Origin of the sequence: Lentilactobacillus kefiri (assembly GCF_007989105.1) — a bacterium.
Taxonomy (GTDB): Bacteria; Bacillota; Bacilli; order Lactobacillales; family Lactobacillaceae; genus Lentilactobacillus; species Lentilactobacillus kefiri.
In genome coordinates this window covers 1-57,671 of sequence record NZ_BJVK01000011.1, presented here as the reverse complement: position 1 = coordinate 57,671, position 57,671 = coordinate 1, and the positions used below count along the sequence as shown (strand labels likewise).

The following is a 57,671-nucleotide window of genomic DNA, read 5'->3' as shown; positions in this document are numbered from 1 at the left end:
TAGGTTCTTCAATAAATTTCAATAAACCATTGGCAGCTCCGGTTGTCATCTTTTCAGCTTCCGAAATGATGAATACTTTTTTAGAGCCTTCCATCGCACTTTTGGTAAATTCACTTTTAACGTGTCGAATTTGGTCAATCTTGATACTCTGTCCGTCGGGCTTGGTGACAACAACATCCGGATGGTCGTAATTCATAATTCTGACACATTCGGCACATTTTCCACATGGCATCCCATTTTGGACATTCGTACAAAAAAGCCGCATGGCAACTCCCATTGCGACTGAAAATTGACCCGCCCCGTCTTCACCGGTGAACAAATAAGCGTGTGACAACTCATTGTTTTTAACCAAATTCATAAACTGAGTGAAGATGGCTGGCTGTTTAGTTTGAGCAACGTTAACAATATCGTGTTCCATAACGTTCCCTTCTAAAACTGCTTAAAAGCTTCGATTGGCAGGACCATAACGGTTGCGCCGCCGACCTGCACTTCAATTGGAAAAGTATGTTCAGCGGTATCACCATTTAAACTTACAGGTGGTGTCATAAACTGCTGACGAGCTGAACAGGTTTCCTTGATTAACTTCAAAGTTAAATCGACTTTATCATCATCAACGGCGACCAAATAAGTGGTGTTGCCAGCACGCAAAAAACTACCCGTCGTTGAAAAACGAGTGGCCATGATCTCATGGGCAACAAATACTGATCGCAGTTTATTGGCATCTTTATCTTGGACGATTGCAATGACTAATTTCATAGTGAACGCTCCTTAAAATACTCAGGTGCTATTTCATGAATAATCTTAATTGTATCATGAATGACTGCATCGATTGGCTGGGTCGCGTCGATACTAATAAAACGATCCGCATTTGCATCACGAATCTTCATGTAGCCTTGGTGGACCCGCTTATGAAAGGCGGTTGTTTCAACATCAAGGCGATCAATTTTACTTTTATCACGGTGCTCAGCAATCCGATTAAGTCCCACTTCAACGGGAATATCAAAATAAATTGTTTTAAACGGCAACAAATTTTCGGTTGCAAATTCGTTCATTTTGGCAACTTGCTCCATGCCGATTTGGCGACCGGAGCCTTGATAGGCAACCGAACTGTCAACGTAGCGATCACAGAGTACCAGCTTGTTTTGCTTAAGTGCGGGTAGAATTGTTTCAACCAAATGTTGACGTCTGGCCGCAGCGTACAGTAAAGCTTCCGTTCGGTAATCCATTTCTGTATTCGCACGGTCTAAAATGACCTTGCGAATTTCTTCTGAAATTTTATTACCACCGGGTTCTCTCGTGACTAACAGCCTGTCGCCAATTTGCTGTTGAAAGACGCCGATAACCTGATTCATAACGGAGGTTTTTCCTGCGCCGTCCGGCCCTTCAAAAGTTATAAACTTACCATTCAAAACAATTCCCTCACTTTGTGGATTCAAATTAATTGTACTTTAATGCATTTGGTCTGTCGAACCGGAACCCCCACAAACCAATCACTCAAATTCGTCATGATCGTAACTGATAACGGAAGGTTGAATCTGATCATTTTTTATCTTCCGAATTCGAGCTTCTTTATATATGAAGAAATATTTTCTACGAGCTAAAGCAGTTTCCTGCTCCATCTCCATATCACTGTCGGCAACCGCCTCTTGCGTCTGCGCAGTGTGGTCCCACTCTTCTTTCAAGTTGTTGATCAATTCCAACAAACGTTGATCGTATTCTTTTTTAACATTCCGGTGCTTCATTCGATTAAAAAACATTTAAAATCCAACCACCCTGTCAAAATTAAATTTCAGTTCGTCCCTGGACAGCCTTGTATAAGGTCACTTCGTCCGCGTACTCAATATCGGAACCAACTGAGAGTCCATGAGCCAAACGGGTCACTTTAATCCCCGCCGGCTTAATCAATTTACTCAAATACATTGCAGTGGCTTCACCCTCTGGGGTTGCATTTGTAGCAACAATGACTTCTTTAACTTCCTTATTCTTTTGAAGTCGTTTAATCAAAGAACTGATATTCAGATCTTCCGGTCCTTTTCCTTCAATTGGTGAAAGAACCCCGTGAAGAACATGGTAAAGACCGTGATATTCCTGAACCTTTTCCATGACCATCACGTCTTTAGGCTCCTCAACCACCAGGATTGTGGATTGGTCACGGTTCTTATCACGACAAATTTCACAGGGATCTTCATCCGTTAAATTACCACAGATTGAACAATAATGAAGGTCGTTTTTCGTTGCAATGAGTGCTTTTGAAAAGGCCTTAACATCGTCTTCGTTCATATCAACCGTGTAAAACGCTAACCGGGTTGCGGTTTTATTGCCGATCCCCGGTAATTTCATATAACTATCAATTAACTTTACGATTGCTTCAGGATATTGCATATTTTCCCCTTTTTGAACTGATTACATTCCTGGAATTCCTTTAGTATACTTGCCCATTGTGCTTTCAGTTGCTTTATCCACTTTTGAAATGCCGTCATTAACTGCGGCAAGAATCAAATCTCCAAGCATTTCTGGATCGTCTGGGTCAATTGCTTCCGGCTTAATTTGAATATCAGTCATTTTCTTATCGCCTGAGAAAGTGACTTCAACCATATTATCTGGTGCAACGCCTTTAAATTCTTGCTTCTTAAGGTTTTCTTGCTCTTCTCCAAGCTGCTTTTGCATCTTTTTCATTTGTTTCATCATCTTATTCATGTTCATACCGTTCATCATTGTTAAATTCCTCCAATTAATTAATCATCTTTAATATCTAAAATATCGGTGCCAAAAAGTTCGGCTGCTTTTTTAACGACTGGCTGACTCTCTGAATCCGTCGTATCCGGACTGTCAGAATCATCAGTCGGTTCAGCTTTTGGGTCATTATCCTTGGCTTCCTTGGGAGCAGCCTTTTTGAGCTTGTCCCGATGGCTGACCAGGTATTCATGACGAATATCAGGCCACTGATTCTCTGGTACAAATACAATTTGCGGTGCTTTACCGACAATCCGGTCAAGGTTGTTTTCCAAGGCATCCTTCAAACTGGTATCTCCTTGGGCCTTTTGATAAAGGAATGGATATTCAAAAGCAACAATCACCCCACCGCTGCTGGCAGCAACCGGTGATGAAACGTGCATGACGGCTCGTTGCGTCACTGATAAGGCCTTCATCAGGTCGGGCCACACTTCTTTGAACTGATTTAATTGCTTTCGGGTCGCTTTACCTAAAATTGGATAAATCTTGGCCAACTCAATGTGGTTATCCATTGTATGGCTTTCGACTGGTTTTGACGGTTCCGGCGTGCTGACAACGTTATTTTCAACAGCTGGGGCCTTCTTAAGTGAATCAATTTCAGATTTTAATTTGGTAACTTCCTGCGTTAACTGCTGAATTTCGGAAGTAACCTCCGGATTGACAGTCGGTTGGGCAGCCGGTTGGGACTCCTTTGCAGGACCTGACTGAACTGTTGCATCCAAATGAGTAATCTTCACTGTCAGAACTTCCAAGTAAACATCCGGATGTGCAGTGAACCGCAGAGAGTTGGAAATATTGTTTAATTCATTAATAATCTGATAGATCTCTTGATCACTGATTTGGCCGCTAAGCTTCTTAAATTGATCATCAATGATCCCGAGTTCCATTTCTTCAACAATTCCGGGATCCTGCTGATACAGCAGAATGTCTTGACAATAACTGGTTAAATCTTCAATAAACCGGCTGGCGTCCTTGCCCTCATCCAGAATCTTTTGGACGGTAATCAAGGCACTCTTGGTATCTTTTGCAATAATTTGTTCCATATAAGTAGTTAACAACTCATTGGTCACACTACCGGTCACGAGAAGCGCGTTTTCATAGGTAATTTTATTATCACCGTATGACATGGCTTGATCCAGAATGCTCAATGCATCCCGCATCCCACCTTCAGCCGCCTTGGCAATGATTTTAAGCGCCTTATCGTCATACTCGACCTTTTTTTGATCCAGAATGTATTCCATTCTTTGCAAAATATCTTGGGGCTTAATCCGCTTAAAGTCGAATTTCTGGGTTCGCGAAATAATTGTCGCTGGAATCTTATGAGGTTCGGTAGTTGCCAAAATAAAGATCACATTGGCAGGTGGCTCTTCCAAAGTCTTCAACAGGGCATTAAAGGCACCGGTTGATAACATATGAACTTCATCAATGATGTAAACTTTGTAGTCCGCTTGAGTCGGCGCATACTTTGCCTTATCACGGATATCACGAATCTCTTCAACCCCATTATTAGAGGCCGCATCAATTTCAATGACATCGTTTAAGCTGCCTTCATTAATCGCCTTGCAGGTTTCGCATTGGTTACAGGGTTCACCATCTTTTAAATAATGACAGTTAACAGCTTTTGCAAAAATTTTGGCAGCGGAAGTTTTCCCAGTCCCCCGTGGACCAGTGAACAAATAGGCATGGCTTATCTGTTTTGTGATTAAAGCATTTTTTAATGTTCGTGTGATGATTGATTGGCCGACGATTTCATCAAATCTTTGTGGTCGCCAAACCCGATATAATGCTTGATAGCTCATGACCAAATCCTCCAAAAATAGTTGCCATACACTTAAAATTCTCAATTGAAACGTCTAAATAATTATATGATGAATTCAAGCAGAGTGCAATCAACGAACGTCGCTTCCAAACCGCTTTTCTCCAAAAAAATGCTCCCAGCAAAATTTGCTGAGAGCTGAAATTCTATGTACAAGAGGCACAAGGTTGATGATACTTAGTGCTGCTTCCTTCCGGACCTGACACAGTTCGTAACCCGACCCTTGCCTCAGGGCCTTGCGGCAATATCTATCATAACTTAAATGATTAAGAATTTCCAGTTTTATTCTTTCTTTTCTTACGGGCAGCTTTAAAAAAATCTTTCATTATCTTAGCGGATTGATCTGCCAAGACACCTTCAACAACATTCACCCGATGATTTAGGCGGGAATCTTCCAAAACAGTATACAAACTTCGTACCGCTCCGGCTTTGGGATCCCGCGAGCCAAAACAAACGTTATCAATCCGTGAGTTAATGATGGCACCTGAACACATCAGACAGGGTTCAATGGTGACATATAAATCACAGTCAATCAGTCGCCAACTGTTTAGATAACGACAGGCCTCTTCAATTGCCAAGATCTCCGCATGAGCAATCCCGTCGTTCAAATGCTCCCGCAAATTGTGGCCGCGTCCAATAATGATGCCATCATGAACAACAACGGCACCAATCGGAACTTCACCAATCATATAGGCCTTTTGAGCCTCAACCATTGCGGCTTTCATATAGCGACTATCAGCTTGAAACATGTTTTACCCTCACGATTCCTTAATACTTTGAAGAATATAATAACCTTTATCACGTTTTAAAATGGTGCAATTACCGAATAACTGGGTCATCAGCTTCTTGGCGGATGGTGCCCCCTGCTTCTTTTGCAAAACAACGGTCAACGTGCCTTTGGCAATTAAATGATCAACGGCACCGGAAATCATGCCGTCAACGACCTTTTTACCGGCTCTGACTGGTGGATTGGTAAAAATAGCAGCATAAGTGTCCTTTACTGCTTCGTAAATATCACTTTCAAAAATATGAACATTGTTAACCTGGTTGTCATTGGCATTCTTCTTTGCCAAATCCAAAGCAAGCTCATTGACATCGACCATATCTATTTCACGTTTGGGAAACGCTTTGGCAATGGAAATGCCAATTGGACCATAGCCGGTTCCCATATCCAACAATCTACCTGCCGGAATAATGTCATACTTAATATTTTTAACCAATACCCGGCTTCCATAATCGACAGTATGTTTTGAAAACACACCGTTATCAGAAGTGAACGTTAAGTTGTTTCCAAGCAACGAAAAGTTCCATGTTATGGGTTTTGATTCAACGTCTGGATTCTTGGAATAATAAAATGAATTGTCTGTCATAAAATTCTCCTAATTTGATTTTCACAAGCACCAACCATATTTGGTGCTTACAATTAGTTTTGTCACAATATATTGTGTTTTTATCGTTGCATTTCACACTATTTAGTGTAAAATTGAATCATAAATTAAATTTTAACGAAACAGGGGAAGTGTTAATAATGGCTAAAATTACATTATATTCAAAAAACAACTGTATGCAATGCAAGATGACAAAACGTTATCTTTCAGAACACAATGTGCAGTTTGAAGAACACAACATCAACGAGCAACCACAATATATTGATTACTTGAAACAACGAGGCTTCATGGCTGTACCCGTTGTCGATGTTGATGGTAAGCAAGCATTCAGCGGTTTCCGGCCTGATCAACTTCAGTCGATTGCCGGTTAATTGCCTTCATCCATTCTAACATATTGATTCTAGATTAGCGGGCGAAACCACAAACGGTCTCGCCCCTTTTATTCGCAATTTTAAGAAAGCGTGGTACTAAATATGTCACTTCACAATCTAAAGGATGTTACCTACTTTGACCTCAACAATGAAATTAACATCCCAGTTAACGGTCAGATTCCATTGCAAAAAGACCAGGAAGCCCTTCAAGCTTTCCTAAAAGAAAATGTTCAGCCCAACTTGATGAAATTTGACAGTCTCCAAGATCGGTTCGACTATTTGATCAAGAACAACTACTATGAATCAGAATTCGTAAACAAATACGATATGTCCTTCATAGAAAAATTGTACAAATACTTGGATGATCAAGATTTCCACTTTAAATCATTTATGGCAGCATACAAGTTCTATGCCCAGTATGCTTTAAAGACAAATGACAACGACTTGTATTTGGAAAGCTTTTTGGACCGAGTTGCCGCAAACGCCCTCTTCTTTGCGGATGGTGACGAACAACTGGCAATGGATTTGGCTGATGAAATTGTCCATCAGCGATACCAACCTGCTACGCCAAGTTTCTTAAACGCCGGCCGTCAAAATCGTGGTGAATTTGTTTCCTGCTTCTTAATTCAAACAACAGATGACATGAATACCATTGGCCGAACCATCAATTCAGCTCTTCAGTTGTCAAGAATCGGTGGTGGTGTCGGCATTAACCTTTCAAATCTGCGTGAAGCCGGCGCTCCCATCAAGCATATTGAAGGTGCCGCATCAGGTGTTGTGCCCGTTATGAAATTATTGGAAGACAGTTTTTCTTATTCCAATCAATTAGGTCAGCGACAAGGTGCCGGAGTTGTGTACTTATCAGTCTTTCATCCAGATATCATTGAATTTCTGGGTGCCAAAAAGGAAAATGCCGATGAAAAGATCCGCTTGAAGACCCTTTCGTTGGGTGTAACCGTACCTGACAAGTTCTATCAACTCATTAAAGCAGATGCTGATATGTATTTGTTCAGTCCCTATGATGTTGAACGCGAATACGGTGTTCCATTCTCATACGTCGACATTACAAAGGAATATGACAACCTGGTTGCCAACGATAAAATCTCCAAGAAGAAGATCAAAGCTCGTGACTTGGAAACTGAAATCAGCAAGCTTCAACAAGAATCCGGTTACCCATATGTCATCAACATTGACACTGCCAACCGCGACAATCCAATTGCCGGCCGGATCGTTATGAGTAACTTGTGTTCTGAAATTCTTCAGGTTCAAACCCCTTCAACCGTTGATAATGAGCAGCATTACATCAAAATGGGCAAGGATATTTCATGTAACCTGGGCTCTACCAACATTAATAATATGATGGATGGCAAAGACTTCGGTCATTCCGTTGAAAGTATGGTTCGGGCATTAACCTTTGTCACTGACCATTCAAACATCGACGTGGTTCCTTCTATTCAAAAAGGAAACAAGGAATCCCACTCAATCGGTCTTGGCGGAATGGGACTGCATAGTTTCTTGGTAAAACACCATATTTATTACGGTTCACCAGAATCCATCGAATTTACCAGCGTTTACTTCATGCTTTTAAATTACTATAGTTTAGTTGCATCTAACAAGATCGCAAAGGAACGCAAAGAAACTTTTGCCAACTTTGAAAACAGCAAGTACGCTGACGGCAGTTACTTTGATAAGTATTTAGATCAATCATTTGCACCAAAATCAGATGCAGTCAAAGCTTTATTCCCAGAAGACTGGATTCCTTCAAAAGAAGATTGGGAAAACCTTAAAGCATCAGTTATGAAAGATGGCCTTTACCACCAGAACCGATTAGCGGTTGCCCCAAATGGTTCAATCTCATATATCAACGATACAACTGCCAGTCTTCATCCAATTATCAACCGGATTGAAGAACGTCAGGAATCAAAGATCGGTAAAATCTATTATCCAGCCCCATACCTTTCTAATGACACAATGCCATATTACACATCAGCATATGATATGGATATGCGGAAGGTCATTGACGTTTATGCAGCTGCTCAAGAACACATCGACCAAGGAATGGCGCTGACCCTCTTTATGCGTTCAACGATTCCAGCAGGCTTGTATGAATGGAAGAACGGTCGGACTGACAAGATGACCACCCGTGACTTGAACATCTTACGAAATTATGCTTACAAAAAAGGTGTAAAATCAATTTATTACATTCGAACTTTCACTGATGATCAACAAGAAGTCGGTTCAAACGAATGTGAAAGCTGCGTCATTTAAAGGAGAAATTTATGACTGAGAATTATAAAGCAATCAACTGGAATGCCATTGACGACCAAATCGATAAAGCCACTTGGGAAAAGCTGACTGAACAGTTTTGGCTGGATACTCGGATTCCACTTTCAAACGACTTATCTGATTGGCGAACCCTTGACCAGGATCATCAGTGGGTGGTCGGCCATGTGTTTGGTGGATTAACATTGTTGGATACCCTTCAATCACAAGAAGGAATGGCATCTTTGCGGAAAGACGTCCAAACCCAGCATGAAACCGCCGTATTGAACAATATCCAATTTATGGAATCCGTTCATGCCAAAAGTTATTCATCCATCTTTTCAACACTAAACACCCCAGATCAAATCGATGAAATCTTTGAATGGAGTGACAGTGAAGAATTTCTTCAGAATAAAGCATTAAAGATCCGCGATATTTATGCGAATGAACCAGATCCATTAAAGAAAAAAGTTGCCAGTGTATTTTTGGAAACCTTCCTGTTCTATTCTGGTTTCTATACCCCACTCTGGTATCTTGGCCATAACAAGATCCCTAATGTGGCAGAAATCATTAAGTTGATTCTCAGGGACGAATCAGTCCACGGAACATACATTGGTTATAAGTTCCAAATTGGCTATAATCAACTGCCTAAGGAAAAACAAGAGGATATGAAGAATTGGATCTATGATTTCTTGTATAAACTCTATGGGAATGAAGAGAAGTATACCCATATTCTTTACGACCAAACCGGTTGGACCGAAGACGTGCTGACATTTATTCGTTATAACGCCAACAAGGCACTCATGAACCTGGGCCAAGATCCACTTTTCCCAGATACCGCCGAAGATGTTAATCCCGTTGTCATGAACGGTATTTCAACATCGACTGCGAACCATGATTTCTTCTCACAAGTTGGAAATGGTTACCTGCTTGGAAATGTTGAATCAATGAATGATTCAGATTACGATATTTAATCATTAATAAAAAATAAGGCTGACGCGCTCCCCTGATTGGGAATACGTCAGCCTTATTTGTATTTAGCAAGATTCTTAATTAACTAGGTCCTTCGGCTTTTCGCCATTCACCATTGTCATTAAATTACTTAATGAAATATCAATCATATTTCTGACCGATTCACTGGTATGGAATGCAGAATGTGGGGTAATGAGAACGTTTGGCATCATTGAGAATTTCAGAACATCAGGATCAGACACTTGTTTAGTTGACCTTGAATCCTGTAAATCGGCTGTTTCCGCCTCGATTGTGTCAATTCCGGCACCGGCAATTTCCCCGCTTTGCAATGCATACATTAAATCATTGGTATCAACAATCGAACCTCTGGCGGTATTGATCAAAAGTGCGGTGTCTTTCATTTGCTCAAAGACTTCATGATTGAATTGATGATAATTGTCATCAGTGGCAGGCATATGAATACTGATAATATCACTTTTGGTGTAAATATCAGCCAAGTCCTTTACATATACAAATTGTCCATTGGTTGATTTTTGAGGATACTTGTCATAGGCAATAACATTTGCTCCCAAGCCTTTAAAGAGTTTGATTGCTTCCCGGCCAATCCGGCCGGTTCCAATAATTCCAACCGTCTGGTCACTGATCAACCGACCCATAAAGTTTGGTGAAAAATGGAACTGGTGATTTTGATCCAACTGTTGTTTCATATACCCAACTCTTCTTGAAAGATAGAGGGCCATTGTAACGGCAAATTCAGCGATACTCTCGGGACTATATGCTGGGACGTTGGTGATTTGAACGCCGTTTCCCTTAGCGGCCGCGAGATCGACGTTATCGACACCCACATTTCGTAACGAGAGATATTTAATACCCATTTTATTAAAAGCGTCAAATAATTCCTTTGAGTACGGAATTGTTTGGAGGCATGAAACACCATCAAATCCAGCAGCCTCTTGTACTGTTTCCTGGGTTAAGGTTGTTGTCGTGTATTTAACTTCAATTTTGTGATCTTTCCCCCACTTTTCAATAAATGGGATCTCGTCATCCCTGACGTTATATACAATAAATTTCATAATTGCCTCCTAGTTATTAATGGGCGTCTTTTTGTTTACGCTTCCATTTTACCAAAAATAAAGGGTTCCATACAAACAATCTCGTTTGTTGGAACCCCCTATTCTTTTACTTCAATTGATCAATGAAACGATCAAAGGCTTTTTGACCTTCTTCATTCCATTTGTAAACGCCGGCATCTTCCAAAACTCTGCTGAAGACTTTGCCGACTTCTTTGTCGACTAACTCTTCCACATTATCTTTGGTGAATTTGTCGCGTTTCATCAACTCATCTGCCCACGGTTTATGATAATCAGCAATGTGATTATCTTCTCCGAGAACATACTTTTCAACTTCCTTCATTTCAGTCTTTAAACGAGCTGGTAAAATTGCCCGTCCCATGACTTCAATGAGGCCGATGTTTTCTTTCTTAATATGTTGAACATCCTTGTGTGGGTGAAAAATCCCGTCAGGATATTTATCCGAAGTTTGGTTATCACGTAAAACGATGTCCATTTCAAATCGGTCACCGTTCATTCTGGCAATTGGGGTAACCGTGTGATGACGAGTGCCATCCGTATATGCACGAATATCAACCGATTCATCTGAGTAGCCCTTCCAGGTTTCGGCAATCTTGGTAGCGGCATTAACAACCTTATTGGCATCCTTACTGAGCAAACGGATTGTTGCCATTGGCCATTTAACAATGCCGGCTTCCAAACCGTCAATTTCCAGATCAACCTTGCGATCAATTCCAGCTTTCATCATTGGGAACGTATGACGGCCACCTTGGTAATGATCTTGAGCTAAAAGTGAACCACCAACAATTGGCAAATCAGCATTACTACCCACAAAATAATGTGGGAACTGTTTGAGAATGTCAGTCAAATTAACGAATGTTCTTTGGTCAATTGACATTGGAACGTGCTTTTGATTCAGGAAAATCGCATGTTCACCGAAATATGCATAAGGTGAATACTGGAATCCCCATGGCTCGCCATTGATCATCATTCGAATGACCCGGTGATTACTTCGTGCAGGATAGCCCAGACGGCCAAGATAGCCTTCATTTTCAATGGCTAATGGTCCGACAGGATAACTGGTCGACTTTGCTCGACCAGCGGCTGCAATCGCCTTAGGATCCTTCTCAGGCTTTGACAGGTTAATGGTGATCTCAAGATTTCCATACTCGGTTTTTGTCTCGTAGGAAATGTTTTTAGCAATTGCCCGGGTCTTAATATAATCATTATCCTGACTCATCTTGTAGAAGTAGTTTGTTGCTTCATCAGGAGATTCTTGGTACTTGTTCCAAAAGATTTGGTTCAAAGTTGATGGAATTGGTGTAATGAGATCCATTAACTGATCTTCAAGGATTTCACGGTTGGTAATTGAATCTTCAATCTTACCGTGCTTAATCCCCAACTCCACCAAGTCGTTTGCCAAATCTACTGCGGATGTGTCTTCAGTTGGATCACCGAAACCATCACCGATCAGTCTAAAAATAAGGTTGGTAACGTAAATCCGGTCAACATCTGAATATGGTGAATCTGATTTAATAATTAAATCGACAAATTTTTCAACTGCTGATTGGCTCATTATTACTTGTTTCCTTTCTGATCGTCATAGCCCTTTGGATGCTTTTCTTTCCAGTTCCATGCGGTCTTAATGATTTCATGAACATCGTCAAATTGTGGCTTCCAGCCAAGAACCTTACGGGCTTTGTCACTTGCGGCAATCAATGTGCTTGGATCACCGGCACGACGTGGTCCCATTTTGGCAGGAATTGGCTTACCGGTTACATCACGAGCGGCATCCAACATTTGCTTGTTGGAGAATCCGGTTGATGAACCCAGGTTAAATGCGTCACTGTCATGGCCAGCCTGCAAGTACTTCAATGCCAGAATGTGAGCGTCTGCCAAGTCCATGACATGAACATAATCACGAACATTGGTGCCATCTGGTGTGTCGTAATCATCACCAAAAATGGTTAACTCGTCACGCTCGCCTGCGGCAACTTGTAAAATAATTGGAACCAAGTGGGTTTCAGGATGGTGATCTTCACCAATTGAGCCATCAGGCTTGGCGCCGGCAACGTTGAAGTAACGGAGTGCAACGAACTTGATGCCATATGCAACATCACTCCAGTGCATAATCTTTTCCATTGCCAACTTACTTTCACCGTATGGGTTCGTTGGAACTTGTGGATCAGTTTCTTTGATTGGAATCTGCTTTGGTTCACCGTAAGTAGCGGCAGTAGAAGAGAAGACAATCTTCTTAACATTATGAGCATTCATGACTTCAAGCAAGCTGATCATACCGCCAGTATTATTGTCAAAGTATTTCAATGGTTTCTTCATTGACTCTGGAACGACTGAGAATGCTGCAAAGTGAATGACACCTTCAATATCCTCTTTGTCAAAGACGTCGTTCAAGAATTTCTTGTCACGGACGTCACCTTCGTAAAAACGAGCTTTGGGATTGATGGCTGCCTTGTGTCCAGTAACCAAATTATCAACAACTGCAACGTCATAACCATTTGCGATTAGCCGATCAACAGTATGTGATCCAATATAACCTGCTCCACCTAGTACTAAAATTGCCATTTAAATATCCTCCTTCTAATCAATCAATTACTTAATCTCTTTAGGACCATCTGAAATTTCTGCAATGTAGAATTCTGCTGGATGACCAATTTCTTTTTCATAGACTTTGCCAACGTTTTCCTTAAAGGCATCAACCTTGTCACGGTCAACAATGGCAATGGCACAGCCACCAAATCCGGCACCGGTCATACGGGCACCGACAACTCCAGGCTGTTTCCAAGCAGTTTCTGCTAATGTATCCAACTCTTTACCGGTTACTTCAAAATCATAATGAAGTGAAACATGAGAAGCGTTGATTAACTTACCAAATGTTTCCAGGTCATTGTTAACCAATGCATCCTTTGCTTGCAATGTTCGTTGATTTTCAAAGACCGCATGACGGGCACGACGAATCAAAATGTCATCATTGATCAAATAACTATTTTCGTCGAACTCGCTTTCTGTCAAATCACCTAATGATTTGATTGGTAATTTAACTTGAAGCCGTTTCAAAGCTTCCTCACATTGTGAACGACGTTCGTTGTACTTGGAATCTTGAAGTTCACGATGCTTCTTAGTATTCATGATGACAATGACACGGTCGCCCATCTTAACGGGAACGTATTCATAATCAAGGGTATTGGTATCAAGCAGTACAGCTTGATCTTTCTTACCCATTCCGATGGCGAATTGATCCATGATTCCTGAATTAACGCCAATGTACTTGTTCTCAACCAGTTGGCCATATTTAACCAAATCAAGTTCACTGATGCCCAATGAGAAGACATCGTTGATAATTTCACCGGTTAACAACTCAATAGCTGCTGATGATGACAAGCCGGCGGCATCTGGTAAATTACCATATAAGGCAAGATCGAAACCATGGCCAATCTTATAACCATGTTCGATAATCTGAACCATCATCCCCTTTGGATAGTTGGTCCAACTGTCAGCCTTTTTATATGAAAGGTCATCGAGTGAAAGTTCAACAATGCCAGCATCCGGAACATTACCGGAGTACATGCGGATTTTATTATCCTTGCGTTCACCGTAAGCTGCGTAAATCCCCATGCTGATTGCACATGGGAAAACGTGCCCACCGTTAAAGTCAGTATACTCACCGATTAAGTTAATTCGACCAGGTGAAAAGAACATCCTGGTTGAGTCATAGCCAAATTGGTCGTTAAATTCTTTTTTTACGTCATCAGAAATCATAAGTTTCATCCCTCTACTTATATTTTTAGTAAACTTTACTAACCAAAATTTAACTCATTTTGGCAGCGTTGTCAACCTTAACTTCACAATTATCCAACTTTCAAAATCCAAATATAAATCCTTGATAGGCTTGAATATCAAGCATTTCAACATTTGCTTTGTGAATTCCAATCAGATTTTTTGAAAACGCTTTATTTTTTTGCAAACAAACCGGTTTATGTCTGAGTAAACTTCAGTAAACATTTATGAAAAAGTATCATTCTTCAATTTTCATCTTTGGATATCCAAATAGGACCGAAACAAGCATCTTGTTTCGGTCCTATTATTTTGTTGAATAATATTTCTCTAAATCAGAAACAAACGGCTTTCATGATTCTTAGAAAATTGCCTCCTCTTTTGAAGACTACTTTGGTCGACTGGCATCCAAAACATACATGAGTGCTTTTGACAATCCAGCCGGCTTTTTATTTCGTGGTTGATTAACAACCAAAATGATTTGCAAAACTGCAAACACCAACCCGCTTCGCCTGTAATAAGCGATGTACTTGGATTCCCATTTATCAACGTACTTCTCTTTATAGGAGCGCAAGCCTTCAAAACTATAGAGCTTGTAACCATACTGATAAATGAGATGAACAATTCTCTCCTGAGTAAAGCTGAATCTGGAGGTTCCCACATTTGAAAATGGCGACATTCCCAGATCAAAATACTTGTAGCCTTTCTCATGAGAAGTTTCGTATAGATTAATTAAGATACCATCCATGATTCCAGATGGCGCGTCAGCCGATGAACGCATCAAATCAATGGAAGTCGTGACCTTATTACCATCCGGCATGAGATTGGCAAAAGCCACAATTTTACCGGTATTATCTTTCATGACAGCAATTGGTGCTTGCTGCAAATAATAAGTATCGAAAAAGCCAAGAGAAAATCCCTTTTCAGCTTTATTATCAAGCCATTCATCTGATATCTCTTTCAAAGTTGCCATTAAATCATCTGAGAACGGTGGCTGCAGAATTTCAAACTGATATCCCTCTCGATCAAATTTATGCATGAGGGCTCTTTCACCTCGGTGGCGTTTACCACTGAGCGTGAAGGTATCCAAATCAACCAGTCCGTCCTCACCGGTTTTAATAAAATCAAATCCGGTTTCGTGTAAACTCATGGTCAAGTCTTCGTTAATCTCATAAAAGACTAGCTTCAAATCAGATTCATCGGCTGCTTTGACAAAATCATCAATTGCAGCACTAAATTTTTCTTTATTGCCGACGGGTTCACCCATGATCAACAGCTTATCAGCGATCTTCTTATACATGAAGAAGACCTCGTCGACACCATCTTCTGAGTAAAAGTAAATCTGTTTATCACGCAAGAAAGCCAAATGACTATCTTCGTTACCACCATACTGGTTGATAATCGCCCTGACCCTGTTAGCGTCAAAACGCTGTCCAAGCCATTCTGGATGTCCAGCAGTCAGATACGCATTGATTCCCACCAAGACGATGAGCACGATAATAAGGCCAATAAAACCAGCTAACCACGCTCCGGCTGAAGGAAACAGGTAAGCTTTGTCAAAATGAAGCGGCATTCTTTTGTTTGCAGCAATTCCAATTAAGGTATAGGTCGTAAACGTCACAATGAAAATTGAACTATTAAACAACAGGATGCCCCAGGAATTTGCCATTCGTTCACGGTAAAGGACTGATTTGGACAACCAAAGGGTAATCAAGATAACAACGAAAAGTAAAACCATCCGCCAAGTGAATGCCTCGTTAAACCAGGTATTGAAGATTGAAACAATCAGTACAAAAACAGTTGGCATAAATGCACGCTTGGTCCGTGTCCAAATTCCACTGGCTAAACCGATCAATAAAAAGGCCACCACAATGTTCATAATATGGCTGACGAAGAATATCGAGTAAGGAATCAATTTGACGTAGAGCTTATTGACAATGACAACGTTCGGCACGGTCGCAAACAGCAGCATCATAATGCCGGAGAAATACATGAAGCCGGTCAAAAACACTTGAGCAATCCGTTGGATCAGCAACCTTGGTAAATCGTCAAGAAAGGTATTCAGCTTAGTTCCGGTATCATGAACAAACAACCCGGTTCCAACAAGAAATGGCAATAAATAGTAGAACAGACGATATAAAAGGATCCATACCAAAGCATCACTCCGGGCAACGCCAATAAAGCCCAGGCCAATGATCACGAAGATATCAAAAGAACCCAATCCACCGGGGATCATTGAAACAACTCCGGCAACGTTGGCAACAACAAAAATTGGGACAACTAATCGTAGGTCAACGGGTAAGTCCATTAAGTGACCAATGAGAACAAAGAAGCCCAATGCACTTCCCCACTCCAGAAATGACCCTGCCGTCATAATCAACTCTTGCTTGGTGGAAAGATCACTGAAGAATTCGGAATTTGTCATTTTGGTAAACAGCATGACGCCAGGAAAATATATTGCACCCCCAGTAAGCCAGATCCAATAGTGGGCAAAAGTTGAGCCAATTCCAAAGCCAAAAATCATAATAAGCGATACCAGACAAAGCAAAGAAAGTCCTGATATCAAAAATAATGCCACTTTAGAGATTGCGTAAACAATCTCTTTTCGGCTGGCACCCTTGCCATAAAAGTGGGCTCGGAGACTCGCTCCGAGTAAACCACCAAACCCTAGAAGATTCGTAAAGGTGTTAACAACCCAACCGCTTCGAACTATGTACGTCGGTGAAAATTTTGTTGGTAAAAATTGGACGATTGAATAATCGTAAACCAGCATTGGCAGAATGGAGATGAAGCCCACTACCAGCATGATCAACAGTGCACCCTTGCTTTGGCTGGCCAAGACCGTCTGAAATTGGTTCCCATTTACTTCCCGAATAATTTTTGCAAGTTGTCGAACGACAAAGATTAATACTGAGAACACAAATAGCAGCTTAATCAGTGTCATTCGCTTATCTATGAAATTTAATATCTTTTTCAACATAGATTCACCATCATTTCATTTGGAATAATCACTCTTGGTCCATTATGACAATTAATTCTTTACCATACAACTAAGGTGCACAAAAAAACTGTGTACCGACAATGTCGATACACAGTTTTTGAAATTATTACCAGTAGTTAAATGACTACTTAAGGGTAACAGTTCCACCAACGGCTTCAAGTTGTTCCTTGATCTTGTTGGCTTCGTCTTCTGAAGCGCCTTCCTTGATGATTGATGGAACCTTATCAACAAGTCCTTTAGCGTCTTTCAAACCAAGACCGGTGATGTCACGGATAGCCTTGATGGCTTTAACCTTTTGGTCACCAGATTCAGTTAATTCAACATCGTATGAGTCTTTGGTAGCACCGTCGCCACCAGCAGCACCTGCAGCAGCAACTGGAGCTGATGCAGAAACACCGAATTCGTCTTCAATTGACTTAACCAAGTCGTTAAGGTCAGAAATTGAAGCATCTTTTAATTGGTCAATAATATTATCTTTATCAAAAGCCATTTTATTTTCCTCCATTAATTGGAATTTATTTAGTTCTGATTAGGCAGCGTCGCCATCGTCAGATTGTTTCTTATCAGCAATAGCTTTAACACCATATGCGAAGTTACGTACAGGTGCTTGAAGAATGTTAGCAAGAGTAGATAACAATTCATCACGGCTAGGCAATGCAGCATAAGCAGTAATTTCATCAAGACTGGCAACTTCACCATCGATAACGCCACCCTTAAGTTTAAGTTGGTCGTTAGTCTTTGCAAAGTTGTGGACAATCTTAGGTCCAGCAACAGGATCTTCAGATGAGAATACAACAGCAGTAGGACCTGCAAATGTTGGCTTCAAATCTTCAAAGCCGGCATTAACAGCGGCACGATCCATTACCTTGTTCTTAACAACTTCCATCTTTACGCCTTCGTCACGTAACTGCTTACGCAAGTCAGTAACTTCAGCAACAGTTAAACCACGATAGTTAACAATAACGATAGAAGAAGCTTTCTTTAATTCTTCAGTAACAGCTTCAACCTTTTTTGCTTTAACAGCAACAGCATTTTCACTCACGAATTTCACCTCCCAAAATATTTGTTGGGATTTAATAAAAAATCCCTATGCCCACCCAGACATAGGAAAAAAGTAGAATTACTTTCCTCGGCAGGATATTAAGGCATGGAAGCCACCTGAGTCTTAGGCGAATATATCAGCAACTAACAGTCTATCACACTAGGTCATAAACCGTCAATTAGGGATTTTTTATTTAAATCGAAACTAATTAAGCTTCATCACTTGCAAATGAGCCAAGATCAACTTTGACGCCAGGGCCAAATGTAGTTGAAATTGAAACGTTGGTTACGTAAATACCACGAACAGAAGCTGGACGTGCCTTTACGATAACATCCTCAATTGTCTTTAAGTTACCAACAAGTTTGTCGGTATCAAATGAAACTTTACCAACTGGGACAGCAACGTTACCATCACGGTCAGTCCGGTAAGTAACCTTACCAGCCTTAGATTCTTTAACGGCTTTGGCAACATCCATAGTAACAGTTCCAGTCTTAGGGTTTGGCATCAAACCTTTAGGTCCAAGAACACGACCTAAACGTCCAACTTGAGCCATCATGTCAGGTGTTGCAATTGCAACATCGAAATCAAGCCAGCCGCCTTGAATCTTTTGAACCAAGTCAGCGTCACCGACAAAGTCAGCACCAGCATCTTTAGCTGCTTTGGCATTGTCACCTTTTGCAAATACAACAACAGTTTGATCTTTACCAGTTCCGTTTGGTAAAACAACGGCACCACGTAATTGTTGATCAGCCTGCTTAGTATCAACATTTAATTTGAATACAATTTCGACAGTTGAGTCGAACTTTGCAAAATCAATATCTTTAATCAATTGAACAGCATCTTTGATTGGGTATGCTTTTTCAGCATCTATCTTTGCGACAGCTGCCTTGTAATTTTTACCTCTATGAGCCATGTGTGTTTTCCTCCTTGCTTTGTGGTTATAACGGATTAACCTCCCACGCGATGTGAAACAGTGCATCATCGTAGAAAGTACTTATATAGCGGGTTAAACTATCCTTCGACAGTGAAGCCCATGCTACGTGCAGTACCTTCAACCATGCGCATTGCTGCTTCAACATCAGCTGCGTTTAGGTCTTTCATTTTAGTTTCGGCAATCTTCTTAACTTGGTCTTTTGTAACAGTTGCAACCTTGTTAGTATTTGGTTCGCCGGAACCCTTTTGAACACCAGCAGCTTTCTTGAGTAAAACAGCAGCAGGTGGAGTCTTGGTAATGAAGTCGAATGAACGATCTTCATACACAGTGATAACAACAGGAATAATCATCCCTGCCTGATCGGCAGTACGTGCATTAAATTCCTTAGTGAATCCCATGATGTTGATACCTGCTTGACCTAATGCAGGACCAACTGGAGGGGCAGGTGTTGCTTTGCCCGCTGGAATTTGCAATTTAACGATATTAGCTACTTTTTTAGCCACGAGACATAACCTCCTTAAGTCCGTGTGTGGTAAGTGGAGATCAAAATTTCTCCTCCCACGTTCGTATGCTTAAACATACCATACTAATATAACATAAACATTTTCATTGAACAACCTAAATTAAAGATTCCAAATAAATTTTGCAATACTTGCGTCCACGATTGCATTCTCATGGAGCAGCCGGTGACTGGCCCGCTTTCCGCGGATAACCAGTTCATGGTATTGTGCGACTGGTTCCCGCAAAAGATATCTCAGTGAAAAGGCACTATTGACCGAAACTTCCCCATCGTCCTGCTGAAGGTTACTGATCCTTCCAGCAATGTTCAAGACTTTAATATCCTTGGGAATTTCAAATATCCGTTTGGCCAATGCTCGATAAATTGGCATTCTTTTGACTGGCCCTTTGGGACTCAATGGATAAGCATCCACTTCATTGGTACTCCGGGCAATTTCGGAATCGTTAAACGGTCCCGCAATTGCCACGACATGCTTAACCGCTACAAGACCTGATTGGCTTTGATGGGTTAGAAACCAGAAAATGGTAATACAACCCATGGAGTAGCCGACCAGATTGACTTTTCGAATTCCATAACGAGTCTGGAGCAGGTCAAGAATCTGCGATAACCAGACAGCCTGTTCCTGGGGTCTCGAAGCCTTTTTGGCAAAGAGTATTTGAATCAAAGCCTTCGATTTGCTCAGCGTCCCCGAGACATGGATATTTCCATGTCGGTCCACCTTGACCACCATTGACTTGTGAGCGCCATATCGTTTGGTCATTCGATTTAACAATCTGCCAAACGAAAACCGGTTGCCAAAGTACCCGGGAATAAACAGCGTCGGAACGCCTTCCAACATATTGGCTGGATCTTCATCATCCTTAACCGGGTTTGGCCTGCCAAGGGCAGTTATTTTGCTAACAGCCAATATGATTGAAGCCAACAATACCAGTCCAACGGCCAACCATACCATCGTGACCACCTACTTTAATTAAAGGTTTGTATCAATCTGATTAAAGTCAAGGTCGGTACTTGTTTCACGACCAAACATTTCAATATTAACCTTCAGTCGTTGCTTTTCGTTATCAACTTCGTTTACTTTACCATCAAGTCCGGTAAATGCACCGTCAACGATTTTAACTGTATCACCGATGCTGACATCCAAGTCTTCGTGACGTGAACTCATACCGATACGTTTCAACACTAGATCAACTTCGTCTGGAAGCAGTGGTGTTGGCTTACTTCCTTGACCATGAGAACCAACGAATCCAGTTACTCCTGGGGTGTTTCGGACGATATACCAAGCCTGGTCAGTCATGATCATTTCAACCAAAACATATCCGGGAAATTCCTTTTCCATTTTGACTTTGTCTTTACCATTTTTAACTTCGTGTTCCTCTTGTTCCGGAACGACTGTTCTAAAAATGTAATCCTGCATGCCCATTGATTCTTTTCGGCTATCAAGGTTCATCTTAACCTTGTTTTCATATCCGGAATAAGTATGCAATACGTACCATTGTTTTTCTGCTGACTCGACCATGTTTTCTGCTCCTTCGTAAATTCATCTTAAATGAGTTCAAATAAAAAAACCTGACACTTTTCGCAGGTTTCAACTTAACTATATCAAATTTTTGCTCAAATGGCTATGCAAGAAATTGCAATGCCCATTGAACGATCCAGTCAACAAGGCCCAAAAAGATAGCCATGATGATTGAAGTACCAATAACAGTACTGGTATCGGTGCGAGTCTGATTAACATCAGGCCAGGTAACCATTTTCATTTCTTGAGCAACTTTTTTGAAAAAATTGATTAATCGCAAAATTTTATCCCCTTACGTTTAAGATTAACGAGTTTCTTTATGCAAAGTATACTTTCCGCAATACTTGCAAAACTTATTTAACTCCAAGCGCTTTGTCCGATTGGGATTTTCAGGAATCGTATAGTTCCGGGATCCACAAACTGAACAAGCTAGAGCGACTTTTCTTTGTGCCATGGTGGCACCTCCTTACAAGCATAGTAATAATATCATTCAAAAACAATTCAGTCAATTATGCCACCATCAAATTTACGACGGCAACACTCGAATGCATTCGCGAGTGCGCGCTGGGTTTTAGGATCAAGATCACTAAAATCATGTTCTGTGAGCATTAAACGGAACGCTTCTTTTTCCAAAGCCGAACAACACTTGGACAACTCTTTGAAAGCCTCATCCACAATTGCTGCAATCAGTGGGCTGCTTGCGGATTTATCAGCGACCGTTGCCGCATACAGCGTTTCATTTGCCTCAATCGACGTTAACGGCTCACTGGGAACCCGCTTCTTGGCGTTGGTCGTTCGAATCATGTCATAGAACCGATTTCTCAAACTCAATCTGTAAAAAGTTCCAAAGCCGGCGTTACGCGACGGATCAAATCGACAGGCTGTCCGATATAAGACCAACCTGGCTTCTTGGTCAAGGTCCTCTCTATCGTACCCACGTAAATAATACTCTCTTCGGCACTTCCCGACAATTGGATAGTACTTTTGAAAAAGTTCCGTAAGAGCTTCCCCATCTTTTTGAGCGGTCCGTACAATTAATTCAGATAATTTCTTTGAGTCCATTTTTGTCTTCCCTTCGTTATGGTTATAATCAATTTTTCGAATACAAAAAAGATTAACGAAGAAGAACGTTATCGACAAGACGAACCGCTGTTCACTATCCTGAAATGATACCTATACCAATTTCAAAATATCAGAATAATGATATTTTTATTGATCATCATGCATCATTTTATCTCTGAGCTTTTCCAATTCAAGCAACTGTTTGGCATCAAAAGGTGTATGTCTGAAGACTTCGCCTTTATCAGTCATCTTTCGAGCTTCGGTATCCACTTCCTGCTTAGCGCGTTTAACATCCCGGAGAAGTTCTCGTGCCGGGATTCTTAATGCGCCGGCAGCAAAAATCGTCCACTGCTCAGCCTGGTCACTGGTGGCAACGATCACTTGGGTAAATCGATTTTGCTTTCGATGGGCCAAGGCTTCAATATAGCTGTCGGCAGTTTGATCCTTGCTTGTCCAGACGATTTCCATGTCAAACTTGCGAAAGCTCTTAGAATTTCCCGGAACATACATGGCATCAAAAACCACAATCATATTGATGTCCCGATACTTTTTATACTCCGACAATTCGGCCAAAAGCTCCTCTCTTGCGTCTTCCAACCGATTTGCCTGCTTAAGTTTGTTCAAATGAGGCCAGTTGCCAATCATGTTGTAAGCATCAACTATTAAAAGGTCTTCTTTCATTATTCATCACCGGCTTCAATTATTTTTATAGTGGATGACGGGAATTAAAGCCTTGATAAATCAGGATACTTGCCGCAACGCTGGCATTCAAGCTTTGAATGTCACCAATCATCGGAATCGTCAGCATTTCATCGACCTGCTTTTTAAGCAATGGCGAAATGCCCTTTCCCTCATTACCAATAATGACGGCTACTGAACCTTTGGCATCCCAACGACGATAATCAGTTCCAGAGATGTCGGTTCCAAAGACCCACATGCCACGTTGTTTCAACTCTTTGATGGTTGCTGAAAGATTGGTAACCCGGGCAACCGGCACTCTTTCAATGGCTCCGGCGGATGTCTTGGAAACCGTTGCAGTCAAACCAACTGCTCGATGCTTGGGAATGATAATACCGGAAACCCCGGCAGCATCAGCCGTCCGAATAATTGATCCAAGATTATGAGGATCTTCAATATTATCAAGAATCACAAAGAATGGTTCAGCTTCCTGCTTCTTGGCATTAGCAAATAGTTCAGCGATTGTTGCATATTTGAATGCCGCAATTGATAAGACAACGCCCTGATGGTTCTGATTGTTGGATAATTTATCCAGCTTTTGCTTGGGAACTTTTGAAATTACCAAGCGCTTTTTGTGAGCCAACTTCATAATTTCAGAGATGATATTATCATCATCTTTAATTCCCGATTGAATAAACAGCTTGTTGACCGGATTGTCGCTCTTCAATGCTGCAACAACGGGGTGTCGGCCGATCACAAATTCTTCACTGTGATCCTCATTATCATTTTGATGTTCCTGATTCCGCTTATCATTCTTCATGTTTAAGGTTCCCACTTTCTACCTGCTTAATGCACCAGTCTGCAATTTCTTTCATTCGATCATTTTGGTCACTCAAAGACAGGTAACCAAATACTGCTTCAAAGCCGGTTGAAATGCGGTAAGTAATCACATCGGTGTTCTTGGCATGGGTGTGACTGTTCGCGTTTCGACCGCGTTTAAAATAGTCCCATTCGGTTTCATTAAGCAGGCCATCAGTTTCCATTAAATCAATCAAGGCCGCTTGGGCTTTTGCAGAAACATAGTTGGTTGCAACGTGCTGCAGACGTTTTGGCTTTGTTAGACCCTGGGCGATCAAATGTCTACGGATAAAGACTTCGTAAGCTGCATCCCCCATATATGCCAAGGCGATTCCGTTTAACTGGGCAAAATTATCAATCATTAAACTTGTTATTCCTTTCTAAACCGGGTGCCTTGTGGGGTATCTTCCAATACAATGCCACGGGCTTTTAATTCTTCCCGGATCTCATCACTTCGGATGAAATCTTTGTCATGACGGGCTTGTTCACGTTCATGAATCAAGGCCCAAATTTCATCATCTTTTAATTCAGTCTGTTCCAGCTTGATACCAAAGACCCCTGACAGTTCGCGCAGGGTATTAATAATGAACTGAAGGCTGAGTTTGAATACTGTTTCTCTTTCGCTGTAAGTATTGGCAAATTTCGCCAACTCATAAACGGCAGCAATCCCATTTTGAACGTTGAAATCATCGTCCATGGCATCGGTAAAGTCGGCAACAATCTGGCGAACTTCCTGGTCAGTCTTAGGATCATCACCTTCATCAGCATTGTGAAGACGGTAAGTCAGATTATTAAATGCAGTCTGAATTTTTTTCAGATTACTGCTGGCTTCTTGAACGCTGGCATCACTGTATTGAATCGGCCGACGGTAATGAGTTGTCGACATCAACAGGCGAATAACCTGACCGTCCAGGTTCTTTAACAAATCATGAACCGTAATAAAGTTGCCAAGGGACTTGCTCATCTTTTCGTTGTCATCACCAATTGTAACGAAACCATTGTGCATCCAGTAGTTAACAAAGGTTTGACCAGTGTTGGCTTCACTTTGAGCACGTTCGTTTTCATGGTGTGGGAAAATTAAATCTTCACCGCCACCATGGATATCAATGGTTTTACCCAGGTACTTGGTGGACATGACGGAGCACTCAATGTGCCAGCCGGGACGACCCTTTCCCCATGGAGAATCCCATGAAATCTCATCACCCTTGGATTTCTTCCAGAGTGCAAAATCAATTGGATCTTCCTTTTTGGCCATCTCTTCGGAACTAACATGCTGACTGGCCCCAATTTCAAGTTGGTCAACATTGATATGTGGCAAAGCACCATAGCTCGGAAATTTTCGTGCCCGGAAATAAACGTCACCGTCAACATTGTAGGCATATCCCTTATCAACGAGTTTCTTTACAAAATCAATGATTTCAGGAATATTTTGGGTTGCCCGTGGATGAATCACATCACTGGAAATATTCAAGGCAGCAGTATCCTGCATAAATGCCTTAATATATTTATCCGCAATCGCTTCCACAGTTGTGTGATTTTCACGAGCCGCGTTAATCATCTTGTCATCAACATCAGTAAAATTCGAAACGTACTTCACCTTATACCCTCGATACTCCAAGTATCTGCGGACAGTATCAAAGGCGATCGCGCTTCTGGCATTTCCGATGTGAATGTAATTGTACACAGTTGGGCCACAGACATACATTTTTACGACACCTGGGGTGATCGGTTCAAATTTTTCTTTTTTTCGTGTGAGGGTATTAAATATCTGCAACATTTCGAATTCCTCTCTTTTATCTTTATATACTCAAATAATATCATAATTCGTACTTTTTTATTACGATAACTATAATCCATAATAAAAGGTCTCGCTGTAAATGCAACGAGACCAATCGAATCAATAATATTTTTTATAAATTAAGCTTTATCAATTTGGGCTAAAGTTTCTTTAATATGCTCAATTGCTTTTTGCTTACCAACAAGTTCAACGGACTCTGGTAATTCAGGACCGTGCATCTCATGGGTAACGGCAATTCTGATTGGCATCCATAATTGACGTCCCTTAATCTTGGTATCCTTTTGGATAGCCTTGATTGTCTTGAAGATCTCAACGGAATCAAAAATATCAAGTTTTTGAATTCTGGCAAGAAATTCTTTCAAAACGACGGGTGCAGTGTCATTGGAAATTTCTGCCAACGCATCACCATCAATTTGATCAGGTTCTTCGAAGAACACGGAAGCCATATCATTGATTTGAGCCATGTAGCTCATTTCACGCTTGTAAAGCATGATCAGCTGACGAGCCCACTCAATTGTCTTATTGTCTGGATTTTCAGGAATGTTGCCCCCTGCAATCAGTTGACGCAAAGCCAAATCAACGATGGTGCTGTCATCGGCCTTTTTAACGTACTGGTTGTTAATCCATTCCAACTTTTTAGAATCAAACTTGGCAGGAGATTTACTCAAACGAGTTTCATCGTACATCTTGATGAATTCTTTTTTATTAAAGATTTCATCTTCACCAACTGGTGACCAGCCCAACAACAAGATGAAGTTGAACATAGCATCGGGAAGGTAACCCAATTTACGATACTGTTCGATAAACTGAAGAACTGATTCGTCACGTTTACTTAACTTCTTACCGGTATCGGCACTGATAATCAGACTCATGTGGCCAAATTTTGGTGCTTTCCAGCCAAATGCTTCATAGATCATCAATTGCTTTGGGGTGTTGGCAACATGGTCGTCACCACGGAAGACATGACTGATTTTCATCAAATGGTCGTCACAAACAACGGCAAAGTTATAAGTTGGCATGCCATCACGTTTACGAATGACAAAGTCACCGCCAATGGTATCAGAGTTAAATGAAACCTTGCCCTTAACGATATCATCCCATGTGTAATCATGATTCTTGGGAACGCGGAAACGAATAACTGGTTTTAAGCCCTTGGCTTTTGCATCGGCAATTGCTTGAGCCTTTTCGTCTTCGGTCATTCCGGCGTACTCATATTCATAATGAGGCATTTCACCGCGTGCCTTTTGAGCATCACGATCGGCAGTTAACTGCTCCTCGGTCCGGTATGATTCATATGCTTTCCCCTCATCCATCAACTGCTGAATAAGTGGTGTATAAATATCTTTTCGTTCAGATTGACGATATGGACCATAATCACCGCCAACATCGGGACCTTCATCCCAGTCAAGACCGAGCCATTTCAAATTGTCAAGCTGACTCTTTTCACCGTCAGCAACGTTTCTCTTGGTATCGGTATCCTCGATCCGGATAATGAACTTACCCTTGTTATGACGGGCAAATAAATAGTTGAAAATGGCTGTACGTGCATTTCCGATATGCAGGTGACCTGTAGGACTTGGAGCATAACGAACTCGAATTGCATTGTTTGCCAATGTATAACGCCTCTTTCTAAAATTAATCAAAATTTTGTCAATATTTTAAGTGTACAATGAACGCTGCTAAAAATAAAGGGAGCAAAGCTACTTCTTGCTATTGGAGCTGTTTTTTCCGTTGCCATTATTCTTCCCCGAATCATTTTTATCGGTAATATTCTTGGTGGAATGCTCAGGACGGGCAAAAACCATCTTTCCGGCATCGGTTTGGATCGCGCTGGTAACAACCACATCAATGTGATCATTTAAGAAGTAACGACCGTCTTCAACAACAACCATTGTGCCGTCATCAAGGTAGGCAACACCCTGCTGCCGTTCAGTTCCGTTTTTGACAACCATGACGTTCAATTTCTGGCCGGGTAAAATCTTCTGACGAAGTGAATTGGCCAGAGCATTAATATTGAACACCTTAACGTTTTGGAACTGAATGACCTTGTTCAAGTTGAAATCATTGGTGATGATAACACCATCAACATCTTTGGCAAGTTGGATCAACTTACTATCAACTTCTGGAATGTCTTCATAATCCTTTTCGTAAATCTCAATTGGAATTAATTTTTCATTTTGAAGTTTGTTCAAAATATCCAAGCCACGACGGCCACGAACCCGTTTGACACTGTCACTGGAGTCGGCAATGTACTGAAGTTCATACAACACAAACTTTGGTACTAACAATGTCCCTTCAATAAACCCGGTTTTAACAACGTCGTAAATCCGACCGTCAATTAAAATATTGGTATCAAGAATTTTATAGTGGTGATAATTCTTATCAACGGGCTTATCAATAATCTTTTCATCTTTTTCTTTGGCATTCTCCGACTTTCGTCGAGATTGAAACATCTTTCGCCAACGATCGCTTTGAGTGTTTCCAATTCTGAATCCAAAATATCCCAATACCAACATCAAAATCGTTGGGATCATTGTATTCAAGAAGAATGTCTGAGTTCTAAAGAACACAATCGAGATCAAAATAGCAACCACTAAACCGACAATAAGTCCCAATGTTCCAAAGAACAACGATAACGGACTCTGCTTGGTTAAACGGGCTTCCATTCGATCAACGACTTTTAAGATATAGTTCCCTGTCAGCAACGAAATAAAATAAAAAATAATTGCACCCACAACTGCGTTTGTAGCAGTGTTGTTGAACAAGGTTCCATACCGGACCTGGAATAACAGCCAAATCAAAGGAAAATAACTGGCACCAATTGCAGCACCGGCTAACGTAAACACAATTCTAACAATTCTTTTTCTCTTCAACAATTTCGCCTTCTCTCATTTTTAGTTTATCCCAGTGCAAGCTTTAATGCTTGTGAAAGGGTTGAAACTCCCACCACATCGATACCTTTTGGTGGGTTCCATCCCTGAAGATTGTTGGCTGGCACCAACACGCGTTTAAAGCCCAATTTCTGTGCCTCGGCAACCCGTTGTTCAATCCTGGTGACCCGACGAATCTCACCGGTAAGCCCAAGTTCACCGACATAACACTCAGTTGGACTGGTACCCCGGTTTTTGTATGATGAAGCAATACTAACAGCGATTGCCAGATCAATTGCCGGTTCATCAAGCTTAACGCCGCCGGCAGCCTTTAAATAAGCATCCTGGTTTTGAAGCATCAATCCGGCACGCTTTTCCAAAACTGCCATAATCAATGATACCCGATTACGGTCAAGACCAGTAGCTGTTCGTTGGGCATTCCCGAATACAGAAGCCGTCACCAAAGCCTGAATTTCAACCAAAATTGGCCGGGTTCCTTCCATTGATACCACAATGGCAGATCCAGTCGCATCTTTAAGCCGTTCTTCCAAAAAGATTTCCGAAGGGTTCTTCACTTCGCGCAAGCCATCGGTCCGCATTTCAAACACACCCAATTCATTGGTTGAACCAAATCGATTCTTAACCGTTCGCAAGATTCGGTATGAGTGATGTAAATCACCTTCAAAATACAGGACAGTGTCCACCATGTGTTCCAAAATCTTTGGTCCGGCGATCGCGCCACCCTTGGTCACATGACCGACAACAAAGACCGTAATGCCCTGACCCTTGGCAATGTTCATCAGGTCAGCGGTTACTTCTCTGATCTGGGCAACCGATCCGGTAGCCGACTGCAATTCAGGAATCTGCATGGTTTGAACAGAATCAATGACCACCGCATCCGGCTTCATATCATTGATTGTATCCTTAATCACGTCCATATCGGTTTCCGGATAAACATAGAGGTTATCACTGTTGACACCCAGTCGATCGGCCCGCATCTTAATCTGCGAGGCACTTTCCTCTCCGGATACATATAATATGGTACCAGACTTGCTAAGCTGACCTGAAACCTGCAGCATCAACGTTGATTTTCCAATTCCAGGATCGCCACCGATTAAAATCAGTGATCCGGGAACAACCCCGCCGCCAAGAACTCGGTTGAGCTCTTCCATATCAGTCTTAAAACGAACGTCTTGGTGAAATTCAACTTTATTGATTGCTTCGGGTTTGTTGTCATGAATGCCATTTCGCCGCAAACTCTTTGTTGCCATGGTACTGTTTTTCGGTGCAACGGTTTCTTCAACGAGGGTGTTCCACTCATTACAGTTCGGACAGCGTCCCAAATACCTTGGGGAAATGTAGCCGCAGTTTTGACATACAAATTGAGTTTTAACTTTTGCCAACTAAATTCTCCTTTTACTTACACTATAAATATTCTAGCACTTTATGAATAAGCTTTGCCTGAATGACAATCGACTTTACATCATCTTATAAATTATTTGCCTGAAGAACCAAATCCACCATTCCGAGTCTGCTTTTTTTGCTGATCGTCCTGATCTGCCAATAAATATGGCATAAAGATTCCCTGAGCAATTCGTTCACCCTTTTTAATTGTGATATCGGAAATCCCAAAGTTCAAAATTTGAACGAAGATCTCGCCTTCGTTTCCTGAATTGTTGTAGTAATCCGAATCAATGACCCCGATCCCATTTGGAATGACAAGTCCCCTTTTTAGCGGATTACTGGATCGGTTGGCAATAATGAGAACCTCATCCGGCTGCATGTACGCTTTAATACCGGTTGGAATCAGAAAGGGTTTTAAAACTTTCTTCGCCTTGTCAATGGACGTTTCTGAGACATCCTTTTCATGTTTAACAGCCCACAGGACCTTCAAAAAATTTAATTTCCAAATTGAAGGAATCACAATTTCTTCAGCACTTTCAAAATCGTATCCGGCCGCATTGGTCGTTGTCCGGTACGGTAAAGTCAGTCCTTTTTCGGCATATTTCGTCACAATTTCAAATCCACGTTTCATTTAACTAGCTCCTTTTCGAGTTATATTCTATTATTGTAGTATAAACTAAGTTTTTATAGTTTGCACTGATTGACAAAAATGTTAAAATAACGCAGTATTGTAGTATAGTAAAACCTTTAAACAACTTTGAAATGAGGGACAATAATGACACATCAAGACGAATTGAAACAGTTGGCTGGCGAAGCCGCTGTTCAATTTATTGAAGACGGTATGGTAGTTGGGCTGGGCACTGGTTCAACCATGAAGTTTATGGTTAATGCACTCGGAGAACGGGTTAAAAAAGAACACCTTTCAATTGTTGGGGTGCCGACTTCTGAACGCACCAAAGAACAAGCCCACAGCTTGGGTATCCAAACTAAAGCAATCAATGAAATTGATCACATTGATTTGACAATTGATGGTGCCGATCAAATTGATCCCGATTACCAAGGCATCAAAGGTGGCGGTGGCGCCCAACTGTGGGAAAAAATTGTCGCAATCAATTCAACCAAAAACATCTGGATCGTTGACGAAACTAAAATGGCCGACGAACTGGGATCATTTCCTCTTCCACTTGAAGTCATCCCCTACGGCAGCAATCTTCTTTTCAGCCGATTAAAGAAAAAGGGTTATCACCCGGTTTTTCGGATGAATGGCGATAAATATTTCCTTACAGACTCAGACAACTACATCATCGACCTTCATTTGGGCCACATTAAGCACCCTCATGAATTGGCACTTGAATTAGATCAGATGACTGGAATCATTGAGCACGGTCTGTTCCTGGACTTGGTCAATACAATTATCGTGGGACATAAAGATGGGCCGGAAATTATTAAAGCCCGTTAATGAAATAAATCATCTTAACAGTTGGAACGGCATGTTGATGAACATTTGCCGCCAGCTGTTTTTATTTACCATTTTTTTGCTTCACTAGCCCTTTTTAATAAATGAGAGTAAAATAATATTCTATTAAGGAGAGTGATCATTTTTGACAGCAGAAATTAATTTAGATCAAATTAGTAAGTACCAAAAGAATCTTGACAATCGTAAAGATTCAAAAGTGATTGAACGTGCCGTTACCCACCAAGGCATTTTGGAGAGTAGTGAAGATTTTACCGCAGAAGGTAAAATGACCCCCGTTTTCTCAATTGATCTTTCAACCGGTAAAGTTGCCGATCAAAAGCAAAGTGGCCGCTGCTGGATGTTTGCCGCATTAAACACCATGCGGATTCACCTGATGAACACCTACAAGGTTCCCGACGACTTTGAGCTTTCTCAAAACTACACCAACTTCTGGGATAAATTTGAAAAATCAAATTATTTCTTGGAAAATGTTTTGAAAACTGCTGATCAGCCACTTGATTCACGAAAAGTTGCCTGGCTGATGGCTACCCCACAACAAGACGGTGGTCAATGGGACATGCTGTGTGCATTAATTGAAAAGTACGGAATCGTTCCTAAGTCAGCAATGCCTGAAACATTTAACAGCAGTCGTTCTGCTCAATTAAATAAATTTTTAAACTTAAAACTTCGTCATGACGCCGTTGCTTTGCGGGAATTAGTTGCCAATAAAGCTTCTGACGAAAAGATTGCCGAAACCAAAGACAGCATGATGAATGAAGTTTACCGCATGTTAACTTATGCACTCGGTGAACCTGCTACCAAATTTGATTTTGAATACCGTGACAAAGATAAGAACTATCATTTTGATGCCGGCATTACACCCCAAGAATTCTTCAAAAAATACGTCAACTTAAATCTTGAAGATTACGTATCATTGATTAATTCACCAACTGATGACAAGCCATTCAATAAAACCTACACAATTGAAATGTTGGGTAACGTTGTCAACGGCCGCCCCGTTAAACATTTAAACTTGGAAATGTCCGAACTTAAGAAGTTAGCCATCAAACAATTGCAAAATGGCGAATCCGTTTGGTTCGGTAGTGATGTTGGTCAAAGTTCAAATACTAAAAAAGGAATCATGGATACCAACTTATACGCACCTGACGAAATGTTTGACTCCGACCTGTCAATGTCAAAAGCTGAGCGCTTGGATTATGGCGAAAGCTTAATGACCCACGCAATGGTTATTACCGGTGTTGATTTGGTCAACGGTGAACCAACTAAATGGAAAGTTGAAAACAGCTGGGGAGAAAAAGTTGGTACCAAAGGCTACTTTGTTATGAGCGATGACTGGATGAATGAATTCGTCTATCAATTCGTTATTAACAAGAAATACCTTACCGATGCTCAACTTGAAGCCCAAAAGCAGGATCCGGTTGTCTTAAAGCCATGGGACCCAATGGGTGCTTTAGCTTAAATCAATCATTCATCCCATAAAAGATAAATACGACAAATCAGATTTTCTGATTTGTCGTATTTTTTATTCCATATAGTTTTTATCGATGATATTTAAGTGTTGATCAAAATCATATCTGATTGGCTTTCCGTTTGGTACCTCAACGTTTGGGATATCTTCATCGGAAATGTTCTCCAAGAACTTGATCAAGGCCCGCAGTGTGCTGCCATGAGCCACAATGAGCTGATTCTTGCCATCTAAGAGCCTTGGGGCAATGTGGTCAACCCAATATGGAATCAACCGCTCCTGGGCCATCTGGAGGCTCTCACCCAGTGGAATCTTGACACCATAGCGATCATATCGGGAATCCTCATCCCGTTTGGTCAAAAGCGGCGGAACCACCGTGAAGCTGCGCCGCCAGATTTTAAGTTGCTTGGCACCAACCTGTTCTTTAACCTTTAACTTGTTTTTACCGCGCAGACCACCATAGTGCCGCTCATTGAGTCGCCATGACTTGTGCTCGGGAATAAAGTTTTGGTTGATTTCGTCCAGAACAATATTTGTGGTAATGATTGCCCGCTTTAGAAAGGAAGTATGAACATCGTCAAATTGAATTTTTGACTTGGCAATGATTTTTCCAGCTGTATGGGCTTGATTGATCCCCTTTTCAGTTAATGAAACATCACTCCAACCGGTAAATATATTGTCACGATTAGCTTCACTTTCTCCGTGGCGCATGATTACTAATGTCGGCACGTTTACATCTTCTTTACTCAAATTAATTTGTTCACAAATATAATTTTAAAAAAGATGACCGAAGTCACCTTCTAATCTATCCAAATCTCTCATGGAACTTGTAAACAGACTCAGTTTAGCATTTCTTTTATAGCTTCTCAACTAAGACCATCAAAACAGGAATCATAATCAAGCTGAGTAAAGTTGTTTCGGCCACCATAATTGACGCGTATTCGGAATCAGCATGGTAAAGTCGCGAAACAACCGGGGCATTGGTCATGATCGGCATTGCCGACTGCATGATAAACACTTGCTTCATCAATACAGGAAGCGGTGTTGGAATCACCAATAGTGACATGATAATTGGCGCCAACATAAACCGACCAAACAAAATCAAGAAGTTGCTCCGATCAAAATGAATATTACTGAGATCAACGCTATTAATGGATATTCCAATAAAAATCATTGAAAGCGGAATAGTTAAATTTCCTATGTAATTGAAGTCCTGCATTAAAAAGTCAGGCAGCGTGACGTGCAGCAATACCAGAACAACCCCCACCATGAATCCTAAAAGTGGCGGTGAAAAAACTTTTTTTAAAGTTTGCTTCCAATTAAATGATGCCTCACCTTTACCGTCTTTTTGAATCAGGTAAACGCCCAGCGTCCAGAAGAACGTCGTATTGGCCATGTAATAGACCAACACAAATGGCAAACTGGATTTTCCAAACAACGCCATGTTGACAGGCAGCCCAACAAAAACCGTGTTTGAGTTGGAAAACATCGACATGAACAAGCCTGAATGCATCTTTGGAATCTTCGCAAACTTCACAACTAAAATGGATACAACATAAAGAAGCAGCATTGAGATGATTGGAAAAAACAAATCAGGAAGCGTCGTCAGCAGCTTCTTTGCGGTAAACTTTTCCATGATCGTGGAAATCATATACGCCGGCAACGCCACCTGAGTTACCAAACGGGCTATCATACTGGTCATTTTCCCATCAAACCAGTCATTTCTGGCCAATATAAAACCTAAGGCAATCATGATCAAAATGATCAAGACTCCGGAAACTGCGTTATAAAATACACCCATAAACATTCCTCAATTCTAAAAATCAATAACAATGAATTATTATAACACAATTAGAATCCACAGCTGACTATAATTTTTGGTATAATAGAACACGTTTGGAACAACTGATGTTACAATTATTAAATAATGTTTAAATAACCTCAGATTTCCGCAAACCGATGTGAATCTGCAATATACTTTTGTAAGAATTTTTTGTAAACGAGGAGTCATTTATGCCATCACATAAAGATAACAAAAACGAATTTGAACCTGTATATTCCCGAAGGGCTGATAAAAAGCCACACTATAAGCAAAAGAATCACCGCCGAAGAAGGATTATCGGCTGGAGCATTTTCTTTGTTCTGTTAGTCGCGCTTGGTGGTGGCCTGGTTTGGGGCTACGGTGCTTATAACAGTGCCAAGAATACTTTTAAAAAGACCTATGACTCCACCAACGTCTCAAAGGCACGAAACGTGTCGTCGGTTATTCAAAAGGGCAAGCCGCTTTCAATCCTGCTGCTTGGTACCGATACCGGTGCTTTGGGCCGACATGATACCGGTCGAACCGATACCATGATTGTCGCTTCAATCAACCCAAAGAAAAAAACCATTCATTTAACTAGTATTGCCCGGGATACCAAAGTGGTTGTTCCCGGCGACACTCAGCAATATGAGAAGATTAACGCCGCTTATACAATTGGCGGTGCCGGAACAGCTGTTAAAACTGTTCAAAACCTTCTCGACATCCCAATCGATTTCTATGCGATTATCAACATGGGTGGATTGGAAAAGATGGTTAATGCCGTCGGTGGTGTTGATGTTAAGCCACCATTGACGTTCCAGTACGGAGCAGCGAACGTTGTAAAAGGCAAGAAGGTTCATTTAAACGGCCGTGAAGCCTTGGACTATTCAAGAATGCGTGACGATGATCCACTTGGCGATTATGGTCGTCAGGTCCGTCAACGTCAGATCATCAAGAAACTTGTCATGAAAGGTTTAAACATCACTTCACTACCACGTTACAAATCAATCCTTTCATCATTATCAGGCAATATGAAGACGGATATGACATTTGACGATATGATTGCCGTTCGTGCCAAGTATGGCGATGCAACCCATCATATCAAGTCACAAACCCTTCAGGGTGAAAATGCCATGATCGATGGTCTCTCCTACCAAGTTGTGCCACAAAAGGAATTGTTAAGAGTTTCCAATGACATTCGATCATCACTTGGTTTAAGCAAATCATCCAAACTGCAAACGAGTCAAACAAATACGGATAATGGTCAGGGTGCAACTTCATCATCCAGTTATAACGGCTATTAATCTGAAAGACAGATATAAAATAATAAGGCGGGTTCAAAACGATTATGTTTTGAACCCGCCTTTTTTTATTTTAACTAGTTTTAACTATGCCAAGATTCCAGCAGAATATCCAAGGATTCCCAATATAAATAACCCGAGGATAATCCAAAGTGGTGACACCTGCTTTCGAATAAGCCAGACACAAATCAATGTCAGCACAACCGGTGCGAGGACATCAATGCTTGAATTTGCCAATTGACCAATCAGATGGCCACCTGACATTTGGCTGAACCAACCCGAAATCGAAACAAAGTCAACTTCAACCCATCTGGCAACAATCACACCCATCATGAAAACACCAAATATTGAGGTGGCATCCCCAACATTTTTAATAATGCCCGTATTGAATAGATTGATAATATTAGCGCCGTGATGATAACCGGCTGCCTGACAGAAATATCGAAAAACCAATCGTAATATGTTCCAAGCGATGAAAAATAGAATTGGTCCTAAAATCCCATAGCCACTTAATACCAAACTGGCAGCAAAAGCCGACAACACCGGCCGAATGGTTCCCAGCCAGATTGGATCGCCAAAGCCACCCATTGGGCCCATCATTGCTGTCTTAACGGCATTAATTGTATCATCGGAAATGTCAGCGCCGTTTGCGCGGTCTTCTTCCATGGATAAAACGACACCCGTAATCAATGATTGCATGATCGGCGACGTGTTAAAGAATTGCAGATGACGTTTCATTGCGGCTTTTCGCTGACTCGGATCTGGATATAACCGTTTAATTGCGGGCGCCATTATGTAAGCAAAGCCTAAATTTTGCATCCGCTCAAAGTTCCATGACCCCTGCTCCACACCTGACCGCCAAAATATTTTGAAAAAATCAGTTTTATGGAGGCGAATGGGCTTCTTTGACCCTATGTTTTCTTGTTGATTATGATTCATTTAACCCCACCCGCTTTATAAGTCATCAAGTTCTTTGTCAAAACTATCCATATCGTCATCACTGCCACTATCCCCAGACGCACCATGGCGCTTGTTTTTTAACCATACAAAGCCAATGGCGACTACCAAACCACATGCGGCCAGCACAAATAGGTTGATCTGCGTGAAAATGGCAATAACAAAACCAATGGCAAACCAAATCCACAACAATTTGCTGACCATCATATTAATCAAGTTAGCAAATCCAACTGCGGAAACCATGCCAACAGAAACGGCAATCCCGTTGGTAATCAGCATTGGTACCTGCTGCATCAGCTGATGAATGTATTGAGGTGAAATCAACATCACCAAAATGGTTGGAATCAGAACTCTCAGTCCTTGAATTCCCAAGCTGATTAAATGTAGTCGATCGACCCTTGAAATTTGGTTGTTTTGCGCAGCTTGGTCGGCATCATGAACCAATTTAACCGTCAATTTTCGAATCCAAATATTCAGCAGTTGACCAATGACCGCAAACGGGATTGCCAAGGCAATGCCATGTTTAATGCTTAGTGCAGCCGGTCCACAAACAAGCAGTGCTGAAATAACAGAAGGCAGAGCAATATCAGGAGCAACCGATGCCCCAATATTGATCCACCCAATTGTAATCATCTGCAAAGTTGCCCCCAGGATAATCCCTGCAGTGGCATTGCCGACTGCAATTCCCACAAGGGTACAAGCGATAATTGGCTGATAAACCTGCCATTCGTCAAGAATTCCATCCATTCCAACGACAAATGCTACCAGTAAAATTAAAATAATTGAAACGACACTCATGTATTTTCCCTCTACTTGTTAAAAACCCTTTTTATCTAACAGCGTTAAAAGGTCTTCCTTCTTTTCAGCTGGAATTTTTTGAGCACAAACATCTAGTTTAAAGTCGGTTGCCAACGTCCGGATCTGCTTGGCAATATCTTCATTCATTGAAATTGCGTCCGTCAGCATGGTCATACCGTCGGTATAAGCAATACTGCCAATGTTCACACCAATCTTTGAAAAATCAATCCCACCTTCAGCCAACTTCAACATGTCGCCAACCGTTTCAGTCAACAAAAGGGTATTAAAAGAATCGAACCGGGAATCAAAATATGCCCGAATCATTTTATTAATCGTCACAACATTTGCTTTGACACCAGGTGGTGCAACCTGTGTAATCAAGGTCTTGCGCAGTGGATCTTTGGCAACTGAATCAGAAACAACCATGATTCGGTTGGGCTTGACTGCCCGGGTCCAAAAAGTGGCAACCTGTCCGTGAAGCAGGCGGCTGTCAACCCTGGCAAGGCGAATATCCATTGTCATAACAAATCATCTCCTAAATCGTCATCATCTGCGGGAACTGTGAATTGGCGGATAGAATCACCGGCAATTTCATTAATTTTATTGACCAACTCGGTTAATGATGAGTTTCTTGCCATATAGGCTTCCAATAAAATCGGTAAGTTAACACCGGCAATCAATGCGGTTTTCTGAGGATCTTTAGCAACAACTTTTGCTGCAGCGTTGAATGGTGAACCACCCCATAGATCGGCCAGAATCAACGTTGGTGCGCTTTCAGGAAATTTGGACAACTCTGTGTCTACCTTAGCTGAAAGTGAATCTACGCCATCATTAGCAGCCAATGACACTGATGATACCTGCTGCTGCTTTCCGGCGATCATTTCTGCAGTTTGAATTAAGCTTTTCGAAAAGTCACCATGACTTACAACCAAAATTGAAATCATCATCTCACCTATTTTCTTAAAAATTCACGTAGCCTGTACTCCAAATATATCACAAAACACGGTTCGAGTTCTGCTTAAATTTCTAATTTGAATGGACGATTTTTAACAGATCTGCCGGTTCTTTCAAAAAGTAATCCGTATCGGTAAAGTCCGCTGACATTGGTGTCCGCCAGCCGGCTAATCCAAACTTAACGTGAGCCGCATGAGCAGCTTGAAGGTCATATTTGGTATCACCAATATAAACGGTCGAATTAGGATCGGCATGCAACTTTTCAATCCCCTTCAGAATCATATCGGGTGCCGGCTTACCTTTCTTGACCTCGCTTGAAAAAACAAATTGATCAAAGTACTTGTCCAAGCCAAATCTGGTAACATCCCGTTGAAATTCCGCTTCAACTTTCGATGTCGCAATGGCCATCCTCACGTTCGGGTTGGCCTGAAGGTTCTTAAGGACGTCTTCAATGCCATCATAAACGTGAACATACTGGGTGTAGTCCTTAATCTTGGCAAACCATTTCTGTCGAATATCGACCGGATCTTTGACTCCCAATATTTTAACCGTATCCATTGAATTGATGCCAAATAGTTTAACAACGTCGGCATATGAAAAGTTATAGCCATTTTCAAGTAAAGTTTTGTGTAAAGGTAACATATACATTTTTTCCGTGTCAATCAACGTTCCGTCTACATCAAAAATAAAATAGTCCATTTCTGCACCCCAATTATTTATTATTTGAAAAAAAGATCACATGCCACACAATAAAAAAGTCCGAATCACTATTTAAATGATAGTGATTCGAACTTTAACCATGCGGCCAAGAAGATTCGAACTTCCACCGGGATAATTCCCGACAAGATCCTTAATCTTGCGCGTCTGCCAATTCCGCCATGGCCGCATCAACAATTAAAAATTATAGCAGAAATTTGGCCAATTGACAAATGATTTTTGAAATTATTCTCCGCGAACTGTGGCACCCTCTGTATCAACCTGAAGTAACCGCAAGCTACCATTTAAATTTTGTTGTTCCAAATCAATCCGAAGTTGCGTCAATGAAGGCTTGTCGCCCAAGGTCGCAACCGTTGGACCGGCACCACTGAGGTACGTGCCAAAGATTCCAAGTTTATGAGCGGTTGATCGAATTTGATCAATTTCCGGAACTAATTCTTTACGGTATGGTTCGTGCAGCTGATCGCTTTCAATCATTGGAACTGCCTGATCCCATTTTCCCTGGGCAACCAAGGCAATAAACACATTCTCTTTACTGCTGGCGTGAACGGCTACTGGGTAATCAATCTTTTTAGGAAGCTTTTTTCGACTTTCCACTTCACTCACCCCATCTGGTCTGATATACATCAAAGCAGATATGGCTGGAACCGGAAGTGCGGCCGAAGTGACTTTTTCGCCATCGAAAGTTGAAACAACCATATTTCCCAATAAAGCTGCGGCGACACTTTCGGGATGGCCTTCAATCCGAGCCCCAATATCAACCTGTTGGTCGATGGTTAATCCTAAATCGCCCAATTTATTGGCAATCTTAATACCTGCCACAACGGCGGTTGTACTGGATCCTAATCCATGAGCAATCGGAACATCTGAAATGACCGTTAGCTGATGTGGATGGATATCCGGGTTCACTTTTAAAATTGTTTGAACAATCAAATTATGCTCATCGGTTGGGATGTCATTGCCCAATGCATGATTGACTTTCCATTCATCGGTCTTCTCTTCAACGATAACGGTGAAATAAAGTTTCAGGGCCAATCCCACCGAATCAACACCGGAACCTAAATTCGTCGTGGTTGCCGGTACTCTGATAATAATTTTTGCCATATGAAATCTCCTTCCTACGCACCCTGCTGCTGAATTTCATTAACCAGGTGAAGTCTGCCGTGGCATCGTCCACACACATACTTTACCAAATTGATTCTTCGTCTTCTATGATACTCCAAGCCGCAACGTTCACAGCGATAAATATATTTAATTTGAGCCGTTCGGGTCTGGGTTCTTGGCGCATACCGGGACCCACCCACGGCTTTGAGAAGCTGTTTAAACTGTTTGGTGTTGTGCTTGGCGCTGTACCCTGCCAAATGCAGGTGATAATGACATAATTCATGTTTGATAATGCCGATTAAAACTTCATGTGTTTGACCGTCGTCCATCTTTGGGTTGATATCAATATTGTGATCGTTTAAATGATATCGTCCACCCGTCGTTTTCAACCGAGAATTAAAGTAGGCCCGATGCCGGAACGGCTTGGCAAAATATTTAATCGAAATATCTTCAACCATTTTTTGTAATTGTTCATTTGTCATCGATCAACTATTCACCTAACCTTCCGGATCAACCATGCTCAGTTGGATTCGGTGACGATCGAGATCGACTGATTCAATCCAAACCGTCACAATATCGCCAACTGAAGCCACTTTGCTGGGATCTTTAACAAACGTTCGGCTCATTTTCGAAATATGAACCAAGCCGTCTTGTTTAACACCAATGTCAACGAACACCCCAAAGTCAACCACATTGCGGACGGTTCCTTGGAGCTTCATCCCCGGCTTTAGGTCTTCCATGGTCAAAACATCTTTTCTTAATAAGGGTGCGGGCATCTCGTCACGTAAATCACGACCCGGTGTTTCAACACCTTTGACAATATCTTTCAAGGTTTCGACCCCAACGCCGACAGTCTCGGCTTCCTGTTCCAAATTGAGATTACTTAACGCTGCTGAAACGGCCGGTTCGCCAAGTTGATTGATGTCCAGGCCATGGTTCTTCATTAACTTTTTGGCAGCTGAATAACTCTCGGGGTGAATGTCCGTATTATCGAGGGGATTTTTCCCACCAATAATCCGCAGGAATCCAACTGACTGTTCAAATGCCTTTGGCCCTAATCGGGGAACTTTTTTAAGCTCCGCACGCGCGCTGAACTCTCCCGAATCATTACGAAACTTCACAATATTCTTGGCTGTCGTTTTGGTCAAACCTGAAATATGAACCAGTAAGTCGGGACTTGCAGTGTTTAAATTAACGCCAACCCGGTTAACCGCCGTTTCAACAACTTGATCCAGTTGTTCTCCCAGTTGTTTTTGAGGAACATCGTGTTGATATTGACCGACGCCAATTGCCTGAGGGTCAATTTTAACCAATTCAGCCAGCGGATCTTGAATTCTCCGGGCAATGCTGACAGCTGATCGCTGTTCAACACTGAAGTCGGGGAATTCATCCCTGGCAACTTGGCTGGCAGAATAGACTGAAGCCCCTGCCTCATTGACGATCACGTAATAGATTGGCGTTTTAATTTCCTTAATGGCGTCAGCCACAAATTGTTCCGACTCACGGCTGGCAGTCCCATTACCAATGGCAATCATTTCAACGTGATTCTTATTGATGAAATCAATAAAGAGTCCTTTAGCCGCTTTCCGTTTAGCTTCACTTGCCGGTTTATGTGGATAAATAACAGTTTTGTCCAAATATTTACCATTTTGGTCGACAACCGCCAACTTACAACCGGTCCGATAGGCAGGATCAAAGCCCATGACAATTTTTCCTTTTAGTGGCGCCTGCATCAACAGGTTGTACAAATTCTTGCCAAAAATATCAATCGCATGGTCGGCAGCAACTTCAGTTAACTGCTTGCGGATTTCCCGTTCAATGGCGGGTCCGATGAAACGGTGATAAGCGTCTTCAATTGCATCAGTGACCACCTCGGCGGCAAAGCCCTGATGACTTCCAACTGTGTTGGCCTTTAAATGCCACATAATTGGGGCTTCATTGACTTCGATTTTAACGTTTAGAACCTTTTCCTTCTCACCACGATTAATCGCAAGTGTCCTAAATGATGGAATCGATTTAATTGGTTGACTGAAGTCATAATATTGTTGATACGTGCCATCTTCGTCCACGTCCTTGCCGCCACGTTTGACTTTGACAACCAGTTGACCGTACTGCTGGGTATTGTTGCGGACCCATTCTCGGAAATCGGCGCGATCACCGGCGTCTTCAGCGATAATTTCATGAACGCCGGCGAAAACTGATTCAACGTCTGGCAAGTCCTTATCCGGATTGATGTATTGGCTGGCCTGCTGTTTCAAGTCGGAAGCAAAATTCATTGCTGCTTTGGCTAACGGTTCAAGACCATTTTCCTTGGCAATGGTGGCTTTGGTTCGCCGCTTTTGTTTGTATGGCAGATAAAGGTCTTCAACTTGTTGAAGGACCGGTGCCTGCTCAATTTTCTTTTTGAGTTCCGGCGTAAGCTGTTGCTGTTCGTCGATGATCTTAATAACTTCCTGCTTACGTTTATCCAGGGTTTGAATCCGGTGAGCAGCATCTTGAATATCTCTAATTTCAACTTCAGCAAGATTGGAAGTTCGTTCTTTTCGATATCTGGCAATGAAGGGAACGGTATCCCCTTCATCAAGCATCTTTAGAGTTTCAACGATTTGTTTTTCTCTTATATGTGGTAAATCATGCTGTATTTTATGCGCAAGTGTTTCGTTCATTTCTTCCACCTCATCAATAGTGTCAAAGTTAATTATAGCAGAGAGAACCCGGCAATTGGGCTGCAATTCTCAAAGATATCTGGCTGAATGGCAAGTGGCTGAGAGCTAGGCATGCATCCACTTTTTCGTAAAAAAGATGATCGTCCGAAGACGACCATCCCAAGTGATTCATATAATTTTACATAATCGAACAGGTCTCATAAGCCCTGTTTAATTTACTTGCTAAATTTGTCCCATAATTCTCGTCGTGGTACTTGATACCTTGGCGATACTGTTTTCCTGATCCTTTTCGGACTGATTGAATTTGTCGGCATCGACCTTGGCTGCATCGGGATCAATGCTGTCAGTCATTGCCTGGCATGCGTTGGCATAATCTTCATAGTGCCGAACCAGCAGCTTATGCTTTCCCAGTAACTTGACCGGTACGGCAACCTGTTGAAGCTTGTTAACGTTGTCGTTATATTTGTCGGTTCCGGATTGAAAATGGTCCTTGATTCCTTTCAACTGGTCACTGGTTAAATCGGCAAGTGTGTTGTTATCAATTGCCTTTCGTAAAGTCTCATAGTCATCGTTTAAATCTTCACCATTTTTTGAAGTGGCGTCAATGACGTCTGAAACGGTTTTTGCATATCGTTGCATATCTTGTGGTTTCAAAATATCAGTCCTCCATTTGTTTTATTTATGAGAAATGTGTCTCTGAATATATTTTACTACTTCTGTCACAACAACAATCATAAAGCCGCCAAATACGACAACCAGCCATTGTGAAGCAGTCAATTCAGTCACGTGGAACATCGAGTTGAAGCCTGGAATAACAATCGTCATGATTAACAGAATTGCCGACCCCAACAATGCCCAGTTGAAGAACTTGTTTCTAAACATGCCGACTCTAAAGATTGATTCGTGAATCGTCTTTGAGTTAAAGGCATGGAACAGTTGGATCAACCCTAATGTTGCGTAAGCCATCGTCAACGCATCTGCATGCGCCAAAGCTTCGGATGCATGAACTGGGTTGGTAATTGCAAAGGCATAAACGCAAAGGGTAATGAAGCCTTCAAAGAATCCCTGGTATAAGATGTTGCTCATAATCCCACCGGATAAGAAGTTTGACGACCGCCCACGTGGTTTCCGTTTCATAATCCCGGGTTCTGCAGGTTCAACTCCCAGCGCGATTGCTGGAAATGTATCGGTTACCAGGTTAATCCACAAAATCTGAACCGGTGCCAGAATCTGCCAGCCCATCATGGTCATCACGAACAAGGTCAAAACTTCTCCCAAGTTGGCAGATAGAAGATACTGCAGTGATTTTTGAATGTTGGAGAAGACTTTTCGACCGGCTTTAACAGCGGTAACGATTGTCGCAAAGTTATCATCAGCCAAAACCATGTCGGAAGCTTCCTTTGAAACTTCGGTTCCGGTAATTCCCATTCCAACACCGATGTCAGCAGTCTTTAAAGCCGGCGCGTCGTTGACACCGTCACCGGTCATGGCAACCACTTTGCCCTGATTCTGCCATGCTTTGACGATTCTAACCTTATGTTCGGGCGCCACTCGGGCGTAGACCGAAATATCAGTCACTTCTTTATTAAATTGATCATCTGACATTTCATCCAACTGAGCACCGTTGATGACCTTACCGCCGGGATTGTCACCACGGCCTAAAATTCCCAGCCGTTTGGCAATTGCCTGCGCGGTATCTTGATGGTCACCGGTAATCATAATTGACTTGATCCCGGCAGATTTAGCTTCGGCAACCGCTTGAGCCACTTCTGGACGTTCCGGATCAATCATTCCAATCAGGCCGACAAAAATCATATCGTGTTCCTGAGCATTAGAAGTTAAATCCGTTGGAACATCATCCACAAACCGATAGGCAAACGCCAGAACCCGCAAGGCCTGAGTTGCCAAATCATGATTGGTAGAACGGATCAAGACTTGGTCATCATCTGTTATATCTCGAACCTGATCACCGTCTTGAATTTTGGTAACCCGTTGCAATAGTTGATCAGGGGCACCCTTCATGGTCATCAAAATCTTGCCGTCATCCATTTTGTTATAGGTTGACATTAATTTTCGCTCGGAATCAAAAGGAATTTCAGCCAATCGTGGATGAGCATTTACAAATTGTTGGACCGGTTCGTCTTTATTTAGGTAAAAGGCAACCAACGCCGTTTCGGTTGGATCCCCCGCCAGTTCTTTTTCTTGGTACTTGGTATCATTATTCAAGACCATAATTTGAGCTAAACGATCTTTTAGAGATAAATGGGCATCGGCAGAGTCTTGAAGTTGATCATTCAAGAACACTTTTTCGACGGTCATTTTATTTTGGGTTAAGGTCCCGGTTTTATCTGACGCAATCACGTCGGTACTACCAAGGGTTTCCACGGCAGGCAATTTGCGAATCAATGCCCGGTGTCTTGCCATTTGCTGAGTTCCAAGGGCCAAGGTAACCGTCACAATTGCCGGAAGTCCTTCAGGAATTGCGGCCACAGCTAGTGAAATGGCTGTCAGCAGCATATTAATCAGGCTTTCCTGACCACGCCACATTCCAACGGCAAACACGATGACCGCAATAATCAAAATTAAAACTGTCAGCATTTTACCCAAAGATTTCAGGTTTTCCTGCAATGGCGTAGTGGTTTCTTCAGTTGTATTAAGCATATGAGCAATTTTACCGACTTCGGTATTCATCCCCGTGCCAATAACAACTCCGGTCGCCCGACCGGATGTCACGTTACTGTTCATAAATCCAAGGTTTTTCCGATCTCCTAAAGGCAAATCTTTTTCCGTAATCGGATCAACCTGCTTGTTAACCGGCACAGATTCCCCTGTCAAGGCAGCCTCTTCGATTTTAAGGGAATTGGCTTCGGTGAGTCGAATATCGGCAGGAACAACATCTCCTGCCTCTAAAAGGACGATGTCGCCGGGAACAATGTCTTCACTTTTCACAGATTTGGATTGATTGTTCCTCAGAACGGTCGCCATTGGCGCAGACATTTCTTTAAGTGAATCAATCGCATTTTCGGCTTTGGATTCTTGAAACACCCCAAAGATGGCATTTAAAATGACCACCGCCAAAATAATCACGGCGTCCACCGTTTCACCGGCAAACCCGGCAATCACCGCGGCAACAATCAAAATGATAATCATTAAATCTTTGAACTGGGCAATAAACTTTTCAATCAGTGTTGTCCGGCGCTTTGAAGTCAGTTTGTTGGCACCAAACTGCTGCCGCCGATCTTTGACTTCCTGATCAGTTAGTCCGGTCGGATGAGCTTTCATCTGGCTCATCACATCATCGACCGTCCGTTGGTAAAACATCTTCTTCTCCTGTTTCATCTACTTCCTCCTCTAAAAGAAAAGAGACCTACAAATTCCTCGCTAAAAGAATTCATAAGTCTCACCATTTAAGATTTATCCCGGAAATACGAGTATTTCACGTTGACGAGATAATCGCAATCGTAATTGCTGGTTACTCCCTTTGTTTATCGTAATTATACCGAACGACTAATGAAAAGTCACTAAAAATCTACTTCCAAAAAGTGTCGTAAACGTTAATTGGTGTATGACGCTTGTGCTGAGTCTTGTTGTACCAACCTTCGATGGTCTCGGCAGCCTTATCAGAAACTTGGCGGCCTTCCAAATAAGCGTCAATGTCTTGATAGGTGACTCCCAAAGCAACCTCATCAGGCAATGCTGGCCGATTGTCTTCCAAGTCGGCAGTTGGTGTCTTTTCATAAAGATGTTCAGGAGCGCCCAGTAACTTCAACAGCTGCTTGCCCTGTTCCTTGTCCAAACGCCATAAGGGTGTAATATCAGCCGCACCATCACCAAATTTGGTATAAAACCCGGTCACGGCCTCGGCGGCATGGTCGGTTCCAACCACGGCACCGGATTTTGCGCCGGCAATCGCATATTGGGCGATCATTCGTTGGCGAGCCTTAATGTTGCCTTTGTTGAAATCGTCAATTTCGATATGATTTGCTTCAACAGAAGCCACTGCCGCGTCGACAGCTGGCTTGATATTCACCTTGACGACCTTGTCGGCATTCATCCAGCTGATTGCTTCCAAAGCATCTGATTCATCAGCTTGAACACCATAAGGAAGCCGAACCGCGATAAATTGGTAACTGGCATCGCCGGTTTCATCCCGTAATTCAGAAATTGCCATTTCAGACAATTTCCCGGCCAAAGTCGAATCCTGGCCACCGGAAATTCCCAAAACAAGTGTTTTCAAGAATGTAAATTTCTTCAGGTAAGCCTTTAAGAAGTCGACACTTCGGCGAACTTCCTTCTGTGGATCAATTGTCGGTTGCACTTTTAACGTCTTAATGATTTCTTGTTGTTTGGCTCTCATGTCCATCCCTCATTTTATATTTAGTATTTAATATCGTTAATGTAGTTACGGATCTTTTCAATAATATCACGTTTGTTATCCCAGCACTTTTGTGACAGGTCAACTGGATATTTTTGCGGATTCAGTTCCCGTTTGTATTCCGGCCACAAAGATGCCAGCTCTTTTTCAGCGTAGTGAACGGTCTGCTTTAAATTTGGCCGTTTATAAGTCAACTGGCCATTCTCAAAGATTGGCTTGAGAAGTGGAATTGCATCAAATTTTTCAACGGTTTTATTGATGTAAGTGTAGTTTGGATGGAACATAAAAATCGACTTTTCTTTGCGGGGATCTTCATCGGCCAATGTGACATAGTCACCTTCCGACTTGCCATCCTTACTATCGGTAATCCGCCAAACCTGCTTTTTACCAGGTGTCGAAACTTTTTCGGCATTCCCAGAAATTTTAATTGTATCAATCATCTTGCCATTAGCATCTTCAACGGAAACCATCTTGTAGACTGCGCCAAGGGCTGGTTGATCAAAAGCGGTAATCACTTTGGTCCCAACACCCCAAACGTCAATTTTGGCGTCCTGCATCTTCAAGCTGGCAATCGTTGTTTCATCCAAATCATTTGATGCGTAAATCTTAGTGTTTGGATAACCGGCATTATCGAGAACTTCCCGGACTCGCTTGGAAAGATAAGCCATATCACCGGAATCCAGGCGAACACCGGCAAAATTAATCTTGTCGCCCATTTCATTGGCAACTTTGATTGCGCTGGGAACCCCACTCTTGAGAGTGTCATAAGTGTCGACAAGAAAAACACATTCATGATGCGTTTTTGCGTATGCTTTAAAGGCATCGTAGTCGTTACCAAAAGATTCAACGAGTGAATGGGCGTGGGTTCCACTAATTGGAATTCCAAACTTTTTGCCTGCTAAAACATTTGAAGTGGCGTTAAAACCACCAATGATTGTGGCTCGCGTCCCCCAAAGGGCTGCGGAAACCTCTTGTGCTCGACGACTGCCGAATTCCATCAGCGGATCATCACCGGCAACCGTTCTGATTCTGGATGCTTTGGTGGCAATTAAAGTCTGATAGTTCACCATATTCAAAATGGCGGTTTCGACCAACTGGCATTCACACAAGCTCCCCTCAACCTGCAAAATCGGTTCGTTGGCAAAAACAATGTCGCCTTCATAAGCGGATTTGATGGATCCCTTAAATTCAAAGTTTCTTAAGTATTCTAAAAAACTGTCAGGATAATCTGTTACTTGTCGTAAATAATCGATATCATCATCATTGAACTTCAAATTTTCAATATACTGAATAATGTGTTCAAGTCCGGCGAATACCGCATACCCATTTCCAAACGGCAGCTTTCGGAAAAACACTTCGAAAACCGCCTTTCGATTTTCCATGTGTTTCTCAAAGTAAGTTGCCATCATGTTGATTTCGTAAAAATCGGTATGAAGTGTTAAATTATCGTGTTCTGACATATTGTGTCAATATCCTCCCCGGAGATTTGTTATATAATTAGTATATATTCTATCATTTTTACGATTATTAACAAAAACAATGTGAGTGTTTCAAAATTTATCATGCCTGAAGGAGTTATTATGAACAACCAAAGTACCGCTAACACCGTTGATATCTTAGGAATTCACTTTCTAAATACCACTGAAAAAGCGTTTCAAAACATTTTACATAAACGAATTAATGATGGCACCAATACATTTGTGGTAACTGCCAACCCGGAAATTGTGATGTATGCAAAAAGTGATCCATCATATGAAAAATTAATTCAAACGGCCGACTACATTATTCCAGACGGAATTGGCATTATCATTGGTGCCAAAATGTTGAAGACACCCCTACACGAAAGAGTAACCGGCTATGATTTGTTTGTTCATCTACTCGAATGGGGAAATGCCCACCAAAAATCGGCTTATTTTGTTGGCGCCCAGCCGGCCGTCATTCGAAAGCTGAGAAAAGTCGTCGAAAAAGATTATCCATTTTTGACGATTGCAGGCACCCACGATGGTTATTTTGGCGACGACCGAAATATTGTCCACGACATTAACCGGACAAAGCCCGACATGGTGTTTGTGGCAACCGGTTACCCCAAGCAAGAAGAATTTATTGACAAAAACCGTTCCGCTTCCGACGGGCTCTGGATCGGGATTGGTGGATCCTTTGATGTCTTAACCGGAACCGTTAAACGAGCCCCCAAAGCCTGGCAGCGAATGCATTTGGAATGGCTGTACCGAGTGGTTAAAGAACCCAGTCGAATTGGCCGACTAATGGTCCTGCCAAAGTATTTGTGGCAGATTATCAAGCAAAAATTTTCTAAAAAAAACTAAGGTGGTTAACATGAAACAAATTTCTGCTAAAAACCTGACTTATTTCATTATTGCTTTGACAATGGTCGGAATTGTTTGGAATCTGATTGACCATGAGCAGCCAATTCAAGACAGTCAATATGGTATCCTCGGAATCTGGGCATTGGGATACGTTACCAGTTATCTAAGACTTCCCAGATTGAGTATGTATGTCATCTATTTTGTTTTGTTTATGGTTATTGAAAGACAGATTGGCGGCTACCGCGACTGGACTTCATGGATTATCTTTGCGGTCGTTGCCGTCTTCATGACATGGGTCACCGATTTGATCAGAACAACTTATGCCAGCCGTTACGATAAGCCCAAAAAGAAAGATCACAAAAACGAAACTTTAAACAAATAAAGAACTCAGACATTAGAAAATGTCTGAGTTCTTTTATTGATTGGTAGATGATAATGCCATTTTCAACAATGGGTATGGTCTCCCCTCATCGTCAATTGGGAAACGTTGAATCGTGGAAAAGCCCATGTGTTGATAAAAGGCAAGTGCCTGGGTGTTTTGTTCGTTAACGGTTGTTTGGGTGACCCCATACTTGGTTATCCCCAGCTGGATCAATTGCTTTCCAATCCCCTGACCACGATGACCAGGCGCAATAAACAACATTTCAAGTTGATTCTTGGCAATCCCCATAAACCCAACCGGAGAATCTCCAGCATCAAGCATAACAGCTAAAGTTGGAACCGATTTTAGGGCAGCAATCGCATCGGGTTTAATCTGCTGAATTTCGTCAGCCGACAAAAAGTGATGGGTTTCTTTGACTGAAGATTCCCACACCTTGACTAATTGAGCAAGCATTCTGGGGGTTCGGTTTTCTTTTGAAAGTATTTTAACTTGCATGTTTAACTCCTTATCAAAGTGATTATCGATGAATCTTAATGAGTAAAAAATATTGATGAACAAGATCCGTTCATCAATATTTTTTATTTCATGCTCTGGATCAAACCCAGATCTCGTTATTATTCTTTTTCCAAATAAAACTCAAATCGATCGCCCACATATTGCGTTCGAACATACTCAAATGGTCTGCCATCCTGCAAATATGTAATTTGGCGCAGTCTTAAAATGGCGTCGCCACGTTTAATTTTCAAATACTCGGCAATTCGTTCCGAAGCTAACATTGCTGAAACGGTCTGCTGAGCTTTGCCAATTTGAAGATCCTTCTTTTGTTCCAAGGTTCGGTAAAGTGAACTGGTCACTTCTGATTTTTCCAAACCATCGACAATGTTTTCGGGAACAGTAGCGACTTCAAAACAAATCGGCACTTCATCCCCATAACGAATTCTTTCCATCCGTAAAACGGATTGATCCTGGGTAATATTTAGCTTTTCCATTTCACTTAATGAAGGTTCCATCGTGTGATACGAAATTGTCTTGCTGGATGGCTGTTTGCCTTGAGCCAGCATGAGATCAGTAAATCCGGTCACACCAGACATTTTTTCCTGAACTTTTTGATTGGCGACAAAAGTTCCTGAGCCAACCCGTCGTTCAAGGATTCCTTCATCAACCAAGGTCTGAATGGCTTGACGTAAAGTCATCCGACTGACACCGAAGTCAGTTGATAATTCACGCTCAGAGGGAATTCGATCACCAATTTTCCACTTATTGGCTTCAATATTGCGTTTGATTTCATTATGAATTTGAATATAAATTGGTAAACCCACTGATACCAACTCCCTTAGTCTTTTTTCACTAATTTCCCATAACTATACGTTGCCATAAGGTCTAGGTGATTGTCAAACAAATTTATGTCGGCATCATACCCTTCCTCTAGGAATCCCTTGTGAGTTAGGTGAAATTCATTTGCCTGATTGGTCGAGCTCATTTTGACCGCTGAAGCAACGGAGCACTTGGTAAATTTGATCATATTTTTAAATGCATCTGAAAATTTGAGAACTGATCCGGCTAAATGACCGTTGGCCATTGTTGCCTTGCCACCATGGACTTCCACAACTTGTCCGCCTAATTGATAGATGCCATCAGGCATGCCCTTGGCTTCCATTGAATCGGTGATTAATTCAAGCCGATTAGGCCCGATCGTTTTGTAGGCAATTTTAACGGCCTCCGGGGCAACATGAAACCCGTCACAAATTAATTCAACTTTTGCCGTATCGGATAGCATGGCATAACCAACTACCCCAACCTCCCGGTGATGAAAGCCACGTTGGGCATTATACAAATGGGTGACATGCTGGATTTGAAGGTTTTGAAGCAATTGGTAGGTCGCATCGCTATGGCCAACTGCCAACCGAATATGATGAACGTCACAATAATCTTCCAGGCGGGGATCCCACTTTTCTTCCGGTGCATAAGTCACAAGCTTAATGAGGCCACCAGAAAGTTTGTACCACGTCGCCAGCTTTTTAACATCCATCGGTTGGATCAGTTTGATCGGTTGGGCACCATTATGCGCCGGGGATATGAAGGGGCCTTCAAGATGGATTCCCTGAATCTTAGGGTTGATTTCCGCAGCCTTTTTGATGTTAGCCATACTTTTTGAAATTGCCAGCGCACTCTGCGTCATGGTTGTCAAAAAGACGCTGGTGACTCCTTCTTGAGCCATTTGGTCAACAAAATGACTAATCACTTCCGGATCAGGATTCATCGAGTCCGCCCCATAACCACCATGGGTGTGGATATCAATAAAACCCGGAACAACGGTTATCCCACTTACGTCTTTAATCTGATCTTTGGGCAGCCGGACATATTTGTTAAAAGGGCCAACAGAAATAATCTGTTTATTAAATCTGATAAAGCCATCCGGAATCGTTCGATTTCCCGTGTGAATCTTTGCATGAAGCAATACTCTTACCATTCTTTATCGCCAAGCCCTTTTTATGATTTGCCCGTTGATTTTGCGATTGTTGCATCAATTCCTTTAATGACAGATGGCAGGAATCCTGCTTCTTCCATCGCGAGGATCCCAGCAATTGTATCGCCACCAGGGGAACAAACCTTGTCGATCATTTCAGCGGGGCTCTTCTTTGAAGCCATTAAAGCATGGGCAGACCCAAGGGTTGTTTGAGCAGCAATCTTAGTGGCCATTTCCTTACTGAAACCATATTTAACCCCTGCCCGACTCAAACTATCAATGAAGAAATCAACATAGGCAACAGCACTCCCGGAAATTGCGCTGAATGCGGCAAATTGGCTTTCATCAAGCTCACTGACGCTGCCCGTTGCTTCATACATCGCAATTGCCTGGGCTTTGCGATCGCCAGTCAGATTTTCATTGGCAGCAACCGCGGTCATTCCTTGGCCGAACTCTGAATTAATATTGGGCAGGCTGCGAAGAATCGGCAGATTGTAATCGGTCAGTTCCTCTAATCGGTTGAGTGAAACGCCAGAAACAATTGAGATCAACGTCTTTTTCTGTGATAGTTCACCGCGAATTTCAGCTAAAACATCCGCTGCAATTTTTGGGACAACCGCCAAAACAACTAAATCACTGTCTTTAGCAACCGCTTGATTGGTTGGTTCGGCAGTTAAGCCAAATTGTTCTGCGTATTTTTCGTAATGTTGTTGATGTGCACTGTGTACCAAAATGTCTTGTGATGGAACAAATTGTGCTTTCAGTAAACCTTGAATAATGGCTTGAGCCATTGCCCCAACACCGATAAAGCCTATTTTCATGATGCGCCTCCTAAATGTATAATCGGACTATTCCAATTCTTCTAACTCTGACAATAGCGGAAATTGGCATATTTTGCAATATCAAATTGGTTGATATTTAAAAGGACAAAAAAACGCCCATGACGAGTTCCTGTCGTCATGGACGTTTGAAATTGGGCTAGCTGGGTTCGAACCAGCGCATCACGGGATCAAAACCCGTTGCCTTACCTCTTGGCTATAGCCCAATAATAAAAATGGAGGGGAGTGGATTCGAACCACCGAACCCGAAGGAGCGGATTTACAGTCCGCCGCGTTTAGCCAGACTTCGCTACCCCTCCAAAAGAGTGTTTGCTATCAAACCAACGAATATAATAATACAAAATTTTCGTGCTTCCGTCAAGCGCATTATCAAAAAATCTCGAAGATTTTTAATTGATTCTGCCATTCTGAAATAAAATGATTGGTCTGCCATTCATTATGACGGCGATTGTGGTACCCCACCGCTGCATTGTAATAAATTGTGTGATTTATTTTCACGGGTTTAAGCCGTTGATGGGTATGGCCAAAAATAACCGTGTCCACTCGATAGTCATTGATCAACTTTTGAAAGTGCACACTCCCCATCATCGCATTGGCCATGTTCCAAAAGCGAAAATCGCTGGTATAGTGGATAAATCTTTGGTTGGGAACAAAGTGCGTCATTAGAATAACCTTTTTACCCGCTATTTTGGCTTTCTGAAGCTGTTTTTTTAAATTGTTAATAACTATTCGTTCCCGGTCTGGATCGCTCATAGGCTGCGAAATAAGACCATCTATCCAATAGGCCATTTTCCAGCGATGAAATTCGGCTTCAGTCTTATCCTCGTTTACCGCAAAAGTGTAGTCGTACCACCCATTCATCCCAATAATTCGATAATCGGTTCCAGGTACATCAACAAATCGATTATTCAAGTAGCCTGGCCACGAACCGTCTTCCAATTCCTCATAAGTGACATTTCGAATCATGTCATGATTTCCGGCGATAAAGAAGACCTTTACCGGAGCCACCGCTTTAGACAGCTGTTTGACATAGGCCAGCGACTTCTGAAAATCATTAAACAAGTCCCCGGCAATCAGGTAGTAGTCAACCTGTTGGTCTTTTAAGTACTTTGCCTGTTCCTTGATCGTTGAGTCAATCTCAACTTTATTTAAATCAAAATGGTTATCACTGGACGTGGCGATCTTTACCATCATCATTTCTCCCCAAAATAAAAATGTGCTATCCAAATTAGGATAACACATTCATACAATTATGAAGCTAATTGACACCTTCCATTAAACGCTTAATCGGTTTAACAAGGAATGCCAGTAAAATACCAGCAATGATGGCAACTAATCCCACAATCATGAAATAGTTGATTTCATTTTCAGGTGTATAGAATTTAACAATTTGTGAGTTAACGGCCTGTCCGGCAGAGTCAGCCAAGAACCACATACTCATCATTTGAGATTCAAATGCTTTTGGCGCCAACTTGGTAGTAACAGAAAGGCCAATTGGTGAAATGAGTAATTCGGCAACTTCGACGATTGCCCAGCTTCCGAGCAACCAGAAAGGACTTACCCGTGCTTGAGAACCGAATAGCATGACTGGAAGGACCATGAACAGGTATGATAAACCGGCAATTGCCAGTCCAAGTGAAAACTTGGATGGAGAACTAGGCTGCTTTTTACCCAATTTCATCCACATCCATGCAAAGAATGGTGTGTAAAGCATGATGAATAATGGGTTCAAAGACTGATACCAACCGGCAGGAATGTTGAAAATGCCAAAGAAGTTATTGTTGGTCTGGTTTTCAGCGAACAACGCCAAAACAACGGATCCCTGCTCTTCAATTGCCCAAAAGATTGCGGCAGCGATGAACAATGGAATGTATGCAATCACTCGTGAACGTTCAGTGTCCGACAACTTCTTGCTGGAGATGATGATAATGAAGTAAACGATAGGCGTTGCAATTGCGATAATACTCAAAAGAGAGATAAATGAGCTAAGTGATAAGCTGCCCATTGCCTGCATTAATAAAAGAATCAATGCAAAGACGACAACCCCTAATCCAACTCGAATAGATAATTTCTTTGCGTCGCTGGGTTCAAGTGGATCACTTGGGTACAGGCTTGAACTTGGCAAATGTTTTTTACCACCACGAATGTACTGAAGCAAGCCAAAGAACATTCCAATAGCAGCAAGTGAAAAGCCAAGATGGAAGTTAACGTTGAATCCAAGCCAACTAACCAGCAGTGGTGCAATGAATGATCCCAGGTTGATACCGAAAACGAAGATGGTAAATCCAGAATCACGACGGTTATCATACTCGGTATACAAGCCACCAACCATTTCAGAGATGTTTGGCTTTAAAAGTCCGGTACCAACAGTAATTAACAGGATTGAAGCAAATAATGCTGGAGCTCCCATTGGTAACGAAAGGGCAATGTGTCCAAGCATAATCAGAACACCACCATAAAAGACGGTGCGTCGGCTTCCTAATATACGATCACTTACAAATCCACCAATAACGGATGTTAAATAAACCAGGGAACCATAGATTGCCATGATCGATGCAGCTAATGACTGGTCGAATCCAAGTCCACCCTTTGTAACGCTGAAATACATGTAATAAAGAAGAATAGCACGCATTCCATAGTAACTAAATCGTTCCCACATTTCAGTAAAGAACAGGGTTGACAGCCCCCGTGGTTGACCAAAGAACGATGTGTCAGCACGCCGTTCCTGGTCTGTTTGATCTTGTTGTTGCATGTGATACCCTCCAAAAAATAAATCTAATCTTATTAACAAAACGAGTTAATCAGATTAGATTTTTGATTTTTAATTACTCCTGACGTTCATTACAAGAATAAATCATACAGACCATTATATGACACAATGAATTATAATTCAACATGGTCATAATGGGTTGATGTTATATGCAACAAGAATTTCGCGCTATAGCAAGCAATAAAAATGATATTCAATTTTTAATAATAATCTCATAAGTCGTTTAATTTTGATTCTGAAGGATCGGAATAAATTTTTTAATAATAAATTCTATCGTCTCAGTATTCATCAAAGTATCTTGAGCATGGGCAAACAGAACGGAATACGTTACATGATTGATTTCGGCTGTCACCAAATTTTGCTGCTTATGCGCATCGACTAAGTATTGATGTGTTTGGTTCAACTTAGCTTGATGATCCCCACTTGGAGTGTCCGGATTAGCTAAATCATCTAAAACTTCAGTTAACAGTTTTTTGGCGTTGCCGGACAAAGTGAGCATTTGCATCGAGATCTGATTTAAACGTTCGGTGGTCATTATCCAACCTCAACGGGAGACAATTGGTTCATAACCAGCTTAACGAGCTTTTCACCATTGCCCCAACCATAGATATCATCCGGAATTGTTTTAACTTGGACCTTGTTCCCAAACATTTGTAATTCTTTCTCGCGATAAGATGCTTGTGGTGCTACTAAAACAAGTTGAATGTTTTGATCCAAAAAGTCTTTAGCACTATTAATATCTGTTGCAATCATTTGAATGTCTGCTCCATACAATTCGATAAATGGTTGAGCAGCTTTGACTAAGAAATGACTTGAAATGCCACTTTCACACATTACTAATACTTTTTTCATTTTCTCCACTCCCAATAACATTTTTGTGTACCCATACAGGATACAACTAATTTGCATGTACCACAAGGTTTATTTTTGACTTTTTATTATGTCAAAGCCACTGTTTACCGGGTGTTAAGCGTTATCAATCGATATGTACCAATAAAGGATATGGTGTATATACCAATTTGAAGGTTCCTGTCATTGGATCGTTACATGCTCAAACAACTATTACAAATAGAGGCAATTGAACATTGATGGAGTTATTGATGGTAAAAAAATAGAGGACATCAACGAAATCATTCTCGTTAATGTCCTCTATTTTCTCGGTGATACGTCATGCCGACTGCAGG

General features: G+C 41.7%; 61 protein-coding genes, 3 tRNA genes, 1 other RNA gene and 1 other annotated feature (1 of these 66 running past the window's edge). Of the genes, 8 read left to right on the top strand and 57 right to left on the bottom strand.

The window, feature by feature from the left end; all coding sequences use genetic code 11:
* From holB to LKE01_RS05715, 10 genes are all read right to left on the bottom strand, one after another.
* Positions 1 to 418 carry the 5' end (the start) of a DNA polymerase III subunit delta' gene (gene holB, locus LKE01_RS05760; RefSeq protein ID WP_056982959.1) on the bottom strand. Its footprint begins 593 nt before the window's first position, so only the first 418 of its 1,011 coding nucleotides appear in the window; it begins with the start codon at positions 416 to 418; its stop codon lies beyond the left edge, outside the window.
* A gap of 11 nt (positions 419 to 429) precedes the next feature.
* Entirely contained in the window at positions 430 to 756 is a 327-nt protein-coding gene (darA, locus tag LKE01_RS05755; RefSeq protein ID WP_056982957.1) for a cyclic di-AMP receptor DarA, read from the bottom strand.
* Positions 753 to 1,409 carry a dTMP kinase gene (tmk, locus tag LKE01_RS05750; RefSeq protein ID WP_054769193.1) on the bottom strand — a complete coding sequence of 219 codons (657 nt, stop codon included), beginning with the start codon at positions 1,407 to 1,409 and terminating at the stop codon, positions 753 to 755. The genes darA and tmk overlap by 4 nt, the downstream gene beginning before the upstream one ends.
* Positions 1,410 to 1,490: 81 nt before the next feature.
* Positions 1,491 to 1,757 (bottom strand): YaaL family protein, encoded by a 267-nt coding sequence (locus LKE01_RS05745; RefSeq protein ID WP_054769192.1) that lies wholly within the window; start codon positions 1,755 to 1,757, stop codon positions 1,491 to 1,493.
* Between the two features lie 25 nt (positions 1,758 to 1,782).
* Entirely contained in the window at positions 1,783 to 2,382 is a 600-nt protein-coding gene (recR, locus tag LKE01_RS05740; RefSeq protein WP_056982955.1) for a recombination mediator RecR, read from the bottom strand.
* A 21-nt stretch (positions 2,383 to 2,403) separates the two neighbouring features.
* Complete coding sequence (locus tag LKE01_RS05735; RefSeq protein ID WP_054769191.1) at positions 2,404 to 2,715, bottom strand: YbaB/EbfC family nucleoid-associated protein; 312 nt, start codon at positions 2,713 to 2,715, stop codon at positions 2,404 to 2,406.
* Between the two features lie 20 nt (positions 2,716 to 2,735).
* Complete coding sequence (dnaX, locus tag LKE01_RS05730) at positions 2,736 to 4,532, bottom strand: DNA polymerase III subunit gamma/tau (protein ID WP_056982954.1); 1,797 nt, start codon at positions 4,530 to 4,532, stop codon at positions 2,736 to 2,738.
* Between the two features lie 165 nt (positions 4,533 to 4,697).
* An RNA gene (gene ffs, locus LKE01_RS05725) (signal recognition particle sRNA small type) lies at positions 4,698 to 4,784 on the bottom strand.
* A gap of 31 nt (positions 4,785 to 4,815) precedes the next feature.
* Positions 4,816 to 5,298, bottom strand: coding sequence for a tRNA adenosine(34) deaminase TadA (tadA, locus tag LKE01_RS05720; RefSeq protein ID WP_056982952.1), 483 nt, complete (start codon positions 5,296 to 5,298; stop codon positions 4,816 to 4,818).
* Between the two features lie 9 nt (positions 5,299 to 5,307).
* Complete coding sequence (locus LKE01_RS05715) at positions 5,308 to 5,919, bottom strand: class I SAM-dependent methyltransferase (protein ID WP_054769190.1); 612 nt, start codon at positions 5,917 to 5,919, stop codon at positions 5,308 to 5,310.
* 158 nt (positions 5,920 to 6,077) lie between these two features.
* Between LKE01_RS05715 and nrdH the strand changes: the two genes are divergently transcribed.
* The 3 genes from nrdH to nrdF all read left to right on the top strand — a co-directional run bounded on the left by nrdH (position 6,078) and on the right by nrdF (position 9,544).
* Positions 6,078 to 6,308 carry a glutaredoxin-like protein NrdH gene (gene nrdH / locus LKE01_RS05710; protein ID WP_013728176.1) on the top strand — a complete coding sequence of 77 codons (231 nt, stop codon included), beginning with the start codon at positions 6,078 to 6,080 and terminating at the stop codon, positions 6,306 to 6,308.
* 102 nt (positions 6,309 to 6,410) lie between these two features.
* Complete coding sequence (nrdE, locus tag LKE01_RS05705) at positions 6,411 to 8,576, top strand: class 1b ribonucleoside-diphosphate reductase subunit alpha (protein ID WP_056982949.1); 2,166 nt, start codon at positions 6,411 to 6,413, stop codon at positions 8,574 to 8,576.
* A gap of 11 nt (positions 8,577 to 8,587) precedes the next feature.
* Positions 8,588 to 9,544: a class 1b ribonucleoside-diphosphate reductase subunit beta gene (nrdF, locus tag LKE01_RS05700; RefSeq protein WP_054769189.1), complete on the top strand. Its 957-nt coding sequence runs from the start codon at positions 8,588 to 8,590 to the stop codon at positions 9,542 to 9,544.
* A 75-nt stretch (positions 9,545 to 9,619) separates the two neighbouring features.
* Here nrdF and LKE01_RS05695 read toward each other — a convergent pair whose 3' ends face one another.
* The 22 genes from LKE01_RS05695 to LKE01_RS05590 all read right to left on the bottom strand — a co-directional run bounded on the left by LKE01_RS05695 (position 9,620) and on the right by LKE01_RS05590 (position 30,721).
* Complete coding sequence (locus LKE01_RS05695) at positions 9,620 to 10,615, bottom strand: D-2-hydroxyacid dehydrogenase (RefSeq protein ID WP_054769188.1); 996 nt, start codon at positions 10,613 to 10,615, stop codon at positions 9,620 to 9,622.
* A 106-nt stretch (positions 10,616 to 10,721) separates the two neighbouring features.
* On the bottom strand, positions 10,722 to 12,188 hold the full coding sequence (locus LKE01_RS05690) for a UDP-glucose--hexose-1-phosphate uridylyltransferase (RefSeq protein ID WP_056982947.1): 1,467 nt from the start codon (positions 12,186 to 12,188) through the stop codon (positions 10,722 to 10,724).
* A 2-nt stretch (positions 12,189 to 12,190) separates the two neighbouring features.
* A complete protein-coding gene (gene galE / locus LKE01_RS05685; RefSeq protein ID WP_056982945.1) occupies positions 12,191 to 13,195 on the bottom strand; it encodes a UDP-glucose 4-epimerase GalE in 1,005 nt (334 codons plus the stop codon).
* Between the two features lie 27 nt (positions 13,196 to 13,222).
* Positions 13,223 to 14,389, bottom strand: a complete 1,167-nt coding sequence (locus LKE01_RS05680; protein WP_179286798.1) for a galactokinase — start codon at positions 14,387 to 14,389, stop codon at positions 13,223 to 13,225.
* 403 nt (positions 14,390 to 14,792) lie between these two features.
* A complete protein-coding gene (mprF, locus tag LKE01_RS05675) occupies positions 14,793 to 17,384 on the bottom strand; it encodes a bifunctional lysylphosphatidylglycerol flippase/synthetase MprF (protein ID WP_225364650.1) in 2,592 nt (863 codons plus the stop codon).
* Between the two features lie 145 nt (positions 17,385 to 17,529).
* On the bottom strand, positions 17,530 to 17,895 hold the full coding sequence (rplL, locus tag LKE01_RS05670) for a 50S ribosomal protein L7/L12 (RefSeq protein ID WP_056982943.1): 366 nt from the start codon (positions 17,893 to 17,895) through the stop codon (positions 17,530 to 17,532).
* Positions 17,896 to 17,934: 39 nt separating this feature from the next.
* Positions 17,935 to 18,447, bottom strand: coding sequence for a 50S ribosomal protein L10 (gene rplJ, locus LKE01_RS05665; protein ID WP_056982941.1), 513 nt, complete (start codon positions 18,445 to 18,447; stop codon positions 17,935 to 17,937).
* A gap of 27 nt (positions 18,448 to 18,474) precedes the next feature.
* Positions 18,475 to 18,593 (bottom strand) — a sequence feature (ribosomal protein L10 leader region).
* A gap of 62 nt (positions 18,594 to 18,655) precedes the next feature.
* Positions 18,656 to 19,360 carry a 50S ribosomal protein L1 gene (gene rplA / locus LKE01_RS05660; protein ID WP_056982939.1) on the bottom strand — a complete coding sequence of 235 codons (705 nt, stop codon included), beginning with the start codon at positions 19,358 to 19,360 and terminating at the stop codon, positions 18,656 to 18,658.
* Between the two features lie 98 nt (positions 19,361 to 19,458).
* On the bottom strand, positions 19,459 to 19,884 hold the full coding sequence (gene rplK, locus LKE01_RS05655) for a 50S ribosomal protein L11 (protein ID WP_054769185.1): 426 nt from the start codon (positions 19,882 to 19,884) through the stop codon (positions 19,459 to 19,461).
* Between the two features lie 120 nt (positions 19,885 to 20,004).
* Positions 20,005 to 20,853: an alpha/beta hydrolase gene (locus LKE01_RS05650; RefSeq protein ID WP_054769184.1), complete on the bottom strand. Its 849-nt coding sequence runs from the start codon at positions 20,851 to 20,853 to the stop codon at positions 20,005 to 20,007.
* Positions 20,854 to 20,871: 18 nt separating this feature from the next.
* Complete coding sequence (gene nusG / locus LKE01_RS05645; RefSeq protein ID WP_056982937.1) at positions 20,872 to 21,420, bottom strand: transcription termination/antitermination protein NusG; 549 nt, start codon at positions 21,418 to 21,420, stop codon at positions 20,872 to 20,874.
* Positions 21,421 to 21,523: 103 nt separating this feature from the next.
* Positions 21,524 to 21,700 (bottom strand): preprotein translocase subunit SecE, encoded by a 177-nt coding sequence (gene secE / locus LKE01_RS05640; protein ID WP_054769183.1) that lies wholly within the window; start codon positions 21,698 to 21,700, stop codon positions 21,524 to 21,526.
* Between the two features lie 24 nt (positions 21,701 to 21,724).
* Entirely contained in the window at positions 21,725 to 21,874 is a 150-nt protein-coding gene (gene rpmG / locus LKE01_RS05635) for a 50S ribosomal protein L33 (protein ID WP_082619762.1), read from the bottom strand.
* Between the two features lie 47 nt (positions 21,875 to 21,921).
* On the bottom strand, positions 21,922 to 22,482 hold the full coding sequence (locus LKE01_RS05630; RefSeq protein WP_054769182.1) for a sigma-70 family RNA polymerase sigma factor: 561 nt from the start codon (positions 22,480 to 22,482) through the stop codon (positions 21,922 to 21,924).
* Between the two features lie 147 nt (positions 22,483 to 22,629).
* Complete coding sequence (locus LKE01_RS05625) at positions 22,630 to 23,163, bottom strand: NYN domain-containing protein (protein WP_054769181.1); 534 nt, start codon at positions 23,161 to 23,163, stop codon at positions 22,630 to 22,632.
* A gap of 25 nt (positions 23,164 to 23,188) precedes the next feature.
* A complete protein-coding gene (rlmB, locus tag LKE01_RS05620) occupies positions 23,189 to 23,980 on the bottom strand; it encodes a 23S rRNA (guanosine(2251)-2'-O)-methyltransferase RlmB (RefSeq protein WP_054769180.1) in 792 nt (263 codons plus the stop codon).
* A complete protein-coding gene (locus LKE01_RS05615) occupies positions 23,970 to 24,380 on the bottom strand; it encodes a Mini-ribonuclease 3 (RefSeq protein WP_054769179.1) in 411 nt (136 codons plus the stop codon). Before LKE01_RS05615 ends, rlmB begins: the two co-directional genes overlap by 11 nt.
* Positions 24,381 to 24,388: 8 nt before the next feature.
* Entirely contained in the window at positions 24,389 to 25,795 is a 1,407-nt protein-coding gene (gene cysS / locus LKE01_RS05610) for a cysteine--tRNA ligase (RefSeq protein ID WP_056982935.1), read from the bottom strand.
* 140 nt (positions 25,796 to 25,935) lie between these two features.
* Positions 25,936 to 27,429 (bottom strand): glutamate--tRNA ligase, encoded by a 1,494-nt coding sequence (gene gltX, locus LKE01_RS05605; RefSeq protein WP_056982933.1) that lies wholly within the window; start codon positions 27,427 to 27,429, stop codon positions 25,936 to 25,938.
* Positions 27,430 to 27,516: 87 nt separating this feature from the next.
* Entirely contained in the window at positions 27,517 to 28,692 is a 1,176-nt protein-coding gene (locus tag LKE01_RS05600; RefSeq protein ID WP_056982931.1) for a PIN/TRAM domain-containing protein, read from the bottom strand.
* Between the two features lie 23 nt (positions 28,693 to 28,715).
* On the bottom strand, positions 28,716 to 30,089 hold the full coding sequence (gene radA, locus LKE01_RS05595) for a DNA repair protein RadA (protein ID WP_056982928.1): 1,374 nt from the start codon (positions 30,087 to 30,089) through the stop codon (positions 28,716 to 28,718).
* A 92-nt stretch (positions 30,090 to 30,181) separates the two neighbouring features.
* Entirely contained in the window at positions 30,182 to 30,721 is a 540-nt protein-coding gene (locus LKE01_RS05590) for a dCTP deaminase/dUTPase family protein (RefSeq protein WP_054769178.1), read from the bottom strand.
* A gap of 144 nt (positions 30,722 to 30,865) precedes the next feature.
* On the opposite strand from LKE01_RS05590, the gene rpiA reads away from it, so the two are divergent.
* Together rpiA and LKE01_RS05580 are read left to right on the top strand one after the other, a co-directional pair.
* The gene (gene rpiA, locus LKE01_RS05585) at positions 30,866 to 31,549 is read left to right on the top strand and encodes a ribose-5-phosphate isomerase RpiA (protein ID WP_056982926.1); all 684 of its coding nucleotides are present in this window, start codon (positions 30,866 to 30,868) and stop codon (positions 31,547 to 31,549) included.
* Positions 31,550 to 31,691: 142 nt separating this feature from the next.
* Positions 31,692 to 33,026 carry a C1 family peptidase gene (locus LKE01_RS05580; RefSeq protein WP_056982924.1) on the top strand — a complete coding sequence of 445 codons (1,335 nt, stop codon included), beginning with the start codon at positions 31,692 to 31,694 and terminating at the stop codon, positions 33,024 to 33,026.
* A 63-nt stretch (positions 33,027 to 33,089) separates the two neighbouring features.
* Here the strand turns inward: LKE01_RS05580 and LKE01_RS05575 are convergent, their stop codons facing one another.
* Both LKE01_RS05575 and LKE01_RS05570 read right to left on the bottom strand, forming a co-directional pair.
* Entirely contained in the window at positions 33,090 to 33,761 is a 672-nt protein-coding gene (locus tag LKE01_RS05575; protein ID WP_056982922.1) for a 2,3-bisphosphoglycerate-dependent phosphoglycerate mutase, read from the bottom strand.
* 127 nt (positions 33,762 to 33,888) lie between these two features.
* Positions 33,889 to 34,833, bottom strand: coding sequence for an AEC family transporter (locus LKE01_RS05570; RefSeq protein WP_056982921.1), 945 nt, complete (start codon positions 34,831 to 34,833; stop codon positions 33,889 to 33,891).
* A 212-nt stretch (positions 34,834 to 35,045) separates the two neighbouring features.
* Here LKE01_RS05570 and LKE01_RS05565 point away from each other — a divergent pair, with 212 nt between their 5' ends.
* Positions 35,046 to 36,137 carry an LCP family protein gene (locus LKE01_RS05565; protein ID WP_056982919.1) on the top strand — a complete coding sequence of 364 codons (1,092 nt, stop codon included), beginning with the start codon at positions 35,046 to 35,048 and terminating at the stop codon, positions 36,135 to 36,137.
* A gap of 84 nt (positions 36,138 to 36,221) precedes the next feature.
* On the opposite strand, the gene LKE01_RS05560 is transcribed toward LKE01_RS05565, so the two are convergent.
* The 13 genes from LKE01_RS05560 to LKE01_RS05500 all read right to left on the bottom strand — a co-directional run bounded on the left by LKE01_RS05560 (position 36,222) and on the right by LKE01_RS05500 (position 49,165).
* The gene (locus LKE01_RS05560) at positions 36,222 to 37,073 is read right to left on the bottom strand and encodes a PTS system mannose/fructose/sorbose family transporter subunit IID (RefSeq protein ID WP_056982917.1); all 852 of its coding nucleotides are present in this window, start codon (positions 37,071 to 37,073) and stop codon (positions 36,222 to 36,224) included.
* A 15-nt stretch (positions 37,074 to 37,088) separates the two neighbouring features.
* On the bottom strand, positions 37,089 to 37,889 hold the full coding sequence (locus LKE01_RS05555; RefSeq protein ID WP_056982915.1) for a mannose/fructose/sorbose family PTS transporter subunit IIC: 801 nt from the start codon (positions 37,887 to 37,889) through the stop codon (positions 37,089 to 37,091).
* A gap of 18 nt (positions 37,890 to 37,907) precedes the next feature.
* Positions 37,908 to 38,411: a PTS sugar transporter subunit IIB gene (locus tag LKE01_RS05550; RefSeq protein WP_056982913.1), complete on the bottom strand. Its 504-nt coding sequence runs from the start codon at positions 38,409 to 38,411 to the stop codon at positions 37,908 to 37,910.
* Complete coding sequence (locus tag LKE01_RS05545; RefSeq protein ID WP_225364727.1) at positions 38,408 to 38,836, bottom strand: PTS sugar transporter subunit IIA; 429 nt, start codon at positions 38,834 to 38,836, stop codon at positions 38,408 to 38,410. Before LKE01_RS05545 ends, LKE01_RS05550 begins: the two co-directional genes overlap by 4 nt.
* 79 nt (positions 38,837 to 38,915) lie before the next feature.
* Positions 38,916 to 39,542: an HAD family hydrolase gene (locus LKE01_RS05540; RefSeq protein WP_054769177.1), complete on the bottom strand. Its 627-nt coding sequence runs from the start codon at positions 39,540 to 39,542 to the stop codon at positions 38,916 to 38,918.
* Positions 39,543 to 39,643: 101 nt separating this feature from the next.
* Positions 39,644 to 39,729: transfer RNA gene (locus LKE01_RS05535), tRNA-Leu, on the bottom strand.
* A gap of 56 nt (positions 39,730 to 39,785) precedes the next feature.
* Positions 39,786 to 40,664 (bottom strand): homoserine kinase, encoded by an 879-nt coding sequence (gene thrB, locus LKE01_RS05530; protein WP_056982912.1) that lies wholly within the window; start codon positions 40,662 to 40,664, stop codon positions 39,786 to 39,788.
* A gap of 14 nt (positions 40,665 to 40,678) precedes the next feature.
* A complete protein-coding gene (locus LKE01_RS05525) occupies positions 40,679 to 41,146 on the bottom strand; it encodes a SprT family protein (protein WP_056982910.1) in 468 nt (155 codons plus the stop codon).
* Positions 41,147 to 41,161: 15 nt separating this feature from the next.
* Positions 41,162 to 43,330, bottom strand: a complete 2,169-nt coding sequence (locus LKE01_RS05520) for a Tex family protein (RefSeq protein WP_056982908.1) — start codon at positions 43,328 to 43,330, stop codon at positions 41,162 to 41,164.
* A 222-nt stretch (positions 43,331 to 43,552) separates the two neighbouring features.
* Positions 43,553 to 43,984 carry a hypothetical protein gene (locus tag LKE01_RS05515; RefSeq protein ID WP_056982907.1) on the bottom strand — a complete coding sequence of 144 codons (432 nt, stop codon included), beginning with the start codon at positions 43,982 to 43,984 and terminating at the stop codon, positions 43,553 to 43,555.
* Between the two features lie 21 nt (positions 43,985 to 44,005).
* Complete coding sequence (locus LKE01_RS05510; protein WP_056982905.1) at positions 44,006 to 46,669, bottom strand: calcium-translocating P-type ATPase, PMCA-type; 2,664 nt, start codon at positions 46,667 to 46,669, stop codon at positions 44,006 to 44,008.
* A 190-nt stretch (positions 46,670 to 46,859) separates the two neighbouring features.
* Positions 46,860 to 47,687 (bottom strand): NAD(+) synthase, encoded by an 828-nt coding sequence (nadE, locus tag LKE01_RS05505; protein ID WP_056982903.1) that lies wholly within the window; start codon positions 47,685 to 47,687, stop codon positions 46,860 to 46,862.
* A gap of 20 nt (positions 47,688 to 47,707) precedes the next feature.
* Complete coding sequence (locus tag LKE01_RS05500) at positions 47,708 to 49,165, bottom strand: nicotinate phosphoribosyltransferase (protein WP_056982900.1); 1,458 nt, start codon at positions 49,163 to 49,165, stop codon at positions 47,708 to 47,710.
* A gap of 120 nt (positions 49,166 to 49,285) precedes the next feature.
* Between LKE01_RS05500 and LKE01_RS05495 the strand changes: the two genes are divergently transcribed.
* The gene (locus LKE01_RS05495) at positions 49,286 to 50,029 is read left to right on the top strand and encodes a WecB/TagA/CpsF family glycosyltransferase (protein ID WP_056982899.1); all 744 of its coding nucleotides are present in this window, start codon (positions 49,286 to 49,288) and stop codon (positions 50,027 to 50,029) included.
* A gap of 10 nt (positions 50,030 to 50,039) precedes the next feature.
* Positions 50,040 to 50,411 carry a hypothetical protein gene (locus LKE01_RS05490; RefSeq protein ID WP_056982896.1) on the top strand — a complete coding sequence of 124 codons (372 nt, stop codon included), beginning with the start codon at positions 50,040 to 50,042 and terminating at the stop codon, positions 50,409 to 50,411.
* 33 nt (positions 50,412 to 50,444) lie between these two features.
* Here LKE01_RS05490 and LKE01_RS05485 read toward each other — a convergent pair whose 3' ends face one another.
* The 10 genes from LKE01_RS05485 to LKE01_RS05440 form a co-directional block, all read right to left on the bottom strand.
* Positions 50,445 to 50,906, bottom strand: a complete 462-nt coding sequence (locus tag LKE01_RS05485; RefSeq protein ID WP_054769176.1) for a GNAT family N-acetyltransferase — start codon at positions 50,904 to 50,906, stop codon at positions 50,445 to 50,447.
* Positions 50,907 to 51,025: 119 nt separating this feature from the next.
* Complete coding sequence (locus tag LKE01_RS05480) at positions 51,026 to 51,730, bottom strand: GntR family transcriptional regulator (protein WP_056982894.1); 705 nt, start codon at positions 51,728 to 51,730, stop codon at positions 51,026 to 51,028.
* A 14-nt stretch (positions 51,731 to 51,744) separates the two neighbouring features.
* Positions 51,745 to 52,881, bottom strand: a complete 1,137-nt coding sequence (gene nagA, locus LKE01_RS05475; protein WP_056982892.1) for an N-acetylglucosamine-6-phosphate deacetylase — start codon at positions 52,879 to 52,881, stop codon at positions 51,745 to 51,747.
* A 20-nt stretch (positions 52,882 to 52,901) separates the two neighbouring features.
* The gene (gene proC, locus LKE01_RS05470; RefSeq protein WP_056982890.1) at positions 52,902 to 53,699 is read right to left on the bottom strand and encodes a pyrroline-5-carboxylate reductase; all 798 of its coding nucleotides are present in this window, start codon (positions 53,697 to 53,699) and stop codon (positions 52,902 to 52,904) included.
* A 152-nt stretch (positions 53,700 to 53,851) separates the two neighbouring features.
* Positions 53,852 to 53,923 (bottom strand) — tRNA-Gln (locus LKE01_RS05465).
* 10 nt (positions 53,924 to 53,933) lie between these two features.
* Positions 53,934 to 54,016: transfer RNA gene (locus LKE01_RS05460), tRNA-Tyr, on the bottom strand.
* 70 nt (positions 54,017 to 54,086) lie between these two features.
* A complete protein-coding gene (locus LKE01_RS05455) occupies positions 54,087 to 54,908 on the bottom strand; it encodes a metallophosphoesterase (protein ID WP_056982887.1) in 822 nt (273 codons plus the stop codon).
* Positions 54,909 to 54,975: 67 nt separating this feature from the next.
* Entirely contained in the window at positions 54,976 to 56,469 is a 1,494-nt protein-coding gene (locus LKE01_RS05450; RefSeq protein WP_056982885.1) for a peptide MFS transporter, read from the bottom strand.
* Between the two features lie 241 nt (positions 56,470 to 56,710).
* A complete protein-coding gene (locus LKE01_RS05445; protein WP_054769175.1) occupies positions 56,711 to 57,022 on the bottom strand; it encodes a PTS sugar transporter subunit IIA in 312 nt (103 codons plus the stop codon).
* Positions 57,022 to 57,339 carry a PTS sugar transporter subunit IIB gene (locus LKE01_RS05440; protein WP_056982883.1) on the bottom strand — a complete coding sequence of 106 codons (318 nt, stop codon included), beginning with the start codon at positions 57,337 to 57,339 and terminating at the stop codon, positions 57,022 to 57,024. Before LKE01_RS05440 ends, LKE01_RS05445 begins: the two co-directional genes overlap by 1 nt.
* Positions 57,340 to 57,671: the final 332 nt, after the last annotated feature.

Excerpts from the sequence above, each read along its gene's own strand:
- proC (WP_056982890.1), bottom strand. The coding sequence starts at position 53,699 with ATGAAAATAGGCTTTATCGGTGTTGGGGCAATGGCTCAAGCCATTATT.
- mprF (WP_225364650.1), bottom strand. The coding sequence starts at position 17,384 with ATGTTGAAAAAGATATTAAATTTCATAGATAAGCGAATGACACTGATT.
- LKE01_RS05545 (WP_225364727.1), bottom strand. The coding sequence starts at position 38,836 with ATGATGATTTCAATTTTGGTTGTAAGTCATGGTGACTTTTCGAAAAGC.
- rpmG (WP_082619762.1), bottom strand. The coding sequence starts at position 21,874 with ATGGCACAAAGAAAAGTCGCTCTAGCTTGTTCAGTTTGTGGATCCCGG.
- galE (WP_056982945.1), bottom strand. The coding sequence starts at position 13,195 with ATGGCAATTTTAGTACTAGGTGGAGCAGGTTATATTGGATCACATACT.
- LKE01_RS05560 (WP_056982917.1), bottom strand. The coding sequence starts at position 37,073 with ATGAATCATAATCAACAAGAAAACATAGGGTCAAAGAAGCCCATTCGC.
- LKE01_RS05485 (WP_054769176.1), bottom strand. The coding sequence starts at position 50,906 with ATGCAAGTTAAAATACTTTCAAAAGAAAACCGAACCCCCAGAATGCTT.
- nrdE (WP_056982949.1), top strand. The coding sequence starts at position 6,411 with ATGTCACTTCACAATCTAAAGGATGTTACCTACTTTGACCTCAACAAT.
- LKE01_RS05590 (WP_054769178.1), bottom strand. The coding sequence starts at position 30,721 with ATGAAACGTGGATTTGAAATTGTGACGAAATATGCCGAAAAAGGACTG.
- LKE01_RS05500 (WP_056982900.1), bottom strand. The coding sequence starts at position 49,165 with ATGTCAGAACACGATAATTTAACACTTCATACCGATTTTTACGAAATC.
- rpiA (WP_056982926.1), top strand. The coding sequence starts at position 30,866 with ATGACACATCAAGACGAATTGAAACAGTTGGCTGGCGAAGCCGCTGTT.
- LKE01_RS05510 (WP_056982905.1), bottom strand. The coding sequence starts at position 46,669 with ATGAAACAGGAGAAGAAGATGTTTTACCAACGGACGGTCGATGATGTG.
- nadE (WP_056982903.1), bottom strand. The coding sequence starts at position 47,687 with ATGAGAGCCAAACAACAAGAAATCATTAAGACGTTAAAAGTGCAACCG.
- darA (WP_056982957.1), bottom strand. The coding sequence starts at position 756 with ATGAAATTAGTCATTGCAATCGTCCAAGATAAAGATGCCAATAAACTG.
- LKE01_RS05625 (WP_054769181.1), bottom strand. The coding sequence starts at position 23,163 with ATGAAAGAAGACCTTTTAATAGTTGATGCTTACAACATGATTGGCAAC.
- nrdF (WP_054769189.1), top strand. The coding sequence starts at position 8,588 with ATGACTGAGAATTATAAAGCAATCAACTGGAATGCCATTGACGACCAA.
- LKE01_RS05735 (WP_054769191.1), bottom strand. The coding sequence starts at position 2,715 with ATGATGAACGGTATGAACATGAATAAGATGATGAAACAAATGAAAAAG.
- cysS (WP_056982935.1), bottom strand. The coding sequence starts at position 25,795 with ATGTTGCAGATATTTAATACCCTCACACGAAAAAAAGAAAAATTTGAA.
- nusG (WP_056982937.1), bottom strand. The coding sequence starts at position 21,420 with ATGGTCGAGTCAGCAGAAAAACAATGGTACGTATTGCATACTTATTCC.
- LKE01_RS05450 (WP_056982885.1), bottom strand. The coding sequence starts at position 56,469 with ATGCAACAACAAGATCAAACAGACCAGGAACGGCGTGCTGACACATCG.
- LKE01_RS05690 (WP_056982947.1), bottom strand. The coding sequence starts at position 12,188 with ATGAGCCAATCAGCAGTTGAAAAATTTGTCGATTTAATTATTAAATCA.
- nagA (WP_056982892.1), bottom strand. The coding sequence starts at position 52,881 with ATGGTAAGAGTATTGCTTCATGCAAAGATTCACACGGGAAATCGAACG.
- LKE01_RS05550 (WP_056982913.1), bottom strand. The coding sequence starts at position 38,411 with ATGACAATGGATATTCGCCTTGCCAGGGTTGACAGCCGCCTGCTTCAC.
- LKE01_RS05680 (WP_179286798.1), bottom strand. The coding sequence starts at position 14,389 with ATGATTTCTGATGACGTAAAAAAAGAATTTAACGACCAATTTGGCTAT.
- LKE01_RS05445 (WP_054769175.1), bottom strand. The coding sequence starts at position 57,022 with ATGACCACCGAACGTTTAAATCAGATCTCGATGCAAATGCTCACTTTG.
- LKE01_RS05615 (WP_054769179.1), bottom strand. The coding sequence starts at position 24,380 with ATGATTGATAATTTTGCCCAGTTAAACGGAATCGCCTTGGCATATATG.
- LKE01_RS05565 (WP_056982919.1), top strand. The coding sequence starts at position 35,046 with ATGCCATCACATAAAGATAACAAAAACGAATTTGAACCTGTATATTCC.
- rplL (WP_056982943.1), bottom strand. The coding sequence starts at position 17,895 with ATGGCTTTTGATAAAGATAATATTATTGACCAATTAAAAGATGCTTCA.
- LKE01_RS05490 (WP_056982896.1), top strand. The coding sequence starts at position 50,040 with ATGAAACAAATTTCTGCTAAAAACCTGACTTATTTCATTATTGCTTTG.
- LKE01_RS05520 (WP_056982908.1), bottom strand. The coding sequence starts at position 43,330 with ATGAACGAAACACTTGCGCATAAAATACAGCATGATTTACCACATATA.
- LKE01_RS05650 (WP_054769184.1), bottom strand. The coding sequence starts at position 20,853 with ATGGTATGGTTGGCCGTTGGACTGGTATTGTTGGCTTCAATCATATTG.
- LKE01_RS05455 (WP_056982887.1), bottom strand. The coding sequence starts at position 54,908 with ATGGTAAAGATCGCCACGTCCAGTGATAACCATTTTGATTTAAATAAA.
- LKE01_RS05540 (WP_054769177.1), bottom strand. The coding sequence starts at position 39,542 with ATGGACTATTTTATTTTTGATGTAGACGGAACGTTGATTGACACGGAA.
- LKE01_RS05555 (WP_056982915.1), bottom strand. The coding sequence starts at position 37,889 with ATGAGTGTCGTTTCAATTATTTTAATTTTACTGGTAGCATTTGTCGTT.
- rplA (WP_056982939.1), bottom strand. The coding sequence starts at position 19,360 with ATGGCTCATAGAGGTAAAAATTACAAGGCAGCTGTCGCAAAGATAGAT.
- LKE01_RS05715 (WP_054769190.1), bottom strand. The coding sequence starts at position 5,919 with ATGACAGACAATTCATTTTATTATTCCAAGAATCCAGACGTTGAATCA.
- LKE01_RS05495 (WP_056982899.1), top strand. The coding sequence starts at position 49,286 with ATGAACAACCAAAGTACCGCTAACACCGTTGATATCTTAGGAATTCAC.
- LKE01_RS05745 (WP_054769192.1), bottom strand. The coding sequence starts at position 1,757 with ATGTTTTTTAATCGAATGAAGCACCGGAATGTTAAAAAAGAATACGAT.
- thrB (WP_056982912.1), bottom strand. The coding sequence starts at position 40,664 with ATGGCAAAAATTATTATCAGAGTACCGGCAACCACGACGAATTTAGGT.
- recR (WP_056982955.1), bottom strand. The coding sequence starts at position 2,382 with ATGCAATATCCTGAAGCAATCGTAAAGTTAATTGATAGTTATATGAAA.
- nrdH (WP_013728176.1), top strand. The coding sequence starts at position 6,078 with ATGGCTAAAATTACATTATATTCAAAAAACAACTGTATGCAATGCAAG.
- LKE01_RS05525 (WP_056982910.1), bottom strand. The coding sequence starts at position 41,146 with ATGACAAATGAACAATTACAAAAAATGGTTGAAGATATTTCGATTAAA.
- LKE01_RS05570 (WP_056982921.1), bottom strand. The coding sequence starts at position 34,833 with ATGGGTGTATTTTATAACGCAGTTTCCGGAGTCTTGATCATTTTGATC.
- LKE01_RS05695 (WP_054769188.1), bottom strand. The coding sequence starts at position 10,615 with ATGAAATTTATTGTATATAACGTCAGGGATGACGAGATCCCATTTATT.
- tadA (WP_056982952.1), bottom strand. The coding sequence starts at position 5,298 with ATGTTTCAAGCTGATAGTCGCTATATGAAAGCCGCAATGGTTGAGGCT.
- LKE01_RS05440 (WP_056982883.1), bottom strand. The coding sequence starts at position 57,339 with ATGAAAAAAGTATTAGTAATGTGTGAAAGTGGCATTTCAAGTCATTTC.
- rlmB (WP_054769180.1), bottom strand. The coding sequence starts at position 23,980 with ATGAAGAATGATAAGCGGAATCAGGAACATCAAAATGATAATGAGGAT.
- LKE01_RS05630 (WP_054769182.1), bottom strand. The coding sequence starts at position 22,482 with ATGGACTCAAAGAAATTATCTGAATTAATTGTACGGACCGCTCAAAAA.
- dnaX (WP_056982954.1), bottom strand. The coding sequence starts at position 4,532 with ATGAGCTATCAAGCATTATATCGGGTTTGGCGACCACAAAGATTTGAT.